This is a genomic window from Pseudomonas sp. 1152_12 (assembly GCF_052850675.1).
Genome location: NZ_VXCW01000005.1, coordinates 336,839 through 392,126, shown reverse-complemented (window position 1 = coordinate 392,126; position 55,288 = coordinate 336,839). Strand labels below are relative to the sequence as shown.

57 protein-coding genes and 3 pseudogenes (2 of these 60 cut by a window edge) are annotated in these 55,288 nt (G+C 60.1%); 30 read left to right on the top strand and 30 right to left on the bottom strand.

Features of this window, described 5'->3' with window-relative positions:
- The 3 genes in view from sdhA to sdhC are tightly spaced (at most 3 nt apart) and all read right to left on the bottom strand, a layout consistent with a single transcriptional unit that may run on beyond the window.
- Positions 1 to 1,761, bottom strand: the 5' portion of a protein-coding gene (gene sdhA / locus FW764_RS12145; RefSeq protein WP_446434129.1) for a succinate dehydrogenase flavoprotein subunit. Its footprint begins 12 nt before the window's first position; the window shows 1,761 of its 1,773 coding nt (coding positions 1–1,761); its start codon is at positions 1,759 to 1,761; its stop codon lies beyond the left edge, outside the window.
- Between the two features lie 3 nt (positions 1,762 to 1,764).
- Positions 1,765 to 2,133, bottom strand: a complete 369-nt coding sequence (gene sdhD, locus FW764_RS12140) for a succinate dehydrogenase, hydrophobic membrane anchor protein (RefSeq protein WP_003172805.1) — start codon at positions 2,131 to 2,133, stop codon at positions 1,765 to 1,767.
- Positions 2,127 to 2,501, bottom strand: coding sequence for a succinate dehydrogenase, cytochrome b556 subunit (sdhC, locus tag FW764_RS12135; protein WP_003172804.1), 375 nt, complete (start codon positions 2,499 to 2,501; stop codon positions 2,127 to 2,129). Before sdhC ends, sdhD begins: the two co-directional genes overlap by 7 nt.
- Positions 2,502 to 2,865: 364 nt before the next feature.
- Between sdhC and gltA the strand changes: the two genes are divergently transcribed.
- Complete coding sequence (gene gltA / locus FW764_RS12130; RefSeq protein WP_446434128.1) at positions 2,866 to 4,155, top strand: citrate synthase; 1,290 nt, start codon at positions 2,866 to 2,868, stop codon at positions 4,153 to 4,155.
- Between the two features lie 252 nt (positions 4,156 to 4,407).
- On the opposite strand, the gene FW764_RS12125 is transcribed toward gltA, so the two are convergent.
- From FW764_RS12125 to FW764_RS12115, 3 genes are all read right to left on the bottom strand, one after another.
- On the bottom strand, positions 4,408 to 6,066 hold the full coding sequence (locus tag FW764_RS12125; protein ID WP_446434127.1) for a cation acetate symporter: 1,659 nt from the start codon (positions 6,064 to 6,066) through the stop codon (positions 4,408 to 4,410).
- The gene (locus FW764_RS12120; RefSeq protein ID WP_053255227.1) at positions 6,063 to 6,374 is read right to left on the bottom strand and encodes a DUF485 domain-containing protein; all 312 of its coding nucleotides are present in this window, start codon (positions 6,372 to 6,374) and stop codon (positions 6,063 to 6,065) included. Before FW764_RS12120 ends, FW764_RS12125 begins: the two co-directional genes overlap by 4 nt.
- A 284-nt stretch (positions 6,375 to 6,658) precedes the next feature.
- Positions 6,659 to 7,510, bottom strand: coding sequence for a glycine betaine ABC transporter substrate-binding protein (locus FW764_RS12115; protein ID WP_446434126.1), 852 nt, complete (start codon positions 7,508 to 7,510; stop codon positions 6,659 to 6,661).
- A 331-nt stretch (positions 7,511 to 7,841) separates the two neighbouring features.
- Here FW764_RS12115 and FW764_RS12110 point away from each other — a divergent pair, with 331 nt between their 5' ends.
- Positions 7,842 to 9,395, top strand: a complete 1,554-nt coding sequence (locus tag FW764_RS12110; protein WP_446434125.1) for a glycoside hydrolase family 17 protein — start codon at positions 7,842 to 7,844, stop codon at positions 9,393 to 9,395.
- Between the two features lie 93 nt (positions 9,396 to 9,488).
- Here the strand turns inward: FW764_RS12110 and FW764_RS12105 are convergent, their stop codons facing one another.
- Positions 9,489 to 9,857, bottom strand: coding sequence for a hypothetical protein (locus tag FW764_RS12105; RefSeq protein ID WP_446434124.1), 369 nt, complete (start codon positions 9,855 to 9,857; stop codon positions 9,489 to 9,491).
- Positions 9,858 to 10,093: 236 nt separating this feature from the next.
- Between FW764_RS12105 and FW764_RS12100 the strand changes: the two genes are divergently transcribed.
- The 3 genes from FW764_RS12100 (at position 10,094) to FW764_RS12090 (ending at position 13,254) form a co-directional block, all read left to right on the top strand.
- Positions 10,094 to 11,392: a serine/threonine protein kinase gene (locus FW764_RS12100; protein ID WP_446434123.1), complete on the top strand. Its 1,299-nt coding sequence runs from the start codon at positions 10,094 to 10,096 to the stop codon at positions 11,390 to 11,392.
- Positions 11,385 to 12,173 (top strand): MlaA family lipoprotein, encoded by a 789-nt coding sequence (locus FW764_RS12095; RefSeq protein ID WP_446434122.1) that lies wholly within the window; start codon positions 11,385 to 11,387, stop codon positions 12,171 to 12,173. The genes FW764_RS12100 and FW764_RS12095 overlap by 8 nt, the downstream gene beginning before the upstream one ends.
- A 475-nt stretch (positions 12,174 to 12,648) precedes the next feature.
- Entirely contained in the window at positions 12,649 to 13,254 is a 606-nt protein-coding gene (locus FW764_RS12090; protein WP_446434121.1) for a TetR/AcrR family transcriptional regulator, read from the top strand.
- Between the two features lie 135 nt (positions 13,255 to 13,389).
- On the opposite strand, the gene FW764_RS12085 is transcribed toward FW764_RS12090, so the two are convergent.
- Complete coding sequence (locus FW764_RS12085) at positions 13,390 to 13,830, bottom strand: GlcG/HbpS family heme-binding protein (RefSeq protein WP_446434120.1); 441 nt, start codon at positions 13,828 to 13,830, stop codon at positions 13,390 to 13,392.
- A 257-nt stretch (positions 13,831 to 14,087) separates the two neighbouring features.
- Between FW764_RS12085 and gcl the strand changes: the two genes are divergently transcribed.
- The 8 genes from gcl (at position 14,088) to FW764_RS12045 (ending at position 23,341) form a co-directional block, all read left to right on the top strand.
- Positions 14,088 to 15,863, top strand: coding sequence for a glyoxylate carboligase (gene gcl, locus FW764_RS12080; protein ID WP_446434119.1), 1,776 nt, complete (start codon positions 14,088 to 14,090; stop codon positions 15,861 to 15,863).
- Between the two features lie 10 nt (positions 15,864 to 15,873).
- Positions 15,874 to 16,656: a hydroxypyruvate isomerase gene (gene hyi, locus FW764_RS12075; RefSeq protein WP_446434118.1), complete on the top strand. Its 783-nt coding sequence runs from the start codon at positions 15,874 to 15,876 to the stop codon at positions 16,654 to 16,656.
- Positions 16,657 to 16,737: 81 nt separating this feature from the next.
- Positions 16,738 to 17,628: a 2-hydroxy-3-oxopropionate reductase gene (locus FW764_RS12070; protein ID WP_446434117.1), complete on the top strand. Its 891-nt coding sequence runs from the start codon at positions 16,738 to 16,740 to the stop codon at positions 17,626 to 17,628.
- Between the two features lie 66 nt (positions 17,629 to 17,694).
- A complete protein-coding gene (locus tag FW764_RS12065; protein ID WP_446434116.1) occupies positions 17,695 to 18,975 on the top strand; it encodes a glycerate kinase type-2 family protein in 1,281 nt (426 codons plus the stop codon).
- Positions 18,965 to 20,380 carry a pyruvate kinase gene (gene pyk / locus FW764_RS12060; RefSeq protein ID WP_446434115.1) on the top strand — a complete coding sequence of 472 codons (1,416 nt, stop codon included), beginning with the start codon at positions 18,965 to 18,967 and terminating at the stop codon, positions 20,378 to 20,380. Before FW764_RS12065 ends, pyk begins: the two co-directional genes overlap by 11 nt.
- A 121-nt stretch (positions 20,381 to 20,501) precedes the next feature.
- Positions 20,502 to 21,374: an urea transporter gene (locus tag FW764_RS12055; RefSeq protein WP_446434114.1), complete on the top strand. Its 873-nt coding sequence runs from the start codon at positions 20,502 to 20,504 to the stop codon at positions 21,372 to 21,374.
- Between the two features lie 31 nt (positions 21,375 to 21,405).
- Positions 21,406 to 22,221, top strand: coding sequence for an ion transporter (locus tag FW764_RS12050; RefSeq protein ID WP_446434113.1), 816 nt, complete (start codon positions 21,406 to 21,408; stop codon positions 22,219 to 22,221).
- A gap of 115 nt (positions 22,222 to 22,336) precedes the next feature.
- Entirely contained in the window at positions 22,337 to 23,341 is a 1,005-nt protein-coding gene (locus FW764_RS12045; RefSeq protein ID WP_446434112.1) for a sulfate ABC transporter substrate-binding protein, read from the top strand.
- A 77-nt stretch (positions 23,342 to 23,418) separates the two neighbouring features.
- On the opposite strand, the gene FW764_RS12040 is transcribed toward FW764_RS12045, so the two are convergent.
- Entirely contained in the window at positions 23,419 to 24,042 is a 624-nt protein-coding gene (locus FW764_RS12040; RefSeq protein ID WP_446434111.1) for a DUF5666 domain-containing protein, read from the bottom strand.
- Between the two features lie 178 nt (positions 24,043 to 24,220).
- Here FW764_RS12040 and FW764_RS12035 point away from each other — a divergent pair, with 178 nt between their 5' ends.
- Positions 24,221 to 25,417 carry an MFS transporter gene (locus FW764_RS12035; protein WP_446434110.1) on the top strand — a complete coding sequence of 399 codons (1,197 nt, stop codon included), beginning with the start codon at positions 24,221 to 24,223 and terminating at the stop codon, positions 25,415 to 25,417.
- Positions 25,418 to 25,592: 175 nt separating this feature from the next.
- On the opposite strand, the gene FW764_RS12030 is transcribed toward FW764_RS12035, so the two are convergent.
- Together FW764_RS12030 and FW764_RS12025 are read right to left on the bottom strand one after the other, a co-directional pair.
- Positions 25,593 to 27,563, bottom strand: coding sequence for a M10 family metallopeptidase C-terminal domain-containing protein (locus FW764_RS12030; RefSeq protein WP_446434109.1), 1,971 nt, complete (start codon positions 27,561 to 27,563; stop codon positions 25,593 to 25,595).
- Between the two features lie 270 nt (positions 27,564 to 27,833).
- Entirely contained in the window at positions 27,834 to 28,952 is a 1,119-nt protein-coding gene (locus tag FW764_RS12025; protein ID WP_446434108.1) for a cytochrome P450, read from the bottom strand.
- 75 nt (positions 28,953 to 29,027) lie between these two features.
- Here FW764_RS12025 and FW764_RS12020 point away from each other — a divergent pair, with 75 nt between their 5' ends.
- The gene (locus FW764_RS12020) at positions 29,028 to 29,723 is read left to right on the top strand and encodes an ArsR/SmtB family transcription factor (protein WP_446434107.1); all 696 of its coding nucleotides are present in this window, start codon (positions 29,028 to 29,030) and stop codon (positions 29,721 to 29,723) included.
- Positions 29,724 to 29,748: 25 nt separating this feature from the next.
- Here the strand turns inward: FW764_RS12020 and FW764_RS12015 are convergent.
- From FW764_RS12015 to FW764_RS12005, 3 genes and pseudogenes are all read right to left on the bottom strand, one after another.
- Positions 29,749 to 30,176 (bottom strand): annotated as a pseudogene (locus FW764_RS12015) (hypothetical protein).
- Complete coding sequence (gene phnN / locus FW764_RS12010) at positions 30,167 to 30,739, bottom strand: phosphonate metabolism protein/1,5-bisphosphokinase (PRPP-forming) PhnN (protein ID WP_446434187.1); 573 nt, start codon at positions 30,737 to 30,739, stop codon at positions 30,167 to 30,169. Before phnN ends, FW764_RS12015 begins: the two are co-directional and overlap by 10 nt.
- A 15-nt stretch (positions 30,740 to 30,754) precedes the next feature.
- A pseudogene (locus FW764_RS12005) lies at positions 30,755 to 31,082 on the bottom strand (alpha-D-ribose 1-methylphosphonate 5-triphosphate diphosphatase); the annotation flags it as partial.
- Positions 31,083 to 31,456: 374 nt separating this feature from the next.
- Here FW764_RS12005 and FW764_RS12000 point away from each other — a divergent pair.
- Entirely contained in the window at positions 31,457 to 31,747 is a 291-nt protein-coding gene (locus FW764_RS12000; protein ID WP_446434186.1) for a hypothetical protein, read from the top strand.
- Here the strand turns inward: FW764_RS12000 and FW764_RS11995 are convergent.
- The 10 genes from FW764_RS11995 to ccmA form a co-directional block, all read right to left on the bottom strand.
- Positions 31,671 to 32,066: a hypothetical protein gene (locus tag FW764_RS11995; protein ID WP_446434106.1), complete on the bottom strand. Its 396-nt coding sequence runs from the start codon at positions 32,064 to 32,066 to the stop codon at positions 31,671 to 31,673. The two genes, FW764_RS12000 and FW764_RS11995, sit on opposite strands and share 77 nt — an antisense overlap.
- Positions 32,067 to 32,081: 15 nt before the next feature.
- Positions 32,082 to 33,272: a c-type cytochrome biogenesis protein CcmI gene (gene ccmI / locus FW764_RS11990; RefSeq protein WP_446434105.1), complete on the bottom strand. Its 1,191-nt coding sequence runs from the start codon at positions 33,270 to 33,272 to the stop codon at positions 32,082 to 32,084.
- Positions 33,265 to 33,738 carry a cytochrome c-type biogenesis protein gene (locus FW764_RS11985; protein ID WP_446434104.1) on the bottom strand — a complete coding sequence of 158 codons (474 nt, stop codon included), beginning with the start codon at positions 33,736 to 33,738 and terminating at the stop codon, positions 33,265 to 33,267. The genes ccmI and FW764_RS11985 overlap by 8 nt, the downstream gene beginning before the upstream one ends.
- A complete protein-coding gene (locus FW764_RS11980) occupies positions 33,735 to 34,271 on the bottom strand; it encodes a DsbE family thiol:disulfide interchange protein (RefSeq protein WP_446434103.1) in 537 nt (178 codons plus the stop codon). Before FW764_RS11980 ends, FW764_RS11985 begins: the two co-directional genes overlap by 4 nt.
- A complete protein-coding gene (locus FW764_RS11975) occupies positions 34,268 to 36,256 on the bottom strand; it encodes a heme lyase CcmF/NrfE family subunit (protein ID WP_446434102.1) in 1,989 nt (662 codons plus the stop codon). The genes FW764_RS11980 and FW764_RS11975 overlap by 4 nt, the downstream gene beginning before the upstream one ends.
- Positions 36,257 to 36,260: 4 nt before the next feature.
- Positions 36,261 to 36,716, bottom strand: a complete 456-nt coding sequence (ccmE, locus tag FW764_RS11970) for a cytochrome c maturation protein CcmE (protein ID WP_446434101.1) — start codon at positions 36,714 to 36,716, stop codon at positions 36,261 to 36,263.
- Entirely contained in the window at positions 36,713 to 36,889 is a 177-nt protein-coding gene (gene ccmD / locus FW764_RS11965) for a heme exporter protein CcmD (RefSeq protein WP_071487711.1), read from the bottom strand. The genes ccmE and ccmD overlap by 4 nt, the downstream gene beginning before the upstream one ends.
- On the bottom strand, positions 36,886 to 37,641 hold the full coding sequence (locus tag FW764_RS11960; RefSeq protein ID WP_446434100.1) for a heme ABC transporter permease: 756 nt from the start codon (positions 37,639 to 37,641) through the stop codon (positions 36,886 to 36,888). Before FW764_RS11960 ends, ccmD begins: the two co-directional genes overlap by 4 nt.
- Positions 37,642 to 37,727: 86 nt before the next feature.
- Positions 37,728 to 38,396, bottom strand: coding sequence for a heme exporter protein CcmB (ccmB, locus tag FW764_RS11955; RefSeq protein ID WP_446434099.1), 669 nt, complete (start codon positions 38,394 to 38,396; stop codon positions 37,728 to 37,730).
- Positions 38,393 to 39,028, bottom strand: coding sequence for a cytochrome c biogenesis heme-transporting ATPase CcmA (gene ccmA / locus FW764_RS11950; protein ID WP_446434098.1), 636 nt, complete (start codon positions 39,026 to 39,028; stop codon positions 38,393 to 38,395). Before ccmA ends, ccmB begins: the two co-directional genes overlap by 4 nt.
- A gap of 200 nt (positions 39,029 to 39,228) precedes the next feature.
- Between ccmA and fliK the strand changes: the two genes are divergently transcribed.
- Together fliK and FW764_RS11940 are read left to right on the top strand one after the other, a co-directional pair.
- Positions 39,229 to 40,806: a flagellar hook-length control protein FliK gene (gene fliK / locus FW764_RS11945; protein ID WP_446434097.1), complete on the top strand. Its 1,578-nt coding sequence runs from the start codon at positions 39,229 to 39,231 to the stop codon at positions 40,804 to 40,806.
- On the top strand, positions 40,803 to 41,132 hold the full coding sequence (locus FW764_RS11940) for an EscU/YscU/HrcU family type III secretion system export apparatus switch protein (protein ID WP_446434096.1): 330 nt from the start codon (positions 40,803 to 40,805) through the stop codon (positions 41,130 to 41,132). Before fliK ends, FW764_RS11940 begins: the two co-directional genes overlap by 4 nt.
- A gap of 71 nt (positions 41,133 to 41,203) precedes the next feature.
- Here FW764_RS11940 and FW764_RS11935 read toward each other — a convergent pair whose 3' ends face one another.
- Together FW764_RS11935 and moaB are read right to left on the bottom strand one after the other, a co-directional pair.
- Positions 41,204 to 42,391, bottom strand: a complete 1,188-nt coding sequence (locus FW764_RS11935; RefSeq protein ID WP_446434185.1) for a molybdopterin molybdotransferase MoeA — start codon at positions 42,389 to 42,391, stop codon at positions 41,204 to 41,206.
- A gap of 22 nt (positions 42,392 to 42,413) precedes the next feature.
- Positions 42,414 to 42,953, bottom strand: a complete 540-nt coding sequence (gene moaB / locus FW764_RS11930; protein ID WP_446434095.1) for a molybdenum cofactor biosynthesis protein B — start codon at positions 42,951 to 42,953, stop codon at positions 42,414 to 42,416.
- A 76-nt stretch (positions 42,954 to 43,029) separates the two neighbouring features.
- Between moaB and mobA the strand changes: the two genes are divergently transcribed.
- Both mobA and FW764_RS11920 read left to right on the top strand, forming a co-directional pair.
- The gene (mobA, locus tag FW764_RS11925; RefSeq protein WP_446434094.1) at positions 43,030 to 43,632 is read left to right on the top strand and encodes a molybdenum cofactor guanylyltransferase MobA; all 603 of its coding nucleotides are present in this window, start codon (positions 43,030 to 43,032) and stop codon (positions 43,630 to 43,632) included.
- Between the two features lie 79 nt (positions 43,633 to 43,711).
- Positions 43,712 to 43,933, top strand: coding sequence for a YgdI/YgdR family lipoprotein (locus FW764_RS11920; RefSeq protein ID WP_017136187.1), 222 nt, complete (start codon positions 43,712 to 43,714; stop codon positions 43,931 to 43,933).
- Between the two features lie 54 nt (positions 43,934 to 43,987).
- Here FW764_RS11920 and FW764_RS11915 read toward each other — a convergent pair whose 3' ends face one another.
- Together FW764_RS11915 and FW764_RS11910 are read right to left on the bottom strand one after the other, a co-directional pair.
- The gene (locus FW764_RS11915; protein ID WP_446434093.1) at positions 43,988 to 44,878 is read right to left on the bottom strand and encodes a pseudouridine synthase; all 891 of its coding nucleotides are present in this window, start codon (positions 44,876 to 44,878) and stop codon (positions 43,988 to 43,990) included.
- Between the two features lie 72 nt (positions 44,879 to 44,950).
- Complete coding sequence (locus FW764_RS11910; protein WP_016978478.1) at positions 44,951 to 45,286, bottom strand: hypothetical protein; 336 nt, start codon at positions 45,284 to 45,286, stop codon at positions 44,951 to 44,953.
- Positions 45,287 to 45,847: 561 nt separating this feature from the next.
- On the opposite strand from FW764_RS11910, the pseudogene FW764_RS11905 reads away from it, so the two are divergent.
- Positions 45,848 to 46,171, top strand: a pseudogene (locus FW764_RS11905) (hypothetical protein); the annotation flags it as partial.
- Positions 46,172 to 46,271: 100 nt separating this feature from the next.
- Here the strand turns inward: FW764_RS11905 and FW764_RS11900 are convergent.
- Positions 46,272 to 46,508 carry a glutaredoxin family protein gene (locus tag FW764_RS11900; protein ID WP_446434092.1) on the bottom strand — a complete coding sequence of 79 codons (237 nt, stop codon included), beginning with the start codon at positions 46,506 to 46,508 and terminating at the stop codon, positions 46,272 to 46,274.
- Between the two features lie 152 nt (positions 46,509 to 46,660).
- On the opposite strand from FW764_RS11900, the gene FW764_RS11895 reads away from it, so the two are divergent.
- On the top strand, positions 46,661 to 48,379 hold the full coding sequence (locus FW764_RS11895; RefSeq protein ID WP_446434091.1) for a cation:proton antiporter: 1,719 nt from the start codon (positions 46,661 to 46,663) through the stop codon (positions 48,377 to 48,379).
- On the opposite strand, the gene FW764_RS11890 is transcribed toward FW764_RS11895, so the two are convergent.
- Complete coding sequence (locus tag FW764_RS11890; RefSeq protein WP_446434090.1) at positions 48,366 to 49,574, bottom strand: ammonium transporter; 1,209 nt, start codon at positions 49,572 to 49,574, stop codon at positions 48,366 to 48,368. The genes FW764_RS11895 and FW764_RS11890 overlap by 14 nt on opposite strands.
- A 344-nt stretch (positions 49,575 to 49,918) precedes the next feature.
- Between FW764_RS11890 and FW764_RS11885 the strand changes: the two genes are divergently transcribed.
- The 8 genes from FW764_RS11885 to FW764_RS11850 all read left to right on the top strand — a co-directional run.
- Positions 49,919 to 50,233 (top strand): DUF883 family protein, encoded by a 315-nt coding sequence (locus tag FW764_RS11885; protein WP_248752342.1) that lies wholly within the window; start codon positions 49,919 to 49,921, stop codon positions 50,231 to 50,233.
- 4 nt (positions 50,234 to 50,237) lie between these two features.
- Positions 50,238 to 50,624, top strand: a complete 387-nt coding sequence (locus tag FW764_RS11880; protein ID WP_083359418.1) for a phage holin family protein — start codon at positions 50,238 to 50,240, stop codon at positions 50,622 to 50,624.
- Entirely contained in the window at positions 50,621 to 50,956 is a 336-nt protein-coding gene (locus FW764_RS11875) for a hypothetical protein (RefSeq protein ID WP_446434089.1), read from the top strand. The genes FW764_RS11880 and FW764_RS11875 overlap by 4 nt, the downstream gene beginning before the upstream one ends.
- A gap of 92 nt (positions 50,957 to 51,048) precedes the next feature.
- Positions 51,049 to 52,212, top strand: a complete 1,164-nt coding sequence (locus FW764_RS11870) for an EAL domain-containing protein (protein WP_446434088.1) — start codon at positions 51,049 to 51,051, stop codon at positions 52,210 to 52,212.
- A gap of 72 nt (positions 52,213 to 52,284) precedes the next feature.
- On the top strand, positions 52,285 to 53,616 hold the full coding sequence (locus FW764_RS11865; protein WP_446434087.1) for a deoxyguanosinetriphosphate triphosphohydrolase: 1,332 nt from the start codon (positions 52,285 to 52,287) through the stop codon (positions 53,614 to 53,616).
- A gap of 173 nt (positions 53,617 to 53,789) precedes the next feature.
- Positions 53,790 to 54,185 (top strand): response regulator, encoded by a 396-nt coding sequence (locus tag FW764_RS11860; RefSeq protein ID WP_446434086.1) that lies wholly within the window; start codon positions 53,790 to 53,792, stop codon positions 54,183 to 54,185.
- A 256-nt stretch (positions 54,186 to 54,441) separates the two neighbouring features.
- The gene (locus tag FW764_RS11855; RefSeq protein ID WP_083359423.1) at positions 54,442 to 55,068 is read left to right on the top strand and encodes a response regulator transcription factor; all 627 of its coding nucleotides are present in this window, start codon (positions 54,442 to 54,444) and stop codon (positions 55,066 to 55,068) included.
- Between the two features lie 8 nt (positions 55,069 to 55,076).
- Positions 55,077 to 55,288: the 5' portion of a transporter substrate-binding domain-containing protein gene (locus FW764_RS11850; RefSeq protein WP_446434085.1), read on the top strand. 3,424 nt of this gene lie beyond the right edge of the window; the window shows 212 of its 3,636 coding nt (coding positions 1–212); its start codon is at positions 55,077 to 55,079; its stop codon lies off the right edge, out of view.

The window sequence follows — 55,288 nt, the reverse complement described above, 5'->3', positions numbered from 1 at the left end:
AATCTTCGGTTCAAACGTCGGAACCGTCTTCGGCGAGAAGTTCACGGCACGCTTGGTCACGCGCTTGTCACCCGGGAAGTACAGGGTGTGGCACAACCAATTTTCGTCATCGCGATCTTCAAAGTCTTCACGAGCGTGAGCACCACGGGATTCTTTACGAACCTCGGCGGCGATCGCAGTCGCTTCAGCCACTTCCAACAGGTTTTGCAGCTCAAGGGCTTCGATACGAGCGGTGTTGAACGCCTGGCTCTTATCGTTGATCTTGACGTTGGCGATGCGCGTACGCAGGTCAGCCAGTTGGGCAATACCCTTCTGCATGTATTCGCCGGTACGGAACACACCGAAGTAGTTCTGCATGCAGTTTTGCAGCTCACGACGCAAGGTCGCTACGTCTTCGCCATCGGTACGCTCGTTCAGAGCGTTCAGGCGCGCCAGGGCGGCCTCGATATTGGCGTCGGTAGCGTCATCGTATTCGATGCCGTCGGTCAGGGCTTTTTCCAGGTGCAGGCCGGCCGCGCGGCCGAACACCACCAGGTCGAGCAGCGAGTTGCCGCCCAGACGGTTGGCACCGTGAACCGATACGCAAGCCACTTCGCCTACCGCAAACAGACCATGAATGATCTCGTCCACGCCTTCGGCGTTCTGGGTGATCGCTTGGCCATGAATATTGGTCGGCACGCCGCCCATCATATAGTGGCAAGTCGGAACAACCGGAACCGGCGCAACCACCGGGTCAACATGAGCAAAGGTCTTGGACAGCTCACAGATACCTGGCAGGCGGCTGTGCAGGACTTCTTCGCCCAGGTGATCAAGCTTCAGCAGTACGTGGTCACCATTCGGGCCACAGCCGTTGCCGGCGATGATTTCTTTAACCATCGAACGCGCCACAACGTCACGACCGGCAAGGTCTTTCGCGTTCGGAGCATAACGCTCCATGAAACGCTCGCCGTGCTTGTTGATCAGGTAACCACCTTCACCACGGCAACCTTCTGTAACCAGTACACCGGCGCCGGCAATACCGGTCGGGTGGAACTGCCACATTTCGATGTCTTGTACCGGAACGCCTGCACGCAGGGCCATGCCGACGCCGTCACCGGTGTTGATCAGGGCATTGGTGGTCGATGCGTAGATACGACCTGCACCGCCGGTCGCCAGCACAGTAGCCTTGGCGCGGATGTAGGTGGTTTCACCGGTTTCGATGCAGATGGCGATAACGCCGACGAATGCGCCGTCAGCGTTCTTCACCAGATCCACCGCGTAGTACTCGTTCAGGAACGTGGTGCCGGCTTTCAGGTTGCCCTGGTAAAGGGTGTGCAGCAGCGCGTGACCGGTACGGTCGGACGCAGCACACGTACGGGCAGCCTGGCCGCCTTTACCGTAATCCTTCGACTGGCCGCCGAATGGACGCTGGTAGATGCGACCTTGTTCTGTGCGCGAGAACGGCAGACCCATGTGGTCGAGTTCGAACACGGCGGCCGGGCCTTCCTGACACATGTATTCGATAGCATCCTGGTCACCGATGTAGTCGGACCCCTTGACGGTATCGTACATATGCCAGCGCCAGTCATCGTTTGGATCGGCAGAGGCGATGGCGCAGGTGATGCCACCCTGGGCCGAAACGGTGTGCGAACGCGTCGGGAACACCTTGGTGATCACGGCAGTCTTGTGACCGCCCTGGGCCAGCTGCAGCGCTGCGCGCATGCCAGCACCGCCGCCACCAATAATGATGGCGTCGAAGGAAATAGTTGGAATGTTAGCCATGACTCAGATACCCCAAAGAATCTGCACACCCCAGACGAAGTAAGCGAACATCGCGACGCCGCATACTGCCTGGAAGAGGAAACGGACTGCAGTCGCGGACTTGCCCAGCGCCATCGGCGTCAGGTAGTCAGTCGCGATGGTCCACATGCCGACCCAGGCGTGTGCGCCCAGGGCTACAAGTGCCAGCAGACTGAAGATTCGCATCGCATTGTGGGAAAACAGCCCGTGCCATTGCTCATAGCCAATGCCCGGGTTTGCGACGAGGTATCCGATCAGGAAAATGAAATAAGCCGCGAGAACGACCGCAGACACACGCTGCGCCATCCAGTCATAGAGGCCTGAACGCGAAAGGTTCGTAACGCTGGTTACCATATCCAAACTCCTGCCAGAACGATCAGCACCACGGAAATGGCGATGATGATTTTCGAGCCCAGGCGGCCGCCTTCCAGCGTCTCGCCGATGCCCATATCCATGATCAAGTGGCGCACGCCGGCTACCAGATGATAAAGCAGAGCGGACAGGAGGCCCCATGCTACGAACTTGGCCAGCGGGCTGGTCAAGCATGCCTTCACCTCGGCGTAACCCTCCTCGGAACCCAGGGATTTGCTCAATGCATAAAGCATGATGCCCAAGCCCAGGAACAGGATGATGCCGGAAACACGGTGCAGGAACGACGTAACGCCGGTGATGGGGAGTTTGATGGTCCTTAGGTCTAGGTTTACAGGTCGTTGGCTATTCACGGCTTTTTTTCACACTGAAGAGCCCCTAACAATCAGGGCAAAGTTGTTGGGGAGTGCACTGGTCAGGTAAGCACCACCCAGGGAGTGCGACCCCCAATGAAAGCAAGCCCAAAAGCCCTTGGCGGTCGGTGGCCGAGTATAGACAGTTAGGCTACTAATGACAACGCGCACACCTCACCCTAATAGCGGATTGCGCTGGCAGGATAAAAGGCGTAAACGGCGTTCAATTTCGAGGAAAAAGTATAGTTAAAGCCTTCTGGAGCAAGACTTTAGGCAAATTGACATCTGAATTTATCTCACTATAGTGGTGCGGGCCCTGCGTGGGGGGTCTGTCTGATGATTTGAAGCATAAATAGGAGGCCACATGGCTGACAAAAAAGCGCAGTTGATCATCGAGGGCGCAGCCCCCGTCGAGCTGCCCATTTTAACCGGCACCGTTGGTCCCGATGTTATCGACGTACGGGGCCTGACGGCCACGGGCCGTTTCACTTTCGACCCAGGTTTCATGTCGACCGCCTCTTGCGAGTCGAAGATCACCTATATCGATGGCGATAATGGCATTCTGCTTCACCGAGGCTACCCGATCGAGCAACTCGCCGAACAGTCGGACTATCTGGAAACCTGTTACCTGCTGCTAAATGGCGAATTGCCAACGCCTGAGCAAAAAGCCCAGTTCGTCAGCACCGTGAAGAACCACACCATGGTTCACGAGCAGTTGAAGACCTTCTTCAACGGCTTCCGTCGCGACGCCCACCCGATGGCCGTCATGTGCGGCGTGGTCGGCGCCCTGTCGGCTTTCTATCACGACTCCCTGGACATCAATAACCCGCAGCATCGCGAAATTTCCGCGATCCGCCTGGTTGCCAAGATGCCGACCCTGGCCGCAATGGTTTACAAGTACTCCATGGGCCAACCCATGATGTACCCGCGCAACGACCTGACGTACGCGGAAAACTTCCTGCATATGATGTTCAACACCCCGTGCGAGATCAAACCGATCAGCCCGGTGCTGGCCGCGGCAATGGACAAGATCTTCATCCTCCACGCCGACCACGAACAAAACGCCTCCACCTCTACCGTGCGCCTGGCCGGCTCTTCGGGTGCCAACCCGTTCGCCTGTATTGCCGCCGGTATCGCCGCACTGTGGGGCCCTGCCCATGGCGGTGCGAACGAAGCCGTATTGACCATGCTCGATGAAATCGGCGATGTCTCCAACATCGACAAATTCATCGCCAAGGCCAAGGACAAGAACGATCCGTTCAAGTTGATGGGCTTCGGTCACCGGGTCTACAAGAACCGCGACCCGCGCGCCACCGTGATGAAGAAGACCTGCGACGAAGTGCTGAAGGAACTGGGCATCAAGAACGATCCGCAACTCGAACTGGCCATGCGCCTGGAAGAGATCGCCCTGACCGACCCGTACTTCATCGAACGCTCGCTGTACCCGAACGTCGACTTCTACTCGGGGATCATCCTCAAGGCGATCGGCATTCCAACCAGCATGTTCACCGTGATCTTCGCCCTGGCCCGTACCGTAGGCTGGATCTCCCACTGGAAAGAAATGCTCTCCAGCCCGTACAAGATTGGCCGCCCGCGCCAGCTGTACACCGGCTACGAGTCGCGTGACATTACCAAGCTGGAAGATCGCAAGTAAGCACTTAGCGGCTTGCTTGTAATGAGAACGGCCTCCCTTAGCGGAGGCCGTTTTTGTTTGTGGTGCCTGGTTTACCGCCATCGGGAGCAAGCCCCCTCCCACATTTGACTGTGTTCACAAGTTGAAATCTGCGAACCCAATCCAGTGTGGGAGGGGGCTTGCTCCCGATGAGGCCAGCCCACCCAACACAAATCTTCAGGCAAAAAAATACCCCGGCCTTTCGACCGGGGCATTTTCTATCCAGCTATAACCTTAATGGTTAACCGCCCCACTCGCTCCCAGGCCAGTTTGCGAACGCACAAACTGCGGGAAGTACAGCGCACGCTCCTTCTCTGCCGCCGCCGACTTGTCGGTGATGGAGAAGAACCAGATACCGATGAACGCAATGATCATCGAGAACAACGCCGGGTATTCGTACGGGAAGATGGCTTTTTCGTGATGCAGGATCGACACCCAGATGGTCGGCCCAAGGATCATCAGGCCAACGGCACTGATCAAGCCCAGCCAGCCGCCAATCATCGCGCCACGGGTGGTAAGGTTCTTCCAGTACATGGAGAGCAGCAGCACCGGGAAGTTACAGCTGGCAGCAATGGAGAACGCCAGGCCGACCATGAACGCAATGTTCTGGCTTTCAAACAGGATACCCAGGCCGATTGCCAGCACCGCCAGGGCGATGGTGGTGATCTTCGATACGCGAATCTCATCCTTCTCGTTGGCTTTGCCTTTCTTGATCACGCTGGCATACAGGTCATGGGACACCGCCGAAGCACCCGCCAGGGTCAAGCCAGCAACCACCGCCAGGATGGTGGCAAACGCCACGGCCGAGATGAAGCCCAGGAAGATACTGCCGCCCACCGCGTTGGCCAGGTGCACCGCCGCCATGTTGTTACCGCCCAACAAGGCGCCTGCCGCATCCTTGAACGCCGGGTTGGTGCTGACCAGCAGGATCGCGCCGAAGCCGATGATAAAGGTCAGGATGTAGAAGTAGCCGATAAAGCCGGTGGCATACAGCACGCTCTTACGCGCTTCCTTGGCGTCGCTTACGGTGAAGAAGCGCATCAGGATATGCGGCAGGCCTGCGGTGCCGAACATCAGCGCCAGCCCTAAGGAGAATGCAGAGATCGGATCTTTCACCAGGCCGCCGGGGCTCATGATCGCCTCACCTTTAGGGTGAACCTTGATCGCCTCGGAAAACAGCATGTTGAAGTCGAAGTTGACGTGCTTCATCACCATCAGCGCCATGAACGAGGCACCGGACAGCAGCAGGACCGCTTTGATGATCTGCACCCAGGTCGTCGCCAGCATGCCGCCGAATAGCACGTACATGCACATCAGGATGCCCACCAGGATCACCGCCACATGGTAATCAAGGCCAAACAGCAACTGGATCAACTTGCCCGCACCAACCATCTGCGCGATCAGGTAGAACGCCACCACCACCAGCGAGCCACAGGCCGACAGGCTGCGGATCTGAGCTTGCCCGAGGCGATAAGACGCCACATCGGCAAAGGTGTACTTGCCCAGGTTACGCAGACGCTCGGCGATCAGGAACAGAATGATCGGCCAGCCCACCAGGAAGCCGATCGAGTAGATCAAGCCGTCGTAGCCAGAGCTGAACACCAGCGCGGAAATCCCCAGGAAGGACGCCGCCGACATATAGTCGCCGGCAATCGCCAGGCCGTTCTGGAAACCGGTGATCTTGCCGCCGGCCGCGTAGTAGTCGGCCGCCGATTTGTTGCGCTTGGATGCCCAGTAGGTGATGCACAAGGTCGCACCGACGAAGGCCACGAACATCAGGATTGCGGGGATATTCAGCGGTTGTTTATGCACTTCACCGGTCAATGCGTCCGCCGCCCAAACAGCAGGTGCAAAGACCGAAGCGCCGAGTACAGCCAATAGACGACGGATCATTGCGCAGCCTCCTTGAGAATCGCATTGTTCAGGTCGTCAAATTCGCCATTGGCGCGTCGTACGTAAATCGCAGTCAGGACAAAGGCCGAAACAATCAGCCCGACCCCAATCGGGATTCCCCAGGTGATGGACGAACCGGGGCTGAGCTTGGCCCCCAGTATTTGCGGCCCATAGGCAATCAGAAGAATGAAACCGGAGTACAGCCCAAGCATGATCGCCGAGAGAATCCAGGCGAACCTTTCCCTTTTTCTTACCAGCTCCTTGAAACGCGGGCTGTTTTGAATCGAGAGGTAAATGCTGTCGTTCATTGTTTTTATCCTCGCAGCACAGCTTTTTTATTATTGGAACGTATCCACTGTATGCGGCTGCAGAACAGGTTCCAGACGACCTTAGTAGTAGAACGAGATAGCAACTTCGCAAGTTTTTCAGTCAACAAATAAATGGCAGCCTGAATACAAACAAAAAAATGTGGGAGCGGGCTTGCTCGCGAATGCGGTGTATCAGTCAATAAATGTGCTGACTGACACACCAGATTCGCGAGCAAGCCCGCTCCCACATTAGGTCTGCGGCGTAACTTCTACAGGGTTAACGGTTATTTACTGATCCACTCGGCCACACGCTCTGGGTGCTTGGCAACCCAGTCCTTGGCCGCCGCATCAGGTTTGGCGCCCTCTTGAATCGCGAGCATGACTTCGCCGATTTCATCCTTGGAGGCCCACTGGAATTTCTTCAGGAAGGCGGCGACTTCCGGCGCTTTCTTCTCCAGGCCCTTGCTGCCGATGCTGTTGACGGTTTCCGCAGCACCATAAATCCCTTTTGGATCGTCCAGGAAACGCAGTTTCCACTTGGCGAACATCCAGTGTGGCACCCAACCGGTCACCGCAATCGAGTCCTGCTTGTCTTCGGCACGGGTCAGCTCGGCGATCATCGCGGCGCCCGAGCTGGCTTGCAGCTTGTAATCCAGGCCGTAGGCCTTGATGGCTTCGTCGGTTTTAAGCATTACGCCTGAACCGGCGTCAATGCCGACGATCTTGTTCTTGAAGGTAGTGTCGGTCTTGAGGTCTTCGATGGACTTGGCCTTGACGTACTCCGGCACGATCAAGCCAATTTTTGCATCCTTGAAGTTGGGGCCGTAGTCGACCACCTTGTCCTTGTTCTTGGCCCAGTATTCACCATGGGTCACAGGCAGCCAGGCGGAGAGCATGGCGTCGAGTTTGCCGGTGGCGACGCCCTGCCACATGATCCCGGTGGCGACGGCTTGCAGTTTCACGTCATAACCGAGCTTTTCCTTGATCACTTCTGCTGCCACATGAGTGGTGGCAACGCTGTCGGACCAACCGTCTACATAGCCGATGCTCAGGGTCTTGCTGTCGGCGTTGGCCAGTGTGGAGCTCATCGCAACTACCAGAGTGGCAGTTGCGCCCAAGAGTCGTCGCATCTTCATCGTACTTCCCCGAAAGTGCTGCGCCCGACGGATGCCGAGCGACGTCAACCTGTTGTTATGTGGTGCACCGCGCCCCCTTCACGCGCATCGATCCGGAGGCTGTGACATCAGTGGAGTGCTGACACTTCGATCATCAACCCGCCGGGGCCTTGGACCTGCTCTGACTGCGACCTCAGGTGAGCAAGAAACGACATCACATCGCCAGCAGGACGATTTGTAGGACATAGCAACAAAATCCCGCCCGAACTTTGCATGTCTAAATTATGCTGCCCCACTGGACGGGCTAAATCCGGGTAAGATGCGCGCCTTTGCTCCCCCAGATAAGCCGACTATGCCTGCCACTGCCCGCCTCCCTGCCCTGCCCTATGTTTTCGCCTTGATCCTCGGCGTGCTTGCCCTTGTCGGCTATTGGTACGGCCTCGGCCGGCCCGTGGTGTTGCCGGACGTGGCCAGCGCCAGCCACAAAATGCAGTGCGCGTCCTACACGCCATTCGACAAGGACCAATCGCCGTTCGACCAGCCATTCCAGCTGCGCCCCGAGCGTATGGATGCCGACTTGGCACTGCTGGCCACCCGTTTTGAATGTATTCGCACTTACTCCATGACCGGTCTGGAAGCCCTGCCAGGCATGGCGCGCAAGCATGGGTTGACGTTGATGGCCGGCGCCTGGGTCAGCAGTGACGCGGTTGCCACCGAAAAAGAAATCGACGAGTTGATCACTGCGGCCAACGCCAACCCTGACGTGGTCACCTCGGTCATCGTCGGCAACGAAGCCCTGTTGCGCAAGGAAGTCACCGCCAAGCAACTGGTGACGCTGATCCATAAAGTCAAACGTCAGATCAAACAGCCGGTCACCTATGCCGATGTGTGGGAGTTCTGGCTGCAACACCCGGAAATCGCCCCGGCCGTGGATTTCCTGACCATTCACCTGCTGCCGTACTGGGAGGATGACCCGTCCGGCATCGACCAGGCGCTCAAGCACGTGGGTGATGTACGCCAGACCTTCGGCAACAAGTTCGCCCCCAAAGACGTGCTGATCGGCGAGACCGGCTGGCCCAGCGAAGGTCGCCAGCGCGAAACAGCCGTGCCGAGCCGCGTTAACGAAGCCAAGTTCATGCGTGGCTTTGTGGCCATGGCCGAAGCCAACGGCTGGCGCTACAACCTGATCGAGGCGTTTGACCAGCCGTGGAAACGCGCCAGTGAAGGCGCGGTCGGCGGTTACTGGGGGCTGTTTGATGCTGATCGCCAGGACAAGGGCATCCTCGCCGGGCCGGTGAGCAATGTGCCGTACTGGCCGCTGTGGCTGGGCGTGGGCGGGATTATCCTGCTGGGCACCTTGGCCCTCGGCGGCCGCGTTCGCAGCACTCGCGCAGCGCTAATGCTGCCACTGCTCGGAGCGGTCGCCGCCTGCTCAATCGGCACCTGGGCCGAACTGACCCGCGTCACCGCACGCTTCAACGATGAATGGGTGTGGGCAGGCTTGCTGATCGTGCTGAACCTGCTGGTGCTGGCCCATGCTGCGCTGGCCCTGAGTGCGCGGGACGGTTGGCGCGAACGGGCATTCAACTGGCTGGAGCAACGCGCAGGCTGGCTGGTGGCAATCGCCGGCTTTGCCGGCGCGGTGATGATGCTCGCACTGGTGTTTGACCCGCGCTATCGCAGCTTCCCAAGTGCGGCACTGGTGTTGCCGGCCCTGGTGTATCTGGTTCGCCCGGTAACCGGGCCACGCCGGGAGATCGCGCTGCTGGCCTTCATTATCGGTGCCGGCATTGCGCCGCAGCTCTATCGCGAAGGGTTGCTGAACCAGCAGGCGTGGGGTTGGGCGGTGCTCAGCGTGATGATGGTTGGAGCGTTGTGGCGTTGCCTACGGGTGCGTAGGGCTTAAAAATGCTATCGCAGGCAAGCCACACATTAGACCGCATGCCAAAGAGTCCACTCGGTCTGATGTGAGAGCTGGCTTGCCTGCGATGAGGTCCTATCAGGCAGCCCGTGGCTTCCTGACCAACCGCAGCCCCGCAATCACCACCGCAAACACCGCGAACGTGGTGTTGTACAACGCCAGCGCGGGAAAACCGAACACCAGCCCCAGTACCGCCAGGCCCCATCCCGCACGGCCAGGCACAAAGAACGCTAGCACCGATGTAACCAATGCCGCCCAGCCCAACACCTTGAAGTGAATCATCAGCCCCAGGTTCGAGCGCAGCTGGCATTCCCAGCGGCTGGCCTCATCGACGCAGACTCCTACCCAGCGGCCATCCTCCATAAAACCGTATCGGGCGCCATAACTGGCGGCCAGCCATAACGGCAGAGCAATGAGCAGCAGAATCAACGGCAAACGACGGGACATGGAGCACTCCGAAAGGCAAAAACGGCGCTCAGCTTAATGCGCCGGCAGCCGTTAGCAAGGCACCTGCGCACAATTAGTGTTCATCGACGCGCGGCAACGTGTATCTTCTGGCTGCTATAACCCCGATTCCGACGTTTTTTTCCGACTTTTCGTGCCGAAGGCTGGCACTTCGGTGGCAACGCGGTGGTCATAGCCTGCGAACTTCATTCAGCCCGTTTCCTCTTAGGGATTAAGTCATGCTCCGTTCCTTGCGCTGTGCTGCCTTACTCGGCAGCCTTTTTTTGAGTGCGTCAGCACTGGCCGTCGACATCGACCAGGCCACCTATGGCTACCCTTTGACCAACCCGTTCGAAGCGACCATCGCCACCACCCCGCCTGATCTTCGGCCCAAATTACCGACCAACGATGAGATCAACCAGTCCGACTACACCCTGAACATGCGCCCCGAGCGCGAATTCAGTTTGCCGGACAATTTCTGGGCAGTGAAGAAACTCACCTACCGTATCGCCAAACAAGACCGCGCCGCGCCGTTGATCTTCCTGATCGCAGGCACCGGTGCGCGTTTTGACAGCAGCATCAATGAATACCTGAAAAAACTGTATTACCAAGCCGGCTACCACGTGGTGCAGTTGTCTTCACCGACCAGCTTCGACTTCATCGCCTCAGCGTCGCGCTTCGCCACTCCCGGTATCAGCCAGGAAGACGCCGAGGACATGTACCGCGTGATGCAAGCTGTGCGCGCACAGAACGCCTCTCTGCCAGTGACCGACTTCTACCTCACCGGCTACAGCCTGGGCGCCCTGGATGCGGCATTTGTCAGCAAGCTCGACGAGACCCGTCGCAGCTTCAACTTCAAGAAAGTGCTGCTGCTCAACCCGCCGGTCAACCTCTACACCTCGATCACCAACCTCGACAAGCTGGTACAGACCGAGGTTAAGGGCATCAACAACACCACCACCTTCTACGAGTTGGTGTTGAGCAAACTGACCCGTTACTTCCAGCAAAAGGGCTACATCGACCTCAATGACGCCCTGCTCTACGACTTCCAGAACTCCAAGCAGCACCTGACTAACGAACAGATGGCCATGCTGATCGGCACCTCGTTCCGCTTCTCGGCGGCCGACATCGCCTTTACTTCGGACCTGATCAACCGCCGCGGCCTGATCATCCCGCCTAAATACCCGATCACCGAAGGCACCAGCCTCACGCCGTTCCTCAAGCGTGCGCTGCAATGCGACTTCGACTGCTACCTCACCGAACAAGTGATTCCGATGTGGCGCGCGCGCTCCGACGGCGGCAGTTTGCTGCAACTGGTTGACCAAGTGAGCCTGTATGCGCTTAAGGACTACCTGCACGACAGCCCGAAAATCGCAGTCATGCACAACGCCGACGACGTAATCCTCGGCCCGGGCGACCTCGGTTTCCTGCGTAAAACCTTCGGCGATCGCTTGACCGTCTACCCGCTGGGCGGCCACTGCGGCAACCTCAATTACCGCGTCAACGCCGACGCCATGCTGGAGTTCTTCCGTGGCTAAATATCTTCTGCTGCTCGCCGCCCTGATGTGCGCGGGCGTCGCCAATGCCGACAACAGCAAGGCGCACGAACCGGTCAAGGTCGACTCTGACGGTTTCAAGGAGCCGCTGACCAAGCTCAAGTTCAACCCGGGCCTGGACCAGCGCGAGTTCGAACGTTCATCGCTCACCGCGCTCAACGTGTACGACCCACTGGAATCGTGGAACCGCCGCGTATACCACTTTAACTACCGTTTCGACCAATGGGTGTTCCTGCCGGTGGTTGACGGTTACCGCTATGTCACGCCGAGCTTCCTGCGCACCGGTGTGAGCAACTTCTTCAATAACCTGGGTGATGTGCCCAACCTGCTGAACAGCCTGCTGCAATTCAAGGGCCACCGCTCCCTGGAAACCACCGGGCGCCTGCTGCTCAACACCACCATCGGCGTCGCCGGTCTGTGGGACCCGGCCACCGCGATGGGCCTGCCGCGCCAGAGCGAAGACTTCGGCCAGACCCTGGGCTTCTACGGCGTGCCCGGCGGTGCGTACTTGGTGCTACCGATCTTCGGTCCGTCAAACCTGCGCGACACCACCGGCCTGATCGTCGACTACGGCGCCGAAACCGAAATCAACTTCCTCAACGTGTCCAAGGTCAGCGAAAACCACCCGGAAATCTGGGCCCTGCGTGCCGTCGACAAGCGCTACCAGACCAGCTTCCGCTACGGCCAGATGAACTCGCCGTTTGAGTATGAGAAGGTGCGCTACATCTACACCGAATCGCGCAAGTTGCAGATTGCCGAGTAAACGCCATCCAGATACGAAAAAGCCACTCACCTAAGTGAGTGGCTTTTTTGTTTCTGCTCCAACAATCACTCAGCAGTGCGTGACGTATCCACAGAGCGGCTAGCCGGTTGTTCCTTAGCGCCCGGGTATAACCCAAAACCAACCCAGAAGAGCGACCCGACAACAGGCAACAACGTCCAGAACGAGTTGACTTGGCTAATACCGTTATCCGTGAGCCTACGGCATAACAGAGTGACCTTGGCTGGCAGCATCAGCAGCAAGTAACCCAAGCCCGCCCTGGATAGGCCAAACAGAGCTGCAGATCTTAGGAAGGATTAAATCGGTCCTCTATAACGCTAGCAGCGCGGCCAGCCTGTACTGCCGTGAATACGTTCAAACACCCGACGCGCAAGGGCTGCGCCTGTATCATTGAGCGCTGCGCCAAGCCGGTGCTACCATGCCCGACCGCCTGTCTTGGCAAGGATATTCCTAGTTTATGAGCACCATTCGCGAGCGCAATAAAGAACTGATCCTGCGGGCGGCCAGTGAGGAGTTTGCCGACAAGGGCTTCGCCGCGACTAAAACCAGCGACATCGCCGCCAAGGCCGGGCTGCCCAAGCCCAACGTTTACTACTACTTCAAGTCCAAGGACAACCTGTATCGCGAGGTGCTCGAGAGTATTATCGAGCCGATCCTGGCCGCGTCCACGCCGTTCAATCCCGACGGTGAGCCGGCGGTGGTGCTGAGCAATTACATCCGCTCGAAAATCCGCATCTCCCGCGACCTGCCGTTTGCCTCCAAAGTATTCGCCAGCGAAATCATGCACGGCGCGCCGCACCTGAGCAGCCAGCAAGTCGAGCAACTGAACGCCCAGGCCAAGCACAACATCGACTGCATCCAGAGCTGGGTAGACCGTGGCCTGATCGCGGCCATTGACCCTAATCACCTGATGTTCAGCATCTGGGCGGCGACGCAGACGTATGCCGATTTTGATTGGCAGATCTCGGCGGTAACCGGGAAAGCCAAGCTGGATGAGGCAGATTATGAAGCAGCGGCGCAGACGATTATTCGGTTGGTGTTGAAGGGGTGTGAGCCGGACTGATAAACCGTGGTGTGGCCATCGCAGGCAAGCCCGCTCCCACATTTGCTACTGTGCCAGACACACGCTGTATGAACACCGCAAAGCCAATGTGGGGGCGGGCTTGCCCACGATGGCAAGCTATCGGTCACCTAATAATCAAGCAGACACCCCCGCATCCGCCAACAACCCGACCCCCTCAATCGCCGTAATCGCGCACTGCTCATCAATGTCCGACGTGTCCCCACTGATCCCGATCGCCCCCAGTACCGCCCCCGCCTGATCCCGAATCAATACCCCGCCCGGCGCCGGCACCACGCTGCCCTGCCCCAGGCTGTTCAACGCCGCGATAAAGGCCGGGCGTTGCTGCGCGTCCAACGCCAGCAAACGTGAGCCCTTGCCTAGGGCAATCGCGCCCCAGGCTTTGCCAATGGCGATTTGCGGGCGCAGCAGGCTGGCGCCGTCTTCGCGCTGCAGGGTGACCAAGTGTCCGCCATTGTCGAGCACTGCAATGGTAAGCGGCGCGGCGGAAATGGTGCGACCTGCGGTGATGGCCTGACCGGCCAGGTTGACTGCGATTTTCAAGGTTAAAGCGCTCATAGCTGCCGTCCTTATCTTGTTATGGGTAAAGCGGTGGAGGTCTGATTGATCAGAAGCTCGATCAAACAAATAGAACACAATAAAGTTTATTTCTGTATACAATATTTTCGCACAAAGGCTCCATACGTCGAAAAAAGCCGTTCCGACGAACGCAAAGGTCAGTGAATGAAATGGATTGACCTGCGCCGCTCGCCGTGAATACACTTTGAGCAGACACCACTTGTATACAATTACAAAACGCAAGAGGCACCAAAACCATGAGCAAAATGAGAGCAATCGAAGCCGCCGTCCTGGTGATGCGCCGTGAAGGTGTCGACACTGCCTTCGGTATTCCAGGCGCCGCCATCAACCCGTTGTATTCGGCCTTGCAGAAGGTCGGTGGCATCGATCACGTCCTTGCTCGCCATGTTGAAGGCGCCTCGCATATGGCCGAGGGCTACACCCGCACCAAGGCCGGTAATATCGGCGTGTGCATCGGCACCTCGGGCCCGGCGGGCACCGACATGGTCACGGGTCTTTACAGCGCCTCGGCCGACTCGATCCCGATTCTCTGCATCACCGGCCAAGCCCCGCGTGCACGCATGCACAAGGAAGATTTCCAGGCGGTCGATATCACCAGCATCGTCAAGCCGGTGACCAAGTGGGCGACCACCGTCCTCGAACCCGGCCAGGTGCCCTACGCGTTCCAGAAAGCATTCTATGAAATGCGTTCCGGCCGCCCCGGCCCGGTGCTGATCGACCTGCCGTTTGACGTGCAGATGGCCGAGATCGAATTCGACATCGACGCCTACCAGCCATTGCCGCTCGCCAAGCCGCTGGCCACGCGCATCCAGGTCGAAAAAGCCCTGGCGCTGCTCGACCAGGCCGAGCGCCCGTTGCTGGTGAGCGGCGGCGGCGTGATCAACGCCGACGCCAGCGAACTGCTGGTGGAGTTCGCCGAGCTGACCGGCATCCCGGTGATCCCGACCCTGATGGGCTGGGGCACGATCCCGGACGACCACCCGCTGATGGTGGGCATGGTCGGCCTGCAAACCTCGCACCGTTATGGCAACGCGACGATGCTCAAGTCGGACGTGGTGCTGGGCATCGGTAACCGCTGGGCCAACCGCCACACTGGTTCGGTGGAGGTGTACACCGAAGACCGCAAATTCATTCACGTGGACATCGAGCCGACGCAGATTGGCCGCGTGTTCACCCCGGACCTGGGCATTGTTTCGGACGCCGGTTCTGCGTTGACGATGTTCATTGAAGTGGCCCGCGAGTGGAAAGCCGCAGGCAAGCTCAAGGACCGCAGCGCCTGGCTCAATGACTGCCAACAACGCAAAGCCACCCTGCACCGCAAGACCCACTTCGACAACGTGCCGGTCAAGCCGCAACGGGTGTACGAAGAGATGAACCAGGTGTTCGGCAAAGACACTTGCTACGTCAGCACCATCGGCCTGTCACAGATTGCCGGCGCGCAATTCCTGCACGTCTATAAGCCACGCCACTGGATCAACTGCGGCCAGGCCGGCCCGTTGGGCTGGACCATTCCGGCGGCGCTCGGTGTGGTCAAGGCAGACCCGAGCCGCAACGTGGTGGCGCTGTCAGGCGACTATGACTTCCAGTTCATGATCGAAGAGCTGGCCGTGGGCGCGCAGTTCAAGCTGCCATACATCCACGTGGTGGTGAACAACTCCTACCTGGGTTTGATCCGCCAGGCCCAGCGCGGGTTTGAAATGGACTACTGCGTACAACTGTCCTTCGACAACCTCAACGCTCCGGAGCTCAACGGCTACGGCGTGGACCACGTCGCGGTCGCTGAAGGCCTGGGTTGCAAGGCCCTGCGCGTATTCGAACCGGGCCAGATTGCGCCGGCGTTGCGCAAGGCCAAGGAGATGATTGAAGAATTCAAGGTGCCGGTGATTGTTGAGATTATTCTGGAGCGCGTGACCAATATTTCTATGGGCACCGAGATCAACGCCGTCAACGAATTCGAAGATCTGGCCCTGGTCGGCAATGATGCGCCGACTGCCATTTCCCTGCTCGATTAAGGAGAACCCTATGCCGCGTTTTGCCGCCAACCTGTCCATGCTGTTTACCGAGCAGGACTTTCTCGCCCGTTTCAAAGCGGCTGCCAATGCCGGCTTCCAAGGTGTCGAGTACCTGTTCCCGTACGAATTCAGCTCCGCCGAGATCAAGGCACACCTGGATGCTAACGGCCTGACCCAAGTGCTGTTCAACCTGCCGGCCGGTGACTGGGCTCAGGGCGAACGTGGCCTGGCGTGCCACCCGGACCGAGTCGAGGAGTTCCGTGCCGGGGTCAAGCTCGCCATCGCCTATGCCCAGGTGCTCGGCAACACGCAGATCAACTGCCTGGCGGGCATCCGTCCGCAAGGCGTTGACGACGACACCGTGGAAAAAACCTTTGTCGCCAACCTCAAGTACGCCGCCGACAAGCTGCAAGCGGCAGGCATCAAGCTGGTGATGGAGATGATCAACACCCGCGACATTCCTGGCTTCTACCTCAACAACACGGCGCAAGCCCTGTCGATTCGCGAGCAAGTGGGCAGCGCTAACCTGTTCCTGCAATACGACATCTATCACATGCAAATCATGGAAGGCGACCTGGCCCGGACCATGGCCGCGCACCTGGGCGAGATCAATCACATCCAACTGGCCGACAACCCAGGGCGTCACGAGCCAGGGACTGGGGAGATCAACTATCGCTTCCTGTTCGAGCATTTGGACCGCATCGGTTACACCGGTTGGGTGGGCTGTGAATACAAGCCGCTGACCACCACTGAAGCGGGGTTGGGTTGGCTCAAAACCCATAACGCGATCTAACAGACACACCCCACATTGGGATCGCCTGTGTTTGGCAGGTCGCGCCAGGCCTGCCCACCTAATAAAAAGAGGATTTTGATCATGGCTAAAATCGGATTTATCGGCACCGGCATCATGGGGGAACCGATGGCTGCAAACCTGCAGAAAGCAGGTCACCAACTGTTCCTGTCAGAACACCACGGCAAAGCACCTCAAACCCTGATCGACGCTGGCGCCGTGGCCTTGGCCAACCCGCAGCAAGTAGCGCAGGAAGCCGAATTCATCATCGTCATGGTGCCCGACACCCCGCAGGTCGCTGACGTGCTATTGCGCGCCGACGGCGTGGCTGCCGGCTTGTCACCGAACAAGGTGGTGATCGACATGAGCTCGATCTCGCCCACCGCGACCAAGGCCTTCGCCGCCAAGATCAACCAGAGCGGCGCACAGTACCTCGACGCCCCGGTGTCCGGTGGTGAAGTGGGCGCCAAGGCTGGCACCTTGAGCATCATGGTCGGTGGCGAACCGCAGACGTTTGAACGCGCCCTGCCGCTGCTGCAGAGCATGGGTAAGAACATCACCCTGGTCGGTGGCAATGGCGATGGGCAGACCGCCAAGGTCGCCAACCAGATCATCGTCGCACTGAACATTCAGGCAGTGGCCGAGGCGTTGCTGTTCGCCTCGAAAAACGGCGCTGACCCAGCCAAGGTGCGTGAAGCGCTGATGGGGGGGTTTGCTTCGTCAAAAATCCTCGAAGTGCATGGCGAGCGGATGATCAAGGGCACCTTTGATCCGGGCTTCCGTATCAACCTGCACCAGAAGGATTTGAATTTGGCGCTGGCCGGGGCCAAAGAGCTGGGTATCAACCTGCCGAACACCGCCGGTACGCAGCAGGTGTTCAGTACGTGCGCGGCGATTGGCGGCAGCAATTGGGACCACTCGGCGCTGATCAAGGGGCTGGAACATATGGCGAATTTTTCGATTCGCGATAAGTAAACCGACACCGCAGCCGCTTTGAAATTGATGCATCTCTAATAACAAAAACTCCCCGGGAGCCCGCTTATGTCGGTCGATCCGCAACACCTGCTTCGCGAGCTGTTTGCCACAGCTATCGACGCCGCCCACCCCCGGCAAGTCCTTGAACCTTACCTGCCCGCCGACCGCAGTGGCCGGGTGATCGTGATCGGCGCGGGCAAAGCCGCCGCTGCCATGGCACTCGTCGTCGAAAATTGCTGGCAGGGCGAGGTCTCGGGCCTGGTAGTGACCCGCTACGGCCACGGCGCACCGTGCAAAAAAATCGAAGTGGTCGAAGCTGCGCACCCCGTACCCGATGCGGCCGGCCTGGCGGTAGCCAAGCGCGTGCTGACACTGATCAGCAACCTCACCGAAGACGACCGCGTGATCTTCCTGCTGTCCGGTGGCGGTTCCGCCTTGCTGGCCCTGCCCGCCGAAGGCATCACCCTGGCCGACAAGCAAGCCATCAACAAAGCCCTGCTTAAATCTGGCGCAACCATTGGCGAGATGAATTGCGTGCGCAAGCACCTCTCGGCGATCAAGGGCGGGCGACTGGCCAAGGCCGCATGGCCGGCGACGGTCTACACCTATGCGATCTCCGACGTGCCGGGCGATCAAGCCACCGTCATCGCTTCCGGCCCCACCGTCGGCGACCCGAGCACTTCGCCACAAGCCCTGGCGATCCTCAAGCGCTACGGCATCGACGCGCCCGCCTCGGTGCGCAGCTGGTTGCAGAACCCGGCCTCGGAAACCGTTAAACCCGGCGACCCGGTACTCGCCCGCAGCCACTTCCAATTGATCGCCCGCCCGCAGCAGTCGCTGGAAGCGGTGGCGGTGAAAGTACGCCAGGCCGGGTTCAGCCCGTTGATCCTCGGCGACCTCGAAGGCGAAGCGCGGGACGTGGCCAAGGTGCACGCTGGCATCGCCCGGCAGATCGTCCAGCATGGCCAACCGCTGGCAGCGCCGTGCGTGATTCTATCTGGCGGTGAAACCACGGTCACCGTGCGCGGCGGTGGCCGTGGTGGGCGCAACGCCGAATTCCTGCTGAGCCTCACTGACAGCCTCAAGGGCCTGCCCGGCGTTTACGCCTTGGCCGGTGACACCGACGGCATCGACGGCTCGGAAGACAACGCTGGCGTGATCATGACCCCCACCAGCTATGCCCGCGCCGAAGCCTTGGGGCTGTCGGCCAGCGACGAGCTGGACAACAACAATGGCTACGGCTACTTCGCCGCGCTCGACGGTTTGATCGTCACCGAACCGACCCGTACCAACGTCAATGACTTGCGCGCCATCCTGATTCTTGAGACTGCCAAACATGACGCCTGACAAGAAGGTCAAAATCCTCGCCACCCTGGGCCCGGCCACCGACGGCATCGATGACATCCGCGAGCTGGTGGAGGCCGGGGTGAATATCTTCCGCCTCAATTTCAGCCATGGCGACCACGCTGATCACGCCCAGCGCTACCAGTGGATTCGCCAGGTAGAACGCCAACTCAATTACCCCCTGGGCATCCTCATGGACCTGCAAGGGCCGAAGCTGCGCATCGGGCAGTTCGCCGAGGGCAAGGTGCAACTGGTACGCGGCCAGGCTTTGCGCCTGGACCTGGACCCGACGCCAGGCGATCAGCGCCGGGTTAACTTGCCGCACCCGGAAATCATCGCGGCCTTGGAGCCAGGCATGGACCTACTCGTCGACGACGGCAAGCTGCGTCTGCGCGTGATCACCAAACATGCCAACGCGATCGACACCACCGTACTGAATGGCGGCGAACTGTCTGACCGCAAAGGCGTGAATATCCCACAAGCCCTGCTGGAACTCAGCCCGCTGACCGCCAAGGACCGCCGCGACCTGAGCTTCGGCCTGGAGTTGGGCGTGGACTGGGTGGCGCTATCGTTTGTGCAGCGCCCGGAAGATATCCGCGAAGCCCGCGAGTTGATCGGCGACAAGGCATTTCTGATGGCCAAGATCGAGAAGCCTTCGGCCGTGCAACGGCTGCAGGAAATCGCCGAACTGAGCGACGCGATCATGGTGGCCAGAGGCGACCTGGGCGTTGAAGTGCCCGCCGAGAGCGTGCCGCAGATCCAGAAAGACATCATCAGCACCTGCCGCCAGTTGGGCAAGCCAGTGGTAGTGGCCACGCAGATGCTCGAGTCCATGCGCTTCTCTCCGGCGCCGACTCGCGCGGAGGTGACGGATGTGGCCAACGCCGTGGCGGAAGGTGCGGACGCGGTGATGCTGTCGGCGGAAACCGCCTCGGGTGAGTACCCGCTGGAAGCCGTGCAGATGATGAGCAAGATCATCCGCCAGGTGGAAAACGGCCCGGACTACCAGACACAGCTGGACGTCAGCCGGCCCAAGGCCGATGCCACGGTGTCGGATGCGATCAGCTGCGCGATTCGCCGTATCAGCAGCATCCTGCCGGTGGCGGTGCTGGTGAACTACAGCGAGTCCGGCAGTTCCAGCCTGCGCGCGGCACGGGAACGGCCGGTGGCGCCGATCCTCAACCTTACGCCCAACCTCTCTACCGCGCGCCGCTTGAGCGTGGCGTGGGGTGTGCACTCGGTGGTCAATGATCGGCTGCGCCAGGTGGACGAGGTGTGTTCCACAGCGCTGGAGATTGCTCAGGCGCAGGGGATGGCGCAGCGCGGGGATACGTTGGTGATTACGGCGGGGGTGCCGTTTGGGCAGCCGGGGTCGACCAACTCGCTGCGCATCGAGACGTTGATTTAGCGCCTGTAAGGGCCTCATCGCGGGCAAGCCCGACTCCCACATTTTGATGTGCAATACATTCAAATGTGGGAGCTGGCTTGCCTGCGATTGGGGGCGACTCGGTCTCACTGACTAAGCCACCATGCACAACCCTACCTGCCCCGACTGGGCCGAGGCCCTGCTCAATGGCTTCAGCCAGATCTTCCTGCAACGCCAGCCACTGTGTGGCCTGTTATGCCTGCTGGCCATTCTGATCGGCGCCCCGGCCTTATTCGGCGGAGCTCTGCTAGGTGGCGTGGCGGGTTTGCTCACGGCCCAGCGCCGGGGTTATCCCAAGGCAGAGCGCCAGGCTGGTCTGTATAGCTACAACGGCGTGCTGCTGGGCTTGTTGATCAGCCAGCACTTCGCCTGGTCGGCCTTGTTGCCGCCGCTGATCCTGGCGTGCGGCGGCTTGAGTGCGATGCTCACGCGCCAATGGTTGAAACAGGCCACGCAAGCGGATGACTTGCCCGCCTACACTGCGCCTTTTGTCGGCCTCGCCTGGTTGCTGCTGGGCACAGCGCCTGCAAGCACGCTCACCTTGACCGAACCCGACAGCCTCGGCGTGCTCACTGCGCCCTTCACTGGGCTCGCGCAAATCATGCTGCTGGACCAACCACTGGCCGGCGCCCTGATCGCGTTTGGGCTGTTGCTGGCCGACCGCCGTGGCGCGCTGTGGGCGCTGATCGGCGCCGCCAGTGGCGTGTGGTTCGCCCTGCTGATGGGCGAAACCAGCAGCGCCCTTCTCGGCCTGCACAGCTACAACCCGGCGTTGGCCGCGCTGGCGTTGAGCCAGAAGCGCCGCCAACCTTGGTTGCCGCTGCTCGGCATAGGCCTGGCGATCATCTTCACGCCGGGGTTCAGCGCCCTGCAGCTGCCGACGCTGACCGCACCGTTTATCCTCGCCTGCTGGCTGGTACGCGCCAGCCAGCGGTTGTTCAAAGCCCGCGTGGACAGCCCGTTCGAATCCCCCTAGGCTTGCTCGATATTCAATTTGGGCGGGTTCTATGGACAGTAACAACGACTGGCGTCAACGGCTCTACGTCATGGTTTTCCAAAGTGATACAGCGGCAGGGCGCCGCTTTGACGGCATCCTGTTGCTGATCATCCTTGCCAGCATTGTGATCGTGATGCTCGACAGCATCGACCAGATTCACCAGAACTACGCGAATCTGCTGGCCTATATCGAGTGGGGCTTCACGCTGATCTTCGCCATCGAATACGGCTTGCGCCTGTATTGCTCGCCCAAACCTTTGCGCTACGCCTTCAGCTTTTATGGATTGGTTGACTTGCTGGCCATCGTGCCCGGCATCCTCGCGCTGTATTACAGCGACGCGCAGTACCTGCTGATCATCCGCATCATTCGGATGCTGCGGATCTTCCGCGTGCTCAAACTCAGCCCGTACCTCAAGCAAGCCAACTATCTGATGGCGGCATTGCGCGGCAGCAAGCAGAAGATCGTGGTGTTCCTAGTGAGCGTGTGCACCCTGGTCACGGTGTTCGGCACCCTGATGTACGTGATCGAAGGCCCCGAACATGGGTTTACCAGCATTCCCAAGGGCATCTATTGGGCGATTGTGACCCTGACCACCGTGGGCTTTGGCGACATCGTGCCGAAGACGCCATTGGGCCAGGTGATCTCGTCGCTGGTGATGATCACCGGTTATTCGATCATCGCCGTGCCCACCGGGATTTTCACCGCAGAGCTGGCGAGCGCCATGCGCGGCGAACAGCTGCAACACGACTGCCCGGTGTGCAAAAAAGACAGCCATGAGCCCAACGCGGCGTTTTGCTCGCGCTGTGGCAGCAAGCTTTTTTCATAAAGTGGAATAAGCAAAGTCCGTTTTAATCTTTAAACGTCTATGCGCGCCCGGCTATAGTCGCTGGCAAATTGCCCTCACTCAATCGAACGCCTTCTCGAACAACAAGGAATGAGCAGTGAAAAAACTCGTTAGCGCCTCTCTTCTGGCCGCCGGCCTTGCCCTGGCGGGCGCCGTCCAGGCGGCCCCCGTCACACTGCTCAATGTCTCCTATGACGTGATGCGCGACTTCTACAAGGACTACAACGCCGCTTTCCAGAAACACTGGGAAGCCGAGCACCCGAATGACAAGCTGACCTTGCAGATGTCTTTCGGCGGGTCCAGCAAACAAGCCCGCTCGGTGATCGACGGCCTGCCGGCTGACGTGATCACCATGAACATGGCGACCGACATCAACGCGTTGGTCGACAACGGCAAACTGGTGCCGGACAACTGGGTGACCCGCCTGCCGAACAACAGCGCACCGTTCACCTCCGCCACCGTGTTTATCGTGCGCAAAGGCAACCCAAAAGCCCTGAAAGACTGGCCGGACCTGCTCAAGGATGGCGTGCAAGTGATCGTACCGAACCCGAAAACCTCGGGTAACGGCCGCTACACCTACCTGTCGGCGTGGGGTTATGTACTGAAAAACGGCGGTGATGACGACAAGGCTAAGACCTTTGTCGGCAAGCTGTTCAAACAAGCGCCGGTGCTGGACACCGGCGGCCGTGCCGCCACCACCACGTTCATGACCAACCAGATCGGCGACGTGCTGGTGACCTTTGAAAACGAAGCGGAAATGATCGCCCGTGAATTCGGCCGTGATCAGTTCGAAGTGATCTACCCAAGCGTCTCCGCCGAAGCTGAGCCGCCGGTGTCGGTCGTCGACAAAGTGGTCGAAAAGAAAGGCACCCGCGTGGCCGCCGAAGACTACTTGAAGTACCTGTGGTCGCCTGAAGGTCAGGAAATCGCAGCTAACAACTACCTGCGCCCACGTGATCCGAAGGTGCTGGCCAAGTACACCGACCGCTTCCCGAAAGTCGACTTCCTGTCGGTCGAGAAGACCTTTGGCGACTGGCGCACCGTGCAGAAAACCCACTTCAATGATGGTGGGATTTTTGACCAGATCTACAGCGGGCAGTAAATCGCTCTAACTGAAAAAATGCAGTCAAGTGTGGGAGCTGGCTTGCCTGCTCCCACATTTGTTTTGTGTTGGGTCCGTTACATCGGCGGTGTAACCCCATCCTTGCCGGCTGAGATCGCCTGGGCCGTAATGGTCCCATCCGCGCCCTGCGCCGCAAACAACACCACCTTCACGCCCGTCTTGAGCAAGCTGCGATCGCCCGGCTCCAGGTTCACGATCGGCACATCATCCGGCACCACAATCTTCTGCTCGCCGCCTTTGTACTTCACGGTCAAGGTACGCCCGTTGCTGACCACCAGGTCGCCGACGGTGCCGTTGGTCATGCTGCTGCCTTCTTTCAAGTCGAACGCACGGTGGCCGTCGCCCGTGCCGGCCATGGCCGGCGGGAACACGTGGACTTCCAGTGCCGTCAGAGTGCCGTCAGCATTTGGCATGGCGGCAGAACCGATATAGCTGCCGGGCTTGATCTCATCAATCTTGGCCAAGGTCACGGCGCGCACTTGGGTGTCTTGGGTCAGGTGCACGGTCACCTCTTCACCGCTGTTGACCTTGACGTGCATTGCATCGCCGTCGATCGCCGTGATGGCGCCGCGCACACCCATTCGTGGAGCATCGGCGGCCTTGGCGGCGTTGGCCAACCCAATGGCCATGGCCGCAGCAAGCGTTGAAGCCAGGATCATCTTGTTCAGCGTGATTTTCATGAAAGTGGATTTCCTGTTTCGGCAGTTGTGACTGAATGTATCATTGCCGTTCAACCCAAAAGTTAACGTTTCAGTCATTAATTTGCGGCATGAGTGATATCACTGACAGCGCCCTACTACGGCCCTGGCGTTGTCTTTACTCTCGCACGCCATCTTCCTTCGCTTTTACGAGAACACCATGCACGCTACCCCACACGCTACAGGCACCATGACCCGAGGCATGGTCATGCTTTTTGCGTTCTGCTGCGGCGCCATTGTCGCCAACATCTACTACGCCCAGCCGATCATCGAATTGATCGCGCCGGACATCGGCCTGACCCCGGCGATGGCCAGCCTGATCGTGTCACTGACGCAAATCGGCTACGCCTTGGGCCTGTTCTTCTTGGTGCCGCTGGGCGACCTGCTGGAAAACCGCAAGCTGATGATCGCCACCACGGTACTGGCCATCGCCAGCCTACTGGGTGCCGCCTTCACCGAGCAGCCGAATTTGTTCCTTCTTGTGTCGTTGCTGATCGGGTTCAGTTCCGTCTCGGTTCAAATTCTGATCCCGCTGGCCGCACACCTGGCGCCTGCCGAGTCCCGTGGCCGCGTGGTCGGCAGCATTATGGGCGGCCTGCTGCTGGGTATCCTGCTGGCACGGCCGGTGTCCAGCGTCGTGGCTGACCACTTTGGCTGGCGTGCGATGTTCATGGCCGCCGCCGCGTTGATGGCGTTCATCAGCGTGGTATTGCTGATGACCATCCCCAAACGTCAGCCCGACCATAGTGCCAGCTACGGCCAGTTGCTGCGCTCGCTGGGCACCCTGCTGCGTGAACAACCGGTACTGCGCCAGCGCGCGTTTTACCAAGGCTGCATGTTCGCTACGTTCAGCCTGTTCTGGACCGCCGTCCCGCTGGAACTGGTGCGCAACCATGGCCTGAGCCAAACCCAGATTGCGATCTTCGCCCTGGTGGGTGCCATCGGCGCCATCGCCGCGCCCATCGCTGGCCGCCTGGCCGATGCCGGCCACACCCATCGCGCCTCGCTGCTGGCGATGCTGTTGGGTGCCTTGAGTTTCCTGCCGGCCTTTGTACACCCGTTGTACAGCGTGATCGGCCTGGCGGTGACAGGCGTGGTGCTGGATTTTTGCGTGCAGATGAACATGGTCCTCGGCCAACGTGCTATTTACACCCTCGACGCCAACAGCCGCAGCCGCCTGAACGCGCTGTACATGACCAGCATCTTCATCGGCGGCGCGTTCGGTTCGGCAATTGCCAGCAGCGTGTATGAACACGGCGGGTGGCTGGGCGTAATGCTGGTGGGCAGTGTGTTCCCGCTGGTGGCGTTGCTACGCTTCCTCAGTGCCTCGCGTGGCGCCTCGGTCGCAACCGCCTGAGTGCCCTCAGGAGCGCACCAACGTCTCCAAGGCCGCCTTCGCCAGATATGGTGGTCGACGACAACTGGGTTGCCTCTGCCGACTTGTTGGCCCAAGGCAGCCGCGTTTGTCGAGTACGTCGAAACGCTGAGCAACGCGTAAGCTTGTCAGCGCCTCAACAGGTCGCTTTTCAGCGCTAGCGGGCAGCCAGGCCGAGCACGTCCTGCGGCTTGATCAACCGCGAGCTTTGAATCAGGAAATCCGAATGCCGCCGCCCCAGCAGGTCGACGCCCACAAAGGAACGGCCGCTCTGTGGGTCATACGTGACGACGGTATCGCCAATACGACCCGTATAGTTCTCCACCAGGCGCAAGGAGACTCCTAGCTCTTCTGCCAGTGTCGTCAGATCAATCGTATCTTCGCCACTGACGAAATCCATGAGCCGGTCAGGGTCGTAAGCGCTCGAGTCACTGACCTTGTCATATTTGAACGTATTTCTACCGCCCACGCCCCAGAGCTCATCACCACCGCCACCGCCGGTGATGACGTTGTTCACAGCGTTGCCTATGATCCGATCTCGGCCTGAGCCGCCGATCGCATTCTCCAGCGTGACGCCTTCAGCTATGGCGACGTTATTGCGCAAGCCGCCTACGCTGGAGGCTGAGTTATGGCGCAAGTCGATGACCTGGTTCTGCGTGAAACCGGAAAAGTCCAGGGTGTCATTGCCGCCGGTGTCGCGAATGTCGAAGTTGGGGGCGCTGCTACCGGCATGCAGGCTGCTGGCCGTATCACCGGTGTTGGCGTTGAATCCATAGACGGTATCGTGCGGGTCGGCGCGACGCTGAGGTGTCGGCTTGCGACTCAGTTTGGGTTTCAGTTTCGTCACTGCCTCGCCGGTGACGATGTCACTGGCCTGAATGCCCCCCACGCTCTTGAGGAAAAAGTCGGCTTGGCCTCGCCCCGTCAGGTCAAGGCTCAAGCTGCCGTTGCCGCTGCGCGGGTCATAACTCAGGACGATCTCGCCTGCGCCCCCCGTAAACTGCTCAACCACCTTGAAATGCTTGAGTGAGGTGTTTTTAAACAGGCCGCGCAGGTCAATCTTATCCACCCCGCTGGCGAAGTCGAGGATTTCATCAGGTCGGCTGGGCGTGGAGTCACTCGCCCTCTCGTAAACAAAAATATCCGCGCCGCCGCCGCCTCTTAGCCGGTCTGCACCGCCGCCGCCACGGAGCCTGTTGCCAACCTCATTACCCTGGATGTCGTCGTCGCCCGGACCGCCGATGGCGTTTTCCAACACAACGCCCTTGGCAATGGAAACGTTGCCCTTCAAGCCACCCACACTGGAATACGATTCAGCGTGCAGATTGATTTTCTGATTCTGGTAAAAGCCGGAGAAGTCCAGCGTGTCATTACCACCACCGTCCCATATTGAAAATAGAGCGGTGTCGTTCGCGTCTTTAAGATTGAAGGCACTGGCGCCGGCAGTGGCGTTAAAACCATAGGTGGTGTCCGTATTCCGGGTCGTTAAGTTGGCACCGTAGGGTTGCTGCGCCGCTGCAATATCATCTTTCATAAGCATGGAAGGTTCACGGCACAGAAAATCATGACCCGGTTGATTGGTTTCGCGCCAATAACTCATTACGCTGTGGGCTCTGGTGTCTTGCTCATAAGGCGTATCGGCATAACTGCCCACACCTTTACCATAGTTACCGGGGTGCCCGAGACCAATGGCATGCCCCACTTCATGAACAGCGGTTAATAAAAAATAATCGCCATTTTGCGGCGTATCAGAAGCGCCCTTAGTTCCGATAGTGGTGGTCATGTCAGCGTGATACCAATCAGGCAAGTGTGACCTCCCACCACTGGTTTCAGGGTTCGCTTTGATTGTTATTGAACCGTCCGCGGACGCTGAGGATTCTTTGAATACAATGTTGATCACCTCTTGCCAGGCCTGCAGCGCTTTGCGAATAGCGGCTTTCTGTTGTGCAGAGAACGCTGGGTCAAGGGTGAAAGACAATTCGATTCTTCCGTCCCCATTACGATCGTAATGCCGGTATCCACCTCGCAGTATCTGCCTGGCGGCCTCATCTGTAGTGAAAGAGGCTTTTTTGACCGAACCTTTAAACATCGGTGCATGATGGTTAACAACCGAATTGGCAATTCTCATAAACATCCTTTGAAAAACTTTATAATCAGCCTGAACAATAGGCCATGGCCGCGACGCCCTAACTAACCGCGGCCTTAAACTCCCACAGAGAAACACCTAGCACCAACCCGATAGTATTTCACTTTCAAACATCCAAACGCCCACCAACACGCCCATCGCCCGCAAACATAGGAATAGGTAGAACGGGGTGCACATAAAAACCTACAATTACACATCAACTTAAACATCGCCCGAACCCAAAACCCGACGCCTCGTTTTCATATAAAAGCGTCACCGGTTCAGGTCGTCTTGTTGAAACCGCGGGATACGCCCATTCAACGACGGCCAGTACCCGTACTGACCCGCCCCCGCCCATACACTCGGTTCGCGCAGTAAGGCCAGGATCGCTTGCGAAGCGATGGCCACCGCGAGTGTTTGGCCAGGGCATTGATGGCTGCCCGCACCGAAGCTGAAGATTCGCCGATGGGGGCGTTCAAGCACAAAACGGTCTGGGTCGGGGTTCGCCTCGGGGTCCCGATTGGCAGCAGCCAGTAACACCAAGATGGTGTCGCCCTCGTGTAAAACGCTATTGCCAATCGAGCAGCGTGCGGCCACAAAACGCCGGGTGTTCTGTACCGGCGAATCGTAGCGGGCAACCTCTTCCACCAATGCTGTCACCGAGACCGGCACGCGCTGAAGGTATTCAAGCAGGTCGGGCCGCCGAGCCAGTGCTACCAACGTATTACCAATCAGTCCGGCACTCGCTTCGCACGTTTGGCACAGCAACCCGATCAGGTTGGCGGTCAGTGCGCCCGGGTCGGCCCAGGCGCCGCCGATAAGCGTCTTGAGTAAACCTGTCTGCTCAAGCCCAGCACTGACCATCTGCCGCAGGTACACAGCAGCCGCGTCGGCATGACGCAATTGCGTTGTGCTGCTCAGCGGCGAAAGGCAAGCGACAAACATGCGTGTCTGATCGGCGACGGTGCTTAACCGATCACTGGGCACGCCCAGCAGAGACCCGACCACCGCGACCGGCAACGTGAACATCCAATCGTCCAGGTTATGCATGCAAGCCCCGAGTAGCTTTACCACCCCGGCAATACGCTGCGCATCCACAGTGGCCAGCGCGGGCTCGACCACGGCCCTCGGGCACTGGTGGGCCACCCCTTCGTTCATACGCATTAGCTTTGAGAACACCTGCCCAGCCGCACCGCTCGCGATCGCCGCAGGTACCGGCTCGTGTGACGGGCGCACCCGACAGTCGGGATGCATCAGCACGGCTTCGACCGCCTTTGCCGTACTGGCGACCCACAGTCCAAGGGAAGCATCGAACCCCAGCGGCGCGTTGCGTCGCAGGCTTGCGTAGTAAGCGTAAGGATCTGCGTGGGTAGCAGCTTGCAGCGGGGTCATTTGGCACTTCCTGTTCACAAAAGAAGCGTTACTATCGGCTCTCACACACGGTAACGATTCGCCCAGGAACGAAATATGAACGCCCATGACGATGACGCCGCGCTCTCACAAGTAGCGGGCGCGATTGCAGAGCCTGCGCGAACGAAAATGCTCTGTTCGCTGATGGACGGCCACGCGCGTACCAGCACCGAGATGGCGGCGGTTGCCGGAGTGAGCACGTCCACCGCCAGCGCCCACTTGGCCAGGCTAAAGGACGATGGGCTGCTTAAGTTGCACACGCAGGGGCGCCATCGCTACTACAGCCTGGCCGGCCCGCCAGTAGCACATGCCATCGAGGGTTTGATGGTGATCAGCCGCACTGCCAGCAAAACGTTCGTCTCAAAGACACCCAATCGCCTGCAATTCGCTCGCACCTGCTACGACCACATGGCAGGCACACTCGCGGTACAACTGCATGACCATTTCATCGAGGCCGGCTGGCTGATGGGCGACGGGGTTTATCAGCTCAGCGTGCCCGGTGAAACAGCGATGATCGAACTGGGCGTCGATGTGGCGGCATTACGTACGCAGCGCCGACATTTCGCCTGTGCGTGCCTGGACTGGAGCATGCGCCGCCCACACCTGGCCGGTGCGTTGGGCGCGGCATTTCTGCAGAGTGTTATCCGCCGTAAATGGGTGACCCAGGACCTGGACAGTCGAGCATTGGGGTTAACAGCCAAGGGACGCAAAGCCATCGCAGAGCGCTTTGGAATTGAGACCGTGGGGCAATAAAGATCAACAGAGGGTGATGCCGTGTTCAAAGAATCCGGCCATCCCACGCCACCGTCACATGCCTGGGCAACGCCTGCTGATGAGTCAACAACCATGCATCCAGCGTATGCCCCACGTGCGTCAGCACGCCCAATTGTGCGCCGGTGTCCTCAATGCTCTGTAACGCCAGCGTCAGGTCATTGTGATTGCGCGGTGCTTGCCGCTGCGGCGGCATGGCGCAATCGAGCACCAACACATCCAGCGGCTCGTGTTGCAACAGGGCCAACGTGGCCGGCAGGAAGCGCTCAGTGAGTTCGGGCAACCCGCTGTCGATCAACCAGCGCTGATCGCCAACGCGCTGCACGGCTGGCGGCGCAGGCTTGCATCGCTGCGCGCAAGATCGCAGGCAGCGCACTCGCAGCCATACGCCGGAACTTGGCGCGCGTCGCCCGTGCCGAGCAAGGTCAGGCGCATGCCGAGTGCCCATGGTCAAGGCAGCACAGCAAGCGCTCGACGGTGTGTTCAAGCGGGCCGGAATTGTCCAGCACAAACAACCCCGAACCACTGCCCGCAATCAGCTCAGCGGTGAACCGCGCATTGCGCGCCAGGCGCTCTTCGATCTGCGCCTCGGACTCACGCCCGCGCGCCATCAGGCGCTCACGTAACACAGCTTGATCAACCGTCAGCAGCAACACCAGGGATGTCGGATAGCGCTCGCGGGTCTGCGCCAAATGCGCGCGGGAGCCATTGACCAGTACGTCGTCCCCCGCTGCCAGCCACGCGTCGACTGCCTTGGGAATGCCATAGCACAACCCATTGGCGTGCCAGCTGAGAGCAAACGCGCCCTCGGCCTGCATCGCGGCGAACTGCTCCGGGCTCACGCCTTGGGCCGCCTCGCCCACCGCCTCGGCCGAGCGAGTGATCACACGGCGCACAATGTGGCAGCCGCGCTCGACCAAACGCGGGCGCGCGGCATCCAGCAGGCTGTCCTTGCCCGAACCCGATGGCCCGATGAGATAGATCAACCTGCCTGCCATCAAAACAACCTCTTGGCTTATTTCACCACGATCAGTCAGGCCCGCTGCATGTGCAGGCGCCAGGCCGATCATCTTGACCGCCCGCGACAAGCTGCCGCCGTCCCGTTGGTCGGCCAGCGCGAACAGAGCCTGTAACAGGCTGCCCGGCGGCGGCCACATTACCCGAGTGCGCCCCACCGCGCACCACGTTCGGCGCGACCATCAAGACTTTCATGTTCAGCGCCTGACAGCCCTTCGCCGCTTCAAGCGTAGTGGGGAATTTGGCGATGGTCATGCCGTAGCGCACCGACGCTTCAACATGAGTCAACGTCGCGTCGTCAGAGGCTTGGTGCTGACGCACGCTGAACAAGACTTTCCCTACGCCGAGTCGTTTAACCGCTCTGCATTATATGGACCGAGCCGTACGCACGGGGGGCCAAGCCCTGCCGGGTTTCCCATTGCCTGGTCGACCAACCTGCGTACGGCTCACCTGTTTGATGCAACGTTGCCATTAGGACCTGCCCTACACAGATTTCGGGGTGCGTCCGATCAACCTCGCCGTGAACCTTCGCGGGTCGCTGCAAAATCAGCGAACGGGTGTGGAAGTGATCGTGGCGACTCCTTTAACGCCAGGAGTGACCGCATGAAAAAAGTCACACCTACGCCCTCCGCCCTCCGCCTCGGATAACCCCCCGCCCCGACCTCAGCACCGAAGTTGCCTTGAGCAGTGCCACCGAGATGCTCGAGTCGGCGACTGCGCACGCGTACGACTGCGCCGAACACCTGGATGGCTCAAGCCGCAAGCAGGTGCTGGCGGTGGGTCAGGCAACAAATGCCTGGCTGATAGGCCGCCATCGCGGGACAGCCCGGCTTCCACATTGGCTTTCCTGGGTTAGCGAGATAGCATTCCGAATCGAAAATAAAAAAGGCGACCTATCCAGGTCGCCTTTTGTCATTGCGCGTACTGCTTGCTCAGCCCCGGCGGCACGCCGTGCACGTCGGTCTCCTCCCATGGCCCATTCGGGCTGATGGAGCGGCTCCAGCCGTTGCTCCAGCGGTAGTAAGTGCGCTGGCGATAGAAAGTGTCGGGTTGTTCTTCCAGCACGTACACCTGCATCTTGCCGTCCCAGTGGCTGGCGGCGCCCGGTGGCGGGGCGAAGGTCGGCGATTTGCTCGGCAGCGGTTTCGGCGACGGGGTTGCCGGGCTTGAAGGTTGGGTGCCCGGCTGGGTCGACGGGCCCGACGGTGGGATGGTCGGGCCGGTAGGCGCGGGAGGTGGCCGGTGGACCGCACAAGCGCTCAAGCCGAGTACCAGGCTGAGCAAGGTGATGCGTGCAAATGCGGTCATAGGCGTTTCCTCAAGTTACTTGTCCGGACTGTCGATGGTCAGCTTCTGCAAAGCAGTGGTGGAGCTGGCCAGGGGTTGGCTGCGGCCGATCCACTCGCCAGTGGTCGGTTGACCGGCCCGGGATATGCGCGCAACCAGTTGGACTTCGGCGAAGTTCGACAGTTTCAACTGCGGCATCATCGCGTCCGCATCGCCCAGTTCAACGGTAACCGGCAACTGCGCGACGGTGACGCGCTTGGCCGCCAAAGGCGCCGGTGGGCCGGAGACCGCGCGAGCAAAGATGAAGACGCTGTCGGTTGGCAGGGCTTTGGCCTTCACTTCGGCGGACAGGTCCACACGTACTTTCAGAACAGTCTTAGGCGCTTGAGCGACAGTGCCACCGCTCTCCTTGAGTTTTTCCGCTGCGCGATCAATCCCGCCTTGCAGCGCGATACGGGAGCTATCTTCCGCTGGCAACTGCGCCAACAGGCGGTTCCAGTAGTCGATAGCCTCCTGATAGCGCTGGCCTTCAAAGGCAGCAATACCCAGCAGGCCAAGGCTGGTGACTTCCTTCGGGTCCAGCTTCAAGGCTTCATCGGTCAGCGCCTGCACCTTGGGCGACCACTGCTTGTTGTCGGCAAAGTACTGCGCTTGCGCCCATTGGCCGAGCAGTTCCGGCTGGCGGCCAGCCAGGGCCACGGTGCGCTCGAAGACTTTGGCTGCATCGGCCGAACGGTCCTGGGCCATATAGGCGCGCCCAAGGAAGTACAGGCCTTGCGGCGAATCCGGCTGGGCCACCGCAGCGCGCTCCAGACGTTGGGTCATGTCTTGCATAGACACCGGCGGTTGGGAGAACTCGCGGGTCAGTTCGACCTTGTCGCTGGACCCATAATGCAGGTACAGCGCAACGCCCAAAATCGGCACGAGAAAAGCCGCCAAAAAAGGCAACGGCTTACCCAAGCGCGATTCGCGAGGTTTTTCCACACCTTCAGTGTCGGCCAACAATTCCCGGGCCGCTTCGGCGCGGCCGGTGTCGAGTTGCGCGGCATTGAGCACGCCCTCGTCCTGCTGCACTTGCAACTCGGCCACGCGTTCCTGGTAGAGCGCCACGTTCAGCGCGGTGCGATCCTCTTCGCGTTGGGCGCGGCGGCCGCGCAGTACAGGGATCAACAGGAAACTCAGGGCAATCAGGAGCAGCAACCCTGCTGCGAGCCAAAAATCAATCATCAGTCTTGGTGTCCAGCAATTGGTCGAGGCGTTTGCGCTCATCAGCGGAGAGCGCGTCGGAACCATCAGTAGGTGCGGCGCGGCGACGGCGGATAATCACGGCCATGACCACCACACCGGCTAACAACAGCCCGGCAGGGCCGAACCAGAGCAGCGCGGTCTTGCCAGTGAGGGCCGGTTTATAGCGCACAAAATCGCCGTAGCGGTCGACCATGAAGTCGATGATCTGCTGGTTGTCCTTGCCCTCCCCCAACATGCGGAAGATCTCTTTGCGCAGGTCGGCGGCGATGGGCGCGTTGGAGTCGGCGATGTCCTGGTTCTGGCACTTGGGGCAGCGCAGTTCCTTGGTCAGTTCGCGAAAACGTTCACGGTCACCGTCCTTGGCAAACTCGTATGTGTCGATGGCGGCGTGGGCCATGCCGGCCAAGCCCAGCGCCAGCACGGCAGCGGCTAACAAACGCTTCATGGCTTGGCCTCATCGACCAGCGCCTGGTACTTGGCGGCCAGCTGCTCACGCCAGACCACTTCGTCGATCACGCCGACGTACTTGTCACGGATCACGCCCTTGGCATCAATAAAGAAGGTTTCCGGGGCGCCGTACACGCCAAGGTTCAAACCGAGGTTGCCGTCTTCATCGCGGATATCCAGCTGATATGGGTTATGGAATTGCGCCAGCCATTTCAAGGCCGCTGCATTATCGTCCTTGTAGTTGATGCCATAGATCACCACGCCCTTCTCGGCGAGTTTGTTCAGCACCGGGTGTTCGACGCGGCACGAGATGCACCAGGTCGCCCACACGTTGACCAGCGCCGGTCTGCCCAGCAGGTCGGCCTGGGTGAGGGTCTTGTCACCCTGCACGGTCTTCAGGCTGAACGCCGGAAATGGCTTGCCGATCATTGCCGAGGGTAGCTCGGCCGGGTCCAGGTACAAGCCGCGATACAAAAACACCGCCACCACCAGAAAAGCCGCCAGCGGCAACACCATCAACCAACGCTTCATGCCGCCGCTCCTGAAAGGCCGAGGGCTTCACGCACCCGGCTCTTGACCTTGACCCGATAACGCCGGTCCAGCGCGGCCAGCAAACCACCGAAACCTGTGAGCAAACCGCCGAACCAGATCCAGCGCACGAACGGTTTGACGTGCACGCGCACGGCCCAGGCGCCGTCGCCCAGCGGTTCACCCAGCGCCACATAGAGGTCGCGGGTGAAACCGGCGTCGATGCCGGCCTCGGTCATCATTGAGCTTTGCACGGTGTACAGGCGTTTTTCCGGATGCAACACGGCCACTTCCTTACCCTTGCGCACGACACGCACAGTGCCTTTGTCCGACGTGAAGTTCGGCCCTTCAAAGTGCTTGGCGCCTTCGAAGATGAAGTGGTAACCGGCCAGGTCCATGGACTCACCCGGTGCCAGCCGCAGGTCGCGCTCGGCGCTGTTCTGGCTGGAGAGCACCACGCCGAGGGCGCACACGGCGATGCCGATATGGGCGATCTGCATGCCCCAGTAGCTGCGGGTCAGGGTTGGCAGGCCTTTGATCAGGCCTTTGTGGCGGGTCTTGTCGGCGATATCGCGCACGCCAGCCAGCAATACCCAGGCAGCGAGCAGGAAGGTGGCGAGCACCGCCCAATTGAAGTCGCCGTAGGCAAAGCCCGCGATCACCGCCAGGGCCACACTGCCGAGCAGCACCGGCATCAACATGCTCACCAGCCATTTCACCGGGGTGTCTTTCCAGCGCACCAGCATGCCGACTGCCATCACCACCATCAACAGGCCCATCAACGGGATAAACAACGCGTTGAAGTACGGCGGGCCCACGGACAGCTTGGCGCCGCTCAGGGCATCCAGCACCAGCGGGTACAAGGTGCCGAGCAGGATCATCGACGCGGCCACCACCAGCACCAGGTTATTGCCCAGCAGCAGGGTTTCCCGCGACCACAGGTTAAAGCCGACCTGGCTCTTGACCACTGGCGCGCGCAGGGCGAACAGGGTGAGTGAGCCGCCGACCACAAACAACAGGAAGATCAGGATAAACACGCCGCGCGCTGGGTCGGAAGCGAACGCATGCACCGAGGTCAACACACCCGAACGCACGAGGAAGGTGCCGAGCAGGCTGAGGGAAAATGCGGCGATGGCCAGCAATACAGTCCAGCTTTTGAACACGCCGCGTTTTTCGGTGACCGCCAGCGAGTGAATCAGCGCGGTGCCCACCAGCCATGGCATGAACGAGGCGTTTTCCACCGGGTCCCAGAACCACCACCCGCCCCAGCCGAGTTCGTAATAGGCCCACCATGAGCCCAAGGTGATGCCGATGCCGAGAAAGGCCCAGGCGACGATGGTCCACGGCCGCGACCAGCGTGCCCAAGCCGCATCGAGGCGCCCGCCGAGCAAGGCGGCGATGGCGAAGGCGAAGGCCACCGAGAAACCGACGTACCCCATGTAGAGCATCGGCGGGTGCACGATCAGGCCGATGTCCTGCAGCAGCGGGTTGAGGTCATGCCCGTCCACCGGGATCTGCGGCAACATGCGGCTGAACGGGTTGGAGGTCATGATCAGGAACAACAGGAAACCGATGCTGATCATGCCCATCACCGCCAGCACCCGCGCCAGCATGACTTGCGGCAGTTGGCGCGAGAACACTGACACAGCGAAGGTCCAGCCGCCGAGGATCAACGCCCATAGCAGCAAAGAGCCCTCGTGAGCGCCCCACACAGCGCTGAACTTGTAGTACCACGGCAAGGCGCTGTTGGAGTTGTTAGCGACATAGGCGACGGAAAAATCGTCGGTCATGAAGGCGTAGGTCAGGCAGCCAAATGCGAACAGCAGGAACGCAAACTGGCCCCAGGCAGCGGGCTGCGCCAGGCTCATCCACAGGCGGTCGCCGCGCCAGGCGCCGAGCAGTGGCACGATGGCCTGGACGACGGCAAAACACAGGGCGAGGATCATCGCCAACTGGCCCAGCTCCGGAATAAACAGTGCGGACGTCATTAACTCAGCCCTCCTTGGCAGGTGTTGGAGCCGACTGGCCGCTGTCTTTCAGGGCCTTGGTCACTTCCGGTGGCATGTATTTCTCATCGTGCTTGGCCAGCACCTCATCGGCCACCACCACGCCGTCGGCGTTGAGCTTACCCAGGGCAACGATGCCTTGGCCTTCGCGGAACAGGTCCGGAAGGATGCCGCGATAGGTGATGGTCACAGCCTTGTTGAAGTCGGTGACCACGAAGGTCACGTCGAGGGAATCGCCGGAACGCTTCAGCGAGCCCTTTTCGACCATGCCGCCAGCGCGGATGCGTGTGTCGACAGGTGCTTCGCCATTGGCGATCTGGGTTGGGGTGTAGAACAGGTTAATGTTCTCCCGCAGGGCACTCATCGCCAGGCCCACGGCAATACTCACACCCGCCAGGATGGCAAGGATGATCAACAGACGCTTTCTACGCAGCGGATTCACTTATCGGTCTCCCGGCGCAAACGACGCGCCTCTTGTTGCAGGTAACGCTTGCGGGCCAGAATCGGCGCGGCGACGTTGAGGGCCAGCACTGCCAGGCAAATGCCATAGGCCGTCCAGACATACAGGCCGTGATGGCCCATGGCGAGAAAATCACTGAAAGAGGCAAAACTCATCCACGCGCTCCCAGGCTGTTGTGCACTTCGGCCTTGACCCAACTGGTGCGGGCTTCACGTTTGAGCACTTCCAGGCGCATGCGCATCAACAACACGGCGCCGAAGAAGCAGTAGAACCCCAGCACCATCAGCAGCAGCGGCGCCCACATTTCCACGGGCATGGCCGGCTTCTCGGTGAGGGTGAAGGTGGCGCCCTGGTGCAGGGTGTTCCACCACTCCACCGAGTATTTGATGATCGGGATGTTGATCACGCCGACAATGGCCAGTACCGCGCAGGCCTTGGCGGCGCTGTCGCGGTTACTGATGGCATTGCCAAGAGCGATCAAGCCGAAGTACAGGAATAGCAGGATCAGCATTGACGTAAGGCGCGCATCCCACACCCACCACGAGCCCCAGGTCGGTTTGCCCCAGATCGCGCCGGTGACCAGCGCCACGGCGGTCATCCAAGCGCCGATGGGCGCGGCGCATTGCAGGGCCACGTCGGCCAGTTTCATCTTCCACACCAGGCCGACCACGCCGCACACGGCCAGCATCACATAGCAGGACTGCGCCAGCATCGCCGCAGGCACGTGGATATAGATGATGCGAAAGCTGTTGCCTTGCTGGTAGTCCGGGGGCGCGAAAGCCAGGCCCCAGACCAGGCCGGTGCCGATCAGCAAGAGGGCGGCGATGCTCAACCACGGCAGCAGCTTGCCGCTGATGCCGTAAAACCACTTGGGCGAGCCGAGCTTGTGAAACCAGGTCCAGTTCATTGCTGTTTCCATCACGGTGGCCTCTTGTCTTGGCAAGAAGCTCTCAGGGTCTTTACTGGCCAGGGTTAACCCTTAACCAGACCTCATTATTCGCCGACGCTGATCTTCAGGCCAGCCGCTATAGCAAAGGGTGTCAGGGTTACCGCCAGGGCGGCCAGGCTGCCAAGCCACAGCAGGTAACCGGTCGCCGGCATGCCCATGAGCGCGGCCTGCAAGGCGCCGCTGCCCAGGATCAACACCGGGATATACAAAGGCAGAATCAGCAGGGCCAGCAACAGACCGCCCCGCTTCAAACCGACGGTCAACGCTGCGCCCACCGCCCCCAACAGGCTGAGCACCGGCGTACCGAGCAACAAGGAAAACAGCAACACCGGCAGGCATTCGACTGGCAAGCCGAGCATCATCGCCAGCAGCGGTGAAAGCAAGACTAGCGCCAAGCCGGAAAAAGCCCAGTGTGCCAGTACCTTTGCCAGTACCAGAAGTGGCAAAGGGTGCGACGAAAGGACCCACTGTTCCAAGGAACCGTCCTCGAAATCACTGCGAAACAGCCCGTCCAGCGAGAGCAGGACGGATAAAAGCGCGGCCACCCACACGAGTCCTGGGGACAAGGTTTGCAACAGTTTAGTCTCGGGGCCGACCGCCAACGGGAACAACGCGATGACAATAGCGAAGAACACCAGCGGATTGGCCAATTCAGCCGGGCGACGGCACAACAAGCGCGCTTCACGGGCGACCAACAGGGCGAACACACTCATACCGACCACCGGCCCAAGTTCAGGTCGCGGTAACCGGCAGGCATACGCGTCAGGGTGTGGTGAGTCGTGAGCACAACCAAGCCGCCCTGCTCGCAGTGCCGGGCAAGGTGCTCTTCGAGCTGGGCGACACCTTGTTTGTCGAGGGCGGTGAAGGGTTCGTCGAGAATCCACAAAGGCGGGCCGGGCAGATACAAACGCGCCAGCGCCACGCGACGCTGCTGACCAGCGGACAGGGTGTGACAGGGCACGTCTTCAAAACCCTTAAGGCCGACCGCCGCCAAGGCCTGCCAGATGACGTCGCGGGAAGCCGGGTGATGCAGGGCGCTGAGCCAGCTGAGGTTTTCTTCCGGCGTGAGCACATCCTTGATACCGGCGGCGTGGCCGATCCAGACAAGGTTGCGGGCCAACTCCGTGCGTTGTTCGTTGAGCGGCTTGCCGTTCAGTCGCACCTCACCGGCCGTCGGCTGCATCAAACCGGCCAGCAGGCGCAGCAAACTGGTTTTGCCGCTGCCGTTCGGCCCGCTGATTTGCACCATGTCGCCGGCCGTCAGACGCAGTTCGAGGTGCTCGAACAGCAGTCGCAGGTCGCGTTCACAGGCAAGCGCTACGGCTTCAAGAAGAGGGCTGGTCAAGAGATCGCGGGCCTTTACGGTTCAAGTCGGCGGTGCAGTGGCCGTTATAGAGAGATGCACAATAACGGCTTTGGCGACCGATTTTAGAGAGCTGGATCAAATAGTTGTGAGGTTTTTACCGCTCTCTTTGCAGACGGGCGGCATTATACATGTGATGCCCTACTCTAAAGAGGGCAATTTCCCCAGAGACGACGCGCACGATGACCGGTGAGATCAACCTTCCTCCGCTGCCTCCAGCCCCGGCGCCCGCGCCTGCCCCACTGCCGCCGACCGGTGAGTTGCTGAAACTGCTGCAGCCGCAGACCGGACTGATCGACCCTGGGAAAACCGCCAACGCTGAGGTGATCGCGCTTAAACAAGGCGGCGATGCCTTTCAGCTGTTGCTGAAGTTGACCCTCGAAGGCGGTCGCCAGACCCTGGTGCAAGCCAGCAGCACCCAGCCTTTGCCGTTAGGCAGTAACGTGGCGGTGAGCCAGACCCCAACCGGTAACCTGACCATCACGTTGCAGCAAGCCTTGAGTGCCAATGTTGCCGCCCTCACCCGCATCGACACCACGCAAATCCCGGTGGGCACGCTGTTGCAAGCCAAGGTGCTGACCACGCAGATGCTGCCGCAGGGCAGTACGCAACCGGCCATCTACCGCTCGCTGGTGACCGTGCTGAATAACGCCCTCGCCGGTGCCACGCTGACTTTGGAAAGCCCGCAACCGCTGCGGGTCGGCAGCTTGCTCAGCGCCGTAGTGCAGAGCGCGCAGACCTTGAACTTCGTGCCGTTGAGCGGGCTCAAGGATCAGTTGGCCGTCACACAACAGCTATCGACTCAGCAAAGCCGCCAGGGCTCGCTGGATGCGGTCTTCACGGCCCTGCAAAACCTGCCACGTGGCGACAGCACCTCGGCCGACCTACGCGCAGCGGCCGAGCGGTTACTCGCGGCCTTGCCCGACCTGGCCCAAGTCAGCAACCCCAAGGTGTTGGCGCAAGTAGTCCAGAACAGCGGCGCCTTTTTAGAAGCCAAATTACTCGCTGGGCAAAACCCGCAGATCCCGCCACTGGACATGAAGGGCGCACTGTTGCGCCTGGTCGCCGACCTGCTGCCAGCGCTGCCAGCCAGCACGAATCTGAATGCGATCCTGGCCGCCAATACCCTGGCACAGGTGTTGCCCAACTTCGTGCGCAGTCCGCTGAACACGCTCGGCCAGCTCAGCGCCAAGCAGATACCCGCCGGTTTCCCGCTGCCGGAGCGGCTGATGGCGAAATTGGAAGGCGAAGGTGACCTGGAGAACCTGCTGCGCTTGGCTGCCGGAGCGATTTCGCGTCTGCAGAGCCACCAACTGTCGAGCCTGGAGCAGACGGGCACCACCGCCGATGGCCGCCTGCAAACCACCTGGCAGCTGGAAATCCCCATGCGCACCCTGCAGGACATCGTGCCGTTGCAGGTCAAGTTCCAACGCGAAGAACCGGCCCCGGATAAAGACCAGCCCGAGCGTAAAGACAAGAAAGACCCCAAGCAGATGCTCTGGCGCGTCGAGCTGGCGTTCGACATGGAGCCGCTGGGGCCACTGCAGGTTCAGGCGCAACTGACAAAGGGCAAACTGTCCAGCCAGCTATGGGCGACTCGGCCGTTTACTGCCAGTTTGATCGAAAGTCATCTGAGCAGCCTGCGTGAGCGTCTGGTGACCTCGGGCCTCAACGTCGGCGACCTGGATTGCCACCTCGGCACCCCGCCGCGCGGGCCAAGAACCGGCCTGGAACAACGCTGGGTGGATGAAACCGCATGAAAACCCCAACCCCACCCCGCCAGGCGATTGCCCTCAAGTACGACGGCCAGCAAGCGCCGACCCTGACCGCCAAGGGCGACGACGCACTGGCCGAGGCCATCCTGAAGTTGGCGCGGGAAAATGAAGTGCCAATCTATGAAAATGCCGAGCTGGTTAAGCTGCTGGCACGCATGGAACTGGGGGACAGTATCCCGGAGGAGTTGTACCGCACAGTGGCGGAGATCATTGCCTTTGCGTGGACGCTCAAGGGCAAATTCCCGGTGGGGTATGACCCCGACGCGGGGCCCGTGGAACGGGATGTGACCGAGCGTGGAGACGATTACTAACAGCCCGGCCCCATCCCCCTGTGGCAAGCCCGCTTGCCACAGGAAGCCCTCCCACATTTAGACCTCTATTGTCAGTTCAGGACTTCGCTCAGGGGGATGAAATTGACCCGGTCCCCGATAGCCAGCGTCGTGCCTTCCAGCACCTCCACAAACCCTTCCGCCCAGGCCGCGCTGCGCAGCACGCCGGAACTCTGATTGCGGTAGATAATCGCCCTGCCCTGCTCGATACGCCCGCGCAGGTACTCGCGCCGGTTGCCTGGCTTAGGCCAGACGAACCCCACCGGCACTTCGAAACGCAGCGGTTCCACGTCGCGCACACCTTGGCGACGCAGCAGATACGGGCGGGCCAGCAGCGCAAACGTCACCAGCGTCGAGGCCGGGTTGCCGGGCAAGCCAATCACCGGCACACCCCGGAAATGGCCGAAGGTCAGCGGTTTACCCGGTTTGATCGCCAGCTTCCACAGGGCCAACTCGCCCTCTTCGCGCAGGGCAATGCCGAGGAAATCCGCCTCGCCCACGGAGACACCGCCAGTCGAGAGGATCAGGTCGACACCGCCCAAGCCCGCCAGGCGTTTGCGGGTCTTTTCCAGGTCATCCGGCAAAATACCGGCATCGATCACGTCACAGCCCATGCGTGCAAGCCAGCTGCACAGCACGCGGCGGTTGCTGTTGTAGATCTGCCCCGGGCCCAGCGGCAGGCCGGGTTCGATCAGCTCATCCCCCGTGGACAGCACGGCCACGCGCACGCGGCGTACGACGCTCAAACGATCGTGGCCAAGCGACGCGGCCAGGCCCAGTTCGATCGGACCCAGGCGGGTGCCGGCGGTTAGCACTAACTCGCCGACAGTGGTTTCCTGGCCTTGCGGGCGGATGTTCTGGCCGACCTTCAAGGGCTCGGTAAAGCTCGCGCGTTCGTCGGTGTGGACCCTGGCGTTTTCCTGCATCTCTACACAATCCGCGCCTTCGGGCACCGGTGCACCGGTAAAGATCCGCGCGCAGGTGCCAGCGGCCAATGGCTGCGGCGCTTGCCCGGCGAAGATGCGCTGGCTGACCGGCAAGGGCTCGCCGACCCAGTCCGAGAGGCGCAGCGCGTAACCGTCCATGGCGCTGTTCGGCCAGGGCGGCAGGTCGAGCGTGGAGATCAGGTCGTGCGCCAGCACACGGCCATCGCACTCGTCCAGAGGCAGCACTTCCTGCTCACGAATAGGCGCCGCTTCGGCCATGTCCAGCAGTTGGCGCAGCGCGTCTTCCACCGGCATCAATGTGCCGCTCTTGCCAGGCTTATCCACGGGATACGCAGGGTTCGGCCTGCTTTAAGTGAGGGACGAAATTACACGGGCGGTGGCGGTTATCCAGTTGCTCGGCGAGAATGCCATCCCAGCCGGTGCGCACCGCGTTAGTCGAGCCCGGCAGGCAGCACACCAGCGTGCCATTGGCCAGCCCGGCCAGGGCGCGTGATTGCACGGTGGAGGTGCCGATATCGGCGACGGAGATCTGGCGGAACAATTCGCCAAAGCCATCGACCTGTTTGTCCAGCAGGCAGCTGACCGCTTCGGGCGTGCTGTCGCGGCCGGTGAAGCCGGTGCCGCCGGTGATCAGCACCACTTGCACCACGTCTTCGGCGATCCAGTGGGCGACCTGAGCGCGTATTTTGTAGAGATCGTCCTTGAGCAGCACGCGCTCGGCCAGGGTGTGGCCAGCGGCGGTCAGGCGGTCAACGAAGACCTGGCCCGAGGTGTCGGTGTCCAGGGTGCGGGTGTCGCTGACGGTCAGCACAGCGATATTCAGGGGTACAAAGGGCGCATCGGCCTTGGCGGTCATGGCTCGGTCCGGTTGTCGAAGGAACAGCCCAATGTTATATCACAGGGCCCTAATTACCTGCCGCAGCGGAACCGCCATGTCTCTCGACTCTTCGCCCCTGCCCTGTTCGATATTGCTGCTGGCCGGTGGCCGTGGCCAACGTATGGGCGGCCAAGACAAAGGCTTGCTGCCCTGGCGCGGCCAGCCACTGATTGCGCATTTGCAGTGCCTGGCCCGGCCGCTGACGGATGAGCTGATCATCTCGTGCAACCGCAACCATGACCTCTACGCGCCCTATGCCGACCAGTTGGTGAGTGACGATAGCCCCGACTTCCCTGGCCCCTTGGCAGGCATCCGCGCGGGGTTGGCCGCCGCGCGGCATGCGCATCTGCTGATATTGCCGTGCGACGTGCCGAATATCGACGTGAGACTGCTCAACGACCTGCGTGAGACTGCACGTCGCAATCCGCGGCTGCCGGTGATGGTGCGCCAGGGTGAATTCTGGGAACCCTTGATCTGTATCATCCCCACCCAGCTGAAAACCGAGGTAGAACGGGCCTGGGACGCCGGTGAACGCAGCCCGCGCAAGCTCCTGCTGCAACTGGGCGGGGTGGGCCTGCAATGCCCGGCCGAAGACCCGCGCCTGGCAAACCTGAATACGCCGCCGCTGTTGCACCCGGTGTTCGGCGTGTCAGAATGAACCTCGCACAAGGAACTTTGTCGACGCCGCGCGCGTCACAAGGTCAGCAATTTAAAAGAATTCTCTCGGAGACACACTCATGACTCAACGGACCATCGCCGCTCTCATGCTTGCACTGGGCCTCGCTACTCTCGCCGGTTGCGCTTCGCCTACAGTGATCACCCTGAATGACGGTCGCGAAATCCAGGCCGTCGACACCCCTAAATACGACAAAGCGTCGGGCTTCTATGAGTTCGAGCAACTGGACGGTAAGCAAACCCGCATCAACAAAGATCAGGTTCGCACCGTTAAAGACCTGTAAGTCTTAGCGTCGCCAACAAGGCCCGCCTCGCGCGGGCCTTGTCGTTTCCGGGGGTTACCAGTCGAGGGTAATCTGGCTGCGGAAATCGCGTTGTTCACCTGTGACCGGGTCGATAAACCGTACGCCCTGAGCCAGCAGCTTAAGTGGGTTGGCGTAGTCGTCCTCGGCGTCCTTGATCACGTCGGGGTAGAACGGGTCATTGCAGATACTCGCCCCCAGTGCAGTCATGTGCACGCGCAGCTGGTGCTTCTTGCCCGTCACGGGGAACAGGCCGTAGCGCCACAAGTCGGCATTTTTTTCGCGCACTTCCACGGCCGTTTCGGTATTGCTGGCGCCCGGCCCTTCCTGCATGCGGAAGAATGGCTCGCCATCCACCAGGCGGCTTTTGTGCAACAAGGGGAAAGTCAGGTTCGGCAAGGCTGGGGCGATGGCTTCGTAGAATTTTTCGATGCGACGCGTAGGGAACAGCTGTTGATACGCCGAACGGCTTTGCGGGTTGGCCGAAAACAGCACCAGCCCTGCGGTGTGCCGGTCGATACGGTGCAAGGGCACCAAAGAAGGGTTATCAAGGCGACGGATCAAACGGCGCAGCAGGGTCTGCTCGACGTACTCACCGGCTGGGGTCACCGGCAGGAAGTGAGGTTTATCGGCCACCACCAGATGCTCGTCGGCGTACAGGATGGTTTCCTGCACCGGGATCACCTTTTCATTCGGCACTTCACGAAAGTAATAAATGCACAGGCCTTCCTTGTAGGCCAGGCCGAGGTTGATCGGGTGACCGTGGATGTCGAGCACACGGCCGCGCGCGATGCGGTCCAGCCAGTGTTCACGGCTGATCGCCGGAAAATGCTCGCACAGGCAATCCAGCACTGTCGCCCAGGGGCCAGGTGGCAAATACAACGTGCTGGCTTGGTGCTGGGACGCGGAAAAACCGGATGTGGACATGACAATGCTCGGAGCCTGGAAAATCAGGCAGGCATTATCCCGCATGGAGCGGGATTGAGCCTAGGGCGGATCTCAGGCCTTTGCCAATTCGGCCCGCAGGATCGGCGAGGCGCTGGCGGCGTCGGTGAACTCCTTGAGCCAACGCAGCACGTCCACCGCTTCCCAGCGGCCGGGATCGTAAAGTGCGTACAACAAACCCTGGTAACCCACGACATCCAACTGCTTGTGGTAACCAGCGCGCTGGAACAAGGCCTCGATTTCGGCGAAGCAGGTATTGAAATGCACTTTGTTAAACGGCGTCTTGCCTTCCGTGACCAGGCCATCCAGGCGCAGCTCGTTCACCGCGTCGCGCACGACATCGGCGGACATGCGATTGACGCTGCTTTTTAATTGTTCAACATTCACCACGGGCGATTCCCCTACTCAATCACTGTACAGGCATACAGTAACGTAATAATTGGAAACTCGCCATCGGTGACGGACATCTGTTTCACCGAGACTCAACCGTGGTGGGTCGCAGGCACCACCGACTTGAAAGGCGTTTTAGAGACTTCCCAGGCGAGCGCTTATCTGCTGGCAATTGCTTCGTAGAACATCAACAAATTGCTCCACGCTAGACGACTCGGGGCGATGCAAGGGGCGTACGCCGCTCACACAGTAAGAAATTGAGTGGGAAAAGCGACGGATCTGCAAGCCCCGGCCAACATAGTCGAGGGCTGTCAGCGGGTTCACAGTGGCAACGCCGACCCCCAGGTTGACGGTCGCTCACACGGCGCTTGCGTTATGCGTTTCTACCACCAGGCGCCGTTCAATGCCTGACTGCTGAAAGATCGCGTCCGTTCTGACTCTGTAGGGGGTCATCTGCAGCGAGGTAAACAACGTTTTGCTCCTCGAAGTCTGGTGGTGTGAGGACGGTTTTCGCATTCAACTCGTGATCAGACGGCAAGACACACACCACGTCGAGGTTTAATGATCGTGGGTTGCGAGGTATGCAGAAGAGCAGCGGCAGCTGTCGAATATATTAAACACGGCTGGGATCGCAAGATCGCTATTGTGGATGCGGGCATGAACGTACTGCTGCGCCCCTCTCTATATGGCGCTAACCATGTCATTTGGCCGACCCATTTTGACAACTTTTCGGGCCATTGGACTACTTTAACGCAGAGCGCTCAACGTTCCGATGTCACCCCCATGGAAGAGACCGATATTGTCGGACCCATTTGTGAAACAGGCGATCATGTTGCATTGGGCCGAGCATTACCTGCATTTGGCGATGGCAGCTTATTGGCGATTTTTTCATGTGGCGCCTATGGCATGAGCATGGCCAGCCCACCGGGTTTTCGAGTTCCCACTGGCGGGGTAGCCAAAAATCGGTGGGTATTTCAGCCTGTTCCTAAAGCAGAAACGAGACCACCTGTTTCGTGTCGAACGGCCAGCCCAACTCAGCCCCTGTATCCACGCGTCGAAGCACCGGAATACGCAGGCCGTAGGTCTCGAACAGGGCTTTGGAGTCGGCGATATCGACCAGCTCGACCATCAACCCGTGTTCGACGAGCGGCATGATTTCTTCTTCGGCGAGCTCACACAGATGGCAGCCCAGCGTGGTGAACAACTGACATTCAGGAGGCATGACAGAGTAACCTGATCGGAAGTAGGTCACTATTCTATGCTCACCCCAGCACGACCAACAGCCCACAACCCCTGATCCAGATCACCATGGCCTCTCACTGATTGGGCGACTCTCGCGGCTTTTTGTTCGCTCAACCTGCAAGGAAACTGCTCGTGTTCGCCAACCTGCTGATCATTCTGGCCTCATCCCTGGTAGTGATTGCGCTGTTTCGCCGGCTACAACTGCCGCCCGTGCTGGGTTATCTGTGCGTAGGCCTGGCTGTAGGGCCTACCGCGCTAGACTGGGTAAATGACAGCGAAGACCTGCCTGACCTCGCCGAACTTGGGGTGGTATTCCTGCTGTTTTCCCTCGGGTTGGAATTTTCCCTGACCAAGATGCTTGCGCTGCGCAGCGTGGTGTTTGGCCTGGGCAGTTTGCAGGTACTCGGTTGCGGGGTGTTGTTGGGCGGCGTGCTGATGGGCTTCGGCCTGGCACCCGGCGTCGCGCTGTTGCTTGGCGCAGGCTTGGCGCTGTCCTCCACGGCCATTGTCAGCAAGGAATTGACCAGCCTCGGGGAAATCTTCAGCAGCCATGGCCAGAACGCAATTGGCGTGTTGCTGTTTCAGGACGTGGTAGCGGTGTTGCTGCTGACCTTGGTGCCGGTGTTTGCCGGTAGCAGCGAGCAAGCCTGGTATTGGGCGCTGCCGCTGACCCTGGGCAAAACCGTGTTGTTGTTCGTCGGCCTGCTATTGGCCAGTCGCTGGTTACTGCCACGCCTGTTCCATGAAGTCGCCGCTTCGCACTCGGCAGAGTTGTTTGTGCTGTTGGCGCTGGTGATCGTGTTGCTTACCGCCTGGCTCACGCATTTGCTGGGCCTCTCCCCTGCGCTCGGCGCTTTTCTGGCCGGCATGCTGTTGGGGGAAAGCCACTACCGGCATCAGATCGAAGCGGATATCCGGCCGTTTCGCGACATTCTGCTGGGGCTTTTTTTCGTCAGCATCGGCATGCTCATCGACCTGCAGTTATTCATCAGCCACAGCCTGCTGATCCTCGGGCTGACCCTCGCACTCATGCTGATCAAAGGCTGCGTCGTGGCGGCCCTGGTCAAGTTGCGTGGCAGCGACACTGAAACCGCGTGGCGCAGCGGCCTGGCCCTGGCGCAAGGCGGCGAGTTCTGTTTTGCGCTGATGGCGCAGATGCAACAGAGCCAGCTGATCCCGGACGAATTCAACGGGTTGCTGCTTGCCGCCACCTTCTGCTCGATGCTACTGACCCCGCTGTTATTGCGCGCGGCCCCCACGCTCGCCCTGCGCCTGCACCGCAAGCCCAATCAGCAGGTGCAGCTGGAAGAAATCACCGCACTCAATGCCGAGTTACGCGGCCACACCGTGATTTGCGGGTACGGCCGGGTCGGGCAGTCCATCGGCCGATTTATACGCCAGGAACAACAGGCGTTTATCGCCTTGGACGACAACCCCGAGCGTGTGAAAGAAGCCGCCACCGAAGACAGCAGCGTGCATTATGGCGACTGCCGCCGTGGCGCTCTGCTCAGTGCGGTCGGCCTGCAACGTGCGCGGTTGGTCGTGATCGCGGTGGACAAATCGGATGTGGCGCTGACGGTGTTGAAGGAAGCACGCAGGATTAACCCGCACGTGCCGATCCTGGTGCGCACCCGCGATGACAGCCAACTGGCTGAGCTGAAAGCGGCAGGCGCCAGCGAAGTGGTGCCTGAGCTGCTGGAGTCGAGCTTGATGCTCGCCTCCCACGCCTTGATCCTGCTGGGTCTGCCGGAACAACAGGTGCAGGCACGGGTGGACGAGGTGCGGCATAACCGGTATCGGCTGCTGCACGGCTTCTCCCCGGAGAGAGAAGCACCGATTAATCCTGACTGACCGAGCCAATCTTGTGGATCGACAGGTCCGCGCCGTAGTACTCCTGCTCCTGGCTCAGGCGCAGCCCGTGCACGCGCTTAATCACGCCATACACCAGCAGGCCGCCGAGCAGCGCCACCACCACGCCAAGGGCGGTGCCAATCAACTGGCTGATCAGGCTTACGCCACCCAGGCCACCGAGGGCGGTTTGGCCGAAGATGCCGCATGCAATGCCGCCCCACACGCCGCACAGGCCGTGCAACGGCCAGACACCCAGCACATCGTCGATCTTCCAGCGATCCTGGGCCGCGATAAAGCACCACACAAACAAACCGCCAGCGACCGCACCGGTGACCAGCGCGCCCACCGGGTGCATCAGGTCGGAACCGGCACAAATCGCCACCAGCCCGGCGAGCGGGCCGTTATGCAAAAAGCCCGGGTCATTGCGGCCGATCACCAAGGCGGCGACGGTGCCGCCGACCATCGCCATCAGCGAGTTGACCGCCACCAGCCCACTGACGCCGTTGAGAGTTTGTGCACTCATCACGTTAAAGCCGAACCAGCCGACAATCAGGATCCACGAACCCAGCGCCAAAAACGGAATGCTCGACGGCGCGAAGGCCACCAGCCGCCCTTCGCGGTATCGCCCGTTACGCGGCCCCAGCAGCAACACCGCCGCCAGCGCCAGCCAGCCGCCCATGGCGTGCACCACCACGGAGCCGGCAAAATCATGAAAATTGGCACCAAAGGTCGCGAGCAGCCAGGCTTGCAGGCCGAAGTTGCCGTTCCAGACAATGCCTTCAAAAAACGGGTAGATAAACGCCACGATCAGCGCGGTGGCGCACAGCTGCGGGGCAAACTTTGCCCGTTCGGCAATGCCCCCGGAAATGATCGCCGGGATCGCCGCCGCGAACGTCAGCAGGAAGAAGAACTTCACCAGGCCATAGCCATGATCGGCACTGAGCACCGCGGCCGGTTGCATGAAGCTCACGCCGTAGGATATCCAGTAGCCTATAAAGAAATAGGCCAGGGTGGAGATGGCAAAGTCGCTGAGGATCTTCGACAAGGCATTCACCTGGTTTTTCTGGCGCACGGTGCCGACTTCCAGGAACGCGAAGCCGGCGTGCATGGCCAGGACCATGACCGCACCGATCAAGATGAACAGGGTGTTGGAGCTGTGGACGAGGGTGTCCACTGCACTTTGCAAATTTTCCATGGCGGTTGGCAGGCCTGCAAATAAGGCAAAAAGCACCAAAGCGGTTCAAACCAGGGTTTCGCGCACTAAATTAGCACCACCTGGCCCATCCCTCTTCAGAGGGCGTGAACCGTTTTAGCGCAGCGATCGACACCACAGGCCGTTGCCGTCAGGGTTTTTCCGCGAGTTTCAGTTATTTAGGGTAAGGTTTTTGTAGGCATTTGCCCTGACCGCCCGGATTCAGCGCAAGCCCCAGGGCTTGCGCACCAAGGCAAAGCAAAAGCTGTACCAGACAATTGCAGTGAACCTTCACCGATACCGGTGACTCGAAAACACACACAGATCAGCCAATCACGGAGATACTCATGGCCAGAAGAACTGCAAAGACTGCTCAAGAAATACTGATGGCGGATTTTCAAACCCTGGTCAGTGACACAGAAAAGTTGCTGGACGATACCGCCGTATTGGCCGGCGATCAGGCCGATGAGCTGCGTACCAAGATTCACGAAAGCCTGCTCAAGGCCCGCGAAACCCTGCAACTGACCGAAGACTCACTGCGTGAGCGCGGCCAGGCGGCGGTCACTGCGACGGAAGATTACGTGCAAGCCAACCCTTGGCAGTCGGTGGGCATTGCCGCCGGCGTGGGCTTTTTGATCGGCCTGCTGGCTACAAGGCGCTAATACCATGTCTATCGGCGAATCCGGCTCGTCCACGAGCTCAAGCTCCACCTCCCGACGCCTGGGCGCGGCCGTTCTGGGCTTGCTGCACAGCCACGTCGAGTTGTTTGGCATAGAGTTGCAGGAGCAGAAATCCCGCACGGTCAGCTTGTTGTTGTTTGCGGGCTTGGCATTGGTGTTTGCTCTGCTGCTGTTGGTGGGGTTATCGGCGCTGGTGATGATTCTGGTATGGGACACCTACCGTCTCACCGGGATTATCAGCCTCTGCGTGTTCTACACCCTGGCCGCGGCGTTCTGCGGAGTGCGCTTGAAGGCGGCGATCTTCGATGAGTCCACGCCCTTCCACGCGACCCTTGAAGAGCTGGCCAATGATCGGGAGCGCCTACTGCCATGAGCATGACTGAAATCCCGCAAAACACCTCCCGCCGGGAAATGCGCAAGGCGTTGATCCGCCTGCGCATGGAAATGCACCGCCAGGAGATCCGCCACGAGTCCCAGCAACTCATGGCGCCCCTGAACAAAGTGCGCGACCTGCGTCACAACTGGCAGGACAGCCTGGGCATCAAGCACGCGCCGCTGTGGGGCGTGGCAGCGGTGACGCTGATGGGCTTTTTCACCGGCAAAGGTGCCAAGGGCGGCAGTATCAGCAGCCTGACGCGCCTGGTGCGGTTGGGGGCCGGTTTGATCCCGCTGATCAAATTGGCCATGGCAGGACGCAAGGGTTAAGCGCTGCTGGCTGCATTCTTGCAAACAGAATCGGCCCGGCCCTCGTTACTGAGGGCCGGGCCTTTTTTCGCCGACGCTTTTAAGGAGGCCCCGTGATCGACGGGCAACCGCTCGCCTGTTTCCAGCCATTTATCGACACTGCCACTGGGCGCATCGCCGGCGTCGAGGCGCTCGGCCGCCTGCGCCAGGCGGATGATCGCTTACTGTCGGTTGGCCCGCTGTTCGCAGACCCGCGCACCCCTGGCGTGGCCTTGCGCCGCCTCGACCGGCAAATCCGCGACAATGCCTTAAGCCGCTTGCACGAGGCGCCCGCAGACTGGTTCCTCAGCCTGAACATCTCCCCACGCTGGATCAACCGCCTGCGCCCCGGCCAGGCCTTGCCCAGCCTGAAACAAGTGCACGCGCATGGAGTAGATCCGCAGCGCATTGTGTTCGAGATCACCGAACTGGGCGGCGACATTCAGCGCCTGGCCGACGTGGTCGCACGTTATCGTGATGCCGGCGCACGCATTGCCATTGATGACTTCGGCGCCGGCTATTCCCAGCTCGATCGAGTGCTGGCGTTACAGCCGGATATTCTCAAGTTGGACATGCGCCTGTTCCAGGACGCGGCCAAGGGTGGGCCGAGCAGCGAAGTGGTGCGGGCGCTGGCGCAAATGGCCGAAAAAACCGGCTGCTGGATCATCGCCGAGGGGGTGGAAACCGAGGCACAACTGAGTTTCGCCCTGGAGTGCGGCGCGCGGTATGTGCAGGGTTATCTGTTTGCCCAGGCGCAACTCGATTGGTTTGCCACCGATACTTTCGTACCGCGCTTTGCTCAACTGCGCAGCGTTTACGTCCAGCAGAAACTGACAGAACGCGGGCGTGTCATGCAGTTACGCCTGCAATTGGCTGAGTTGATGAACATCCTGCAAACCTGGGCGCAGGCCCGGGCGCCGCTGAACCAGTTACCGCAATTGCCGGGCTTCCCCTGGCTGTTGCGCTTTTACCAGTGCGACCGTCATGGCACCCAACTGACGCCCAACTTCGAATGGCGCCAGGACGCCTGGCAGGCCGATAGCCGCTACCTGGGCCACAATTGGTCGTGGCGGCCGTACTTCTACTACCTGCTCGCCGAGGGCTGGGAGGAGCGGCGCCTGACCCTCTCCTCGACCTACCGCGATGCCACCACCAACCAATACTGCCTGACCGCCGGACAATTCTTCGATAACGGTCAGCGTTTGCTGTTAATCGACATCGACGCGGCCGGCCTGTAGATTTTTGCTTGCCCCGCCAAGGCGGAACCGGGAAGCTGGGCACTGTCATTCACCGCACGGAGAGTACCCGCCTTGGATTGGCCCACCCTGCTTAACCGCGAACGGCTTGGAAAGCCCCTGCATAGCCCGGAAGAACTGGGCCGCAGCCCGTTTCACAAAGACCACGACCGCGTTATTTTCTCCGGCGCATTCCGCCGCCTGGGTCGCAAGACCCAAGTGCACCCTGTGTCCAGCAACGACCATATCCATACGCGCCTGACCCACTCCCTGGAAGTCAGCTGCGTCGGTCGTTCACTGGGCATGCGCGTGGGCGAGACCCTGCGCGGTGCCCTGCCCGACTGGTGCGACCCCAGCGACCTGGGCATGGTGGTGCAATCGGCTTGTCTGGCCCATGACATCGGTAACCCGCCGTTCGGGCACTCCGGCGAGGATGCCATTCGCCACTGGTTCCAACAGGCGGCCGGGCGCGGCTGGCTGGACGACATGAGCAGCGCCGAGCGCAATGACTTCCTTAATTTCGAAGGCAACGCCCAGGGCTTTCGCGTGCTGACTCAGCTTGAGTACCACCAGTTCGACGGCGGCACACGGCTGACCTACGCCACCTTGGGCACCTACCTGAAATATCCCTGGACCGCCCGCCACGCGGACTCGCTGGGCTACAAGAAGCATAAGTTCGGCTGTTACCAGAGTGAGTTGCCGATCCTTGAGCAGATCGCCCACAAGCTTGGCCTGCCACAGCTGGAGGAGCAACGCTGGGCCCGCCACCCGTTGGTCTACTTGATGGAGGCGGCAGACGATATCTGCTATGCGTTGATCGACCTCGAGGACGGCCTGGAAATGGAGTTGCTGGAATATGCCGAGGTCGAGTCGCTGTTGCTCGACCTGGTGGGCGACGATCTTCCCCAGACTTATCGGCAACTGGGTGCGCAGGACTCGCGCCGGCGCAAGCTGGCGATCCTGCGCGGCAAGGCCATCGAGCACCTGACCAATGCAGCCGCGCGAGCCTTTGTCGAGCAACAAGACGCCCTGCTAGCCGGCACGCTGCCAGGCGATCTGGTGGAGCACATGCATGGCCCCGCCAAGCGATGCGTGTTAGACGCCAAAGACATGGCCCGCAAGAAAATTTTCCAGGACAAGCGCAAGACCCTGCATGAAATCGGTGCCTACACCACCCTGGAAATCCTCTTGAATGCCTTTTGCGGCGCGGCGCTGGAGCAACATGGCGGACGCACGCCATCGTTCAAAAACCGGCGCATCCTCGACTTGCTGGGTAACAGCGCACCAGACCCGGCCTGGTCGTTGCACGCTTCGTTCCTGCGCATGATCGACTTTATCGCCGGCATGACCGACAGTTATGCAACCGAAATGGCACGGGAGATGACCGGGCGCTCCAGCCCGCAGTGAAATAGTGGTCGCGCCGCCTGCCCCCTGAGCAGAATTTGCCTACGACGGGAACAGAGCGGCCTGATCGAATTCGCACACCCAGTCGAGGAATAATCACGCACGCTTGCGGCGGACCTGGCTAGCGATCCCTACTGCCCACCCTATCGACGCTTGACTGACCCTATGTGCCTCCTATGCCCAGCTCCCGCCTTCGAATCCTATTGGTGGAGGATCATCCCTTTCAGCTCCTGGCCACCCAGTGCCTGCTTAAAAGCTTCGGCTTCGAACGACTGACGCCCGCAGAAAATGCCGAACAAGCCATCCACGTGATGTCTCAGTCCCAGACCCCCTTTGATCTGATGTTATGCGACCAATGCCTGCCAGATTTACCAGGGCTGGAACTGGTAGAAATCGCCAGCCGCCGAAACTTCATAACCGGTGCCATTTTACTGAGCGGGCTCCCCGCTACGGAACTGTCCAACCTGACAAGCCAAGCCCTGCAACGTGGCTTGCCACTCCTTGGTTACTTATTGAAACCCCTGAACAAAGACGAGCTTGAAAAGTTGATTGCGCCAATATACCCACTATAAATGTAGGACGTTAAACGCTACCCATTGAAGAAAGTTAGCCTGAACGGTTCACTTAAATACCTATCACCACCAATCCATGCAATGACTCAATAATTGCTTACACCTACCGCCACAAGGACTTAGAGACCGGTAGGCAGCTGCCTTTATTCATGTAGGAATTATCTTGTTTTATACCTACTCGCCACAAGTCTCATGCGCCCCCCTCTTCATCTGAGCTAATGTGCCCGCTTTATTTGCACTTGCAGGGAACGTGATTATGAATACAGTTTTTATCATTGATGACCACCCCGTTATCCGGCTGGCGATTCGAATGTTGTTGGAACACGAAGGTTATAAAGTCGTCGGTGAAACGGACAACGGGTGTGATGCGATACAGATGGTCCGTGAATGCCTGCCGGACTTGATTATTCTGGATATCAGCATCCCCAAACTTGACGGCCTGGAAGTGCTGTGCCGATTCAACGCCATGAATACATCAATGAAGACCCTGATTCTGACAGCCCAATGCCCGACGCTGTTCGCCACACGCTGCATGCGCTCGGGCGCAGATGGTTATGTGTGCAAGGAGGGCGATCTGAGCGAGCTATTGAGCGCCATCCGCGCGGTACTATCGGGCTATAACTACTTTCCGAGCCAGGCACTGAATGCCGGCGGCACAGACGGCAAAGATGTCCAGGAACTGGAACTGTTCAAAACTGTGAATGATCGAGAACTAATGGTGCTGCAACTTTTTGCACAGGGCCGCACTAACAAAGAAATAGCCAAAGGTATGTTTCTCAGCAACAAAACAGTAAGTACTTACAAAAAAAGGCTGATGCAAAAACTTAAAGCCAAATCCTTGGTAGAACTTATCGAGATGGCAAAACGAAACGCGCTAGTGTGAGAAAGCGGATGCCCAGGTGTATAAAGGACTATTTGATTATATTAATTGCCGGTGTGTGCTTCAGCACGACCGTGCTCGCGACCCCTCAACCCGACCCGGAACACTTCACCTTATTGAGCCGCGCGGGTGCCGTTCAACTGGATGTTCAACTGGATAAGGTTCAGCGCCAATGGCTGCAGAACAAACGCGAGCTGGTATTAGGCGCTGCGGCACCTGACTA

Excerpts from the sequence above, each read along its gene's own strand:
- sdhD (WP_003172805.1), bottom strand. The coding sequence starts at position 2,133 with ATGGTAACCAGCGTTACGAACCTTTCGCGTTCAGGCCTCTATGACTGG.
- gltA (WP_446434128.1), top strand. The coding sequence starts at position 2,866 with ATGGCTGACAAAAAAGCGCAGTTGATCATCGAGGGCGCAGCCCCCGTC.
- FW764_RS12125 (WP_446434127.1), bottom strand. The coding sequence starts at position 6,066 with ATGATCCGTCGTCTATTGGCTGTACTCGGCGCTTCGGTCTTTGCACCT.
- FW764_RS12120 (WP_053255227.1), bottom strand. The coding sequence starts at position 6,374 with ATGAACGACAGCATTTACCTCTCGATTCAAAACAGCCCGCGTTTCAAG.
- FW764_RS12115 (WP_446434126.1), bottom strand. The coding sequence starts at position 7,510 with ATGAAGATGCGACGACTCTTGGGCGCAACTGCCACTCTGGTAGTTGCG.
- FW764_RS12110 (WP_446434125.1), top strand. The coding sequence starts at position 7,842 with ATGCCTGCCACTGCCCGCCTCCCTGCCCTGCCCTATGTTTTCGCCTTG.
- FW764_RS12105 (WP_446434124.1), bottom strand. The coding sequence starts at position 9,857 with ATGTCCCGTCGTTTGCCGTTGATTCTGCTGCTCATTGCTCTGCCGTTA.
- FW764_RS12100 (WP_446434123.1), top strand. The coding sequence starts at position 10,094 with ATGCTCCGTTCCTTGCGCTGTGCTGCCTTACTCGGCAGCCTTTTTTTG.
- FW764_RS12090 (WP_446434121.1), top strand. The coding sequence starts at position 12,649 with ATGAGCACCATTCGCGAGCGCAATAAAGAACTGATCCTGCGGGCGGCC.
- FW764_RS12085 (WP_446434120.1), bottom strand. The coding sequence starts at position 13,830 with ATGAGCGCTTTAACCTTGAAAATCGCAGTCAACCTGGCCGGTCAGGCC.
- gcl (WP_446434119.1), top strand. The coding sequence starts at position 14,088 with ATGAGCAAAATGAGAGCAATCGAAGCCGCCGTCCTGGTGATGCGCCGT.
- hyi (WP_446434118.1), top strand. The coding sequence starts at position 15,874 with ATGCCGCGTTTTGCCGCCAACCTGTCCATGCTGTTTACCGAGCAGGAC.
- FW764_RS12070 (WP_446434117.1), top strand. The coding sequence starts at position 16,738 with ATGGCTAAAATCGGATTTATCGGCACCGGCATCATGGGGGAACCGATG.
- FW764_RS12065 (WP_446434116.1), top strand. The coding sequence starts at position 17,695 with ATGTCGGTCGATCCGCAACACCTGCTTCGCGAGCTGTTTGCCACAGCT.
- pyk (WP_446434115.1), top strand. The coding sequence starts at position 18,965 with ATGACGCCTGACAAGAAGGTCAAAATCCTCGCCACCCTGGGCCCGGCC.
- FW764_RS12055 (WP_446434114.1), top strand. The coding sequence starts at position 20,502 with ATGCACAACCCTACCTGCCCCGACTGGGCCGAGGCCCTGCTCAATGGC.
- FW764_RS12050 (WP_446434113.1), top strand. The coding sequence starts at position 21,406 with ATGGACAGTAACAACGACTGGCGTCAACGGCTCTACGTCATGGTTTTC.
- FW764_RS12040 (WP_446434111.1), bottom strand. The coding sequence starts at position 24,042 with ATGAAAATCACGCTGAACAAGATGATCCTGGCTTCAACGCTTGCTGCG.
- FW764_RS12035 (WP_446434110.1), top strand. The coding sequence starts at position 24,221 with ATGCACGCTACCCCACACGCTACAGGCACCATGACCCGAGGCATGGTC.
- FW764_RS12030 (WP_446434109.1), bottom strand. The coding sequence starts at position 27,563 with ATGAGAATTGCCAATTCGGTTGTTAACCATCATGCACCGATGTTTAAA.
- FW764_RS12025 (WP_446434108.1), bottom strand. The coding sequence starts at position 28,952 with ATGACCCCGCTGCAAGCTGCTACCCACGCAGATCCTTACGCTTACTAC.
- FW764_RS12020 (WP_446434107.1), top strand. The coding sequence starts at position 29,028 with ATGAACGCCCATGACGATGACGCCGCGCTCTCACAAGTAGCGGGCGCG.
- phnN (WP_446434187.1), bottom strand. The coding sequence starts at position 30,739 with ATGGCAGGCAGGTTGATCTATCTCATCGGGCCATCGGGTTCGGGCAAG.
- FW764_RS12000 (WP_446434186.1), top strand. The coding sequence starts at position 31,457 with ATGCTCGAGTCGGCGACTGCGCACGCGTACGACTGCGCCGAACACCTG.
- FW764_RS11995 (WP_446434106.1), bottom strand. The coding sequence starts at position 32,066 with ATGACCGCATTTGCACGCATCACCTTGCTCAGCCTGGTACTCGGCTTG.
- ccmI (WP_446434105.1), bottom strand. The coding sequence starts at position 33,272 with ATGATTGATTTTTGGCTCGCAGCAGGGTTGCTGCTCCTGATTGCCCTG.
- FW764_RS11985 (WP_446434104.1), bottom strand. The coding sequence starts at position 33,738 with ATGAAGCGTTTGTTAGCCGCTGCCGTGCTGGCGCTGGGCTTGGCCGGC.
- FW764_RS11980 (WP_446434103.1), bottom strand. The coding sequence starts at position 34,271 with ATGAAGCGTTGGTTGATGGTGTTGCCGCTGGCGGCTTTTCTGGTGGTG.
- FW764_RS11975 (WP_446434102.1), bottom strand. The coding sequence starts at position 36,256 with ATGACGTCCGCACTGTTTATTCCGGAGCTGGGCCAGTTGGCGATGATC.
- ccmD (WP_071487711.1), bottom strand. The coding sequence starts at position 36,889 with ATGAGTTTTGCCTCTTTCAGTGATTTTCTCGCCATGGGCCATCACGGC.
- FW764_RS11960 (WP_446434100.1), bottom strand. The coding sequence starts at position 37,641 with ATGAACTGGACCTGGTTTCACAAGCTCGGCTCGCCCAAGTGGTTTTAC.
- ccmB (WP_446434099.1), bottom strand. The coding sequence starts at position 38,396 with ATGAGTGTGTTCGCCCTGTTGGTCGCCCGTGAAGCGCGCTTGTTGTGC.
- fliK (WP_446434097.1), top strand. The coding sequence starts at position 39,229 with ATGACCGGTGAGATCAACCTTCCTCCGCTGCCTCCAGCCCCGGCGCCC.
- FW764_RS11940 (WP_446434096.1), top strand. The coding sequence starts at position 40,803 with ATGAAAACCCCAACCCCACCCCGCCAGGCGATTGCCCTCAAGTACGAC.
- FW764_RS11935 (WP_446434185.1), bottom strand. The coding sequence starts at position 42,391 with ATGCCGGTGGAAGACGCGCTGCGCCAACTGCTGGACATGGCCGAAGCG.
- moaB (WP_446434095.1), bottom strand. The coding sequence starts at position 42,953 with ATGACCGCCAAGGCCGATGCGCCCTTTGTACCCCTGAATATCGCTGTG.
- mobA (WP_446434094.1), top strand. The coding sequence starts at position 43,030 with ATGTCTCTCGACTCTTCGCCCCTGCCCTGTTCGATATTGCTGCTGGCC.
- FW764_RS11920 (WP_017136187.1), top strand. The coding sequence starts at position 43,712 with ATGACTCAACGGACCATCGCCGCTCTCATGCTTGCACTGGGCCTCGCT.
- FW764_RS11915 (WP_446434093.1), bottom strand. The coding sequence starts at position 44,878 with ATGTCCACATCCGGTTTTTCCGCGTCCCAGCACCAAGCCAGCACGTTG.
- FW764_RS11900 (WP_446434092.1), bottom strand. The coding sequence starts at position 46,508 with ATGCCTCCTGAATGTCAGTTGTTCACCACGCTGGGCTGCCATCTGTGT.
- FW764_RS11890 (WP_446434090.1), bottom strand. The coding sequence starts at position 49,574 with ATGGAAAATTTGCAAAGTGCAGTGGACACCCTCGTCCACAGCTCCAAC.
- FW764_RS11885 (WP_248752342.1), top strand. The coding sequence starts at position 49,919 with ATGGCCAGAAGAACTGCAAAGACTGCTCAAGAAATACTGATGGCGGAT.
- FW764_RS11880 (WP_083359418.1), top strand. The coding sequence starts at position 50,238 with ATGTCTATCGGCGAATCCGGCTCGTCCACGAGCTCAAGCTCCACCTCC.
- FW764_RS11875 (WP_446434089.1), top strand. The coding sequence starts at position 50,621 with ATGAGCATGACTGAAATCCCGCAAAACACCTCCCGCCGGGAAATGCGC.
- FW764_RS11860 (WP_446434086.1), top strand. The coding sequence starts at position 53,790 with ATGCCCAGCTCCCGCCTTCGAATCCTATTGGTGGAGGATCATCCCTTT.
- FW764_RS11855 (WP_083359423.1), top strand. The coding sequence starts at position 54,442 with ATGAATACAGTTTTTATCATTGATGACCACCCCGTTATCCGGCTGGCG.